This window comes from Bradyrhizobium sp. Leo114, from assembly GCF_055229415.2.
Genome location: NZ_JBUYEN020000002.1, coordinates 228,696 through 285,187, shown reverse-complemented (window position 1 = coordinate 285,187; position 56,492 = coordinate 228,696). Strand labels below are relative to the sequence as shown.

Genomic DNA, 56,492 nt, shown 5'->3' with positions numbered 1-56,492 from the left:
GGATTTCGGTGATCGCCCCGCCGATCGAGACGATTCGCGAGGGGTTGTCGATGATGACGTCGCGGTCGCGCGCATCATGCACGGTGGTGTTTGCGGCCGGTGCCGCCTCAACGGGCAAGAGGCTGGCGATCAGCAGGATTGCGAGCGTGCGACAAATTGCCATTGAGGGATCACTTGGTCAGGATCAGCTTGTTCTGCGACGTCAGACGCAACCGGTAAATCTCGTTGCCATGCGCGATCATGATCTCCCGTTCGGTCTGAAACAGCTCGCGGCTGTCGATCCGGTTGCCGGTCATCGAGAGGTTTCTCACGGCAGGTGAGGCATTTGCTGCGCGCCCCCCGGCGCCTTCGGTATTGTCTCCGGAAGTTGCCGCCATATCCTCTTTGCTGCGCCCCGAACGTTCTCTGGATGGCTGTTTGTACAGGTCGCCCGCACCGCAATCCAATCGCTGCAGTTTACAATCGATATAAACTGCGCCGTGCCGTTGTTGACCACTTTGTTACCGCGACGTAACGAATGTGAACGTAGCGCGGGCGTGTGACCCGCACTGTGTATTTTGGTAGCCAGCAAGCCGCCCGCATCATTTCGCGAGCGCACGCCAGCCAGACCCAAAAAGCAGATCTTTGGATTGGGGCAATATGGCTGACGGGGCTAGGATTTCGCGCGCCCTCATTTTGGGCGCATCAGTGGTTACAATCGGATTGCTGCTTCTCGAGTCCGGGTTCGCCCAGGCCGCGGACGCGCACCCGACTGGTCGCGCGACGGAGCGCGCCAAGCCGGCAAAGCGCAAGCCGGCAAAGCCGAAAGTCGAGCAGCAGGCGGCCGCGCCCGTAATGAATGCGCGCGCGCAGATCGGTGCCGTGACGGTGCAATCGCTCGACACCATCACCGTTGCCGCATCGAAGATCGAGGAGCGCGCAATCGACGCGCTAGCGCCCGTCAGCGTCGTTACGCTCGAGCAGATCCAGGGCCGCCAGCCCAGCACGATCGGCGATCTCCTCTATAATCTGCCCGGCGTCTGGGTGCAGGATCGCGGCGACGAGCCGTCGACGTCGATCAACATCCGCGGCCTGCAGGACTTTGGTCGCGTTGCGGTGGTGGTCGATGGCGCCCGGCAGAACTACCAGCGCACCGGCCACTTCGCGAACGGCTCCTTCTTCCTCAATCCGGAATTGATCAGCAGCATCGACATCGTGCGCGGTCCGACGGCGAACATCTACGGCTCCGGCGCGATCGGCGGCGTGGCCTCGTTCCGCACCAAGGACATCGAGGATGTGGTGCGCCCCGGCGAGCGCTGGGGCGTCGACTACAAGAATGTGTTCGGCAGCAATGAGGGGCGCTGGCTCACCTCGGTTTTCGGCGGCGTTCGTGTCAATCCCAATGTCGACGTGTTCGCCGGCGGCACCTACAGCACGCAGGAGAACTACAAGGACGGCACCGGGTTCGAAGTCGCCAATACCGGCAACCGGCTCTCCAGCGGCATTGCCAAGCTGACGGTGCGCCCGGCCGACGGACACGAAGTCAAGCTCGGCACCATCTTCCAGGAAGACATCTACAGCGTCGGGCAGCCGGCGCGGCGCGCGGGCGATCCCAACTCGACCAATGCGAACGGCACCAACAATCTCTCCGGCACGTCGATCTACGCCAGCAACGTGAAGAACTACACGACGACGCTCGGCTGGACCTATTCGCAGCCTGACGACCGGTTGTTTGACTGGGATGCGAAGGTTTACTGGAATCGCACCGAGAACGACCAGATCAAGACCGGGCACACCAGCACTACACCGTCGGCCTTCTGCGGCGGCGTGCCCGGCAACGCGGTCTCCGGCTGTATCGGCAGCAATCGCGGCTACCTCCTGGATACGTACGGCGTCGACATCCACAACACCTCACGTTTCGATTTGTTGGACTGGCACAATGCCATCACCTACGGTCTCGACGCATTCCAGGACGAGGTGAGCACGAACGACAGGAGCGGCACGTCCGAGGTGACGACGCCAGGTGGCCGGCGCACGGTGTCGGGCGGCTTCGTGCAGTGGAAGGCCAATTACCAGAACCTGGTCGAAACCATCTCGGCGCTGCGTTACGACAATTACCAGTTGGAATCGGGGACGACGTCCACCAGCGGCGACCGCCTGTCGCCGAAGATCACGGTCGGACTGATGCCTGCCGCGATGCTGACGCCCTATGTCAGCTATGCCGAAGGCTACCGCGCGCCGTCGATCACCGAGACGCTCGTCAACGGCCCGCATTCCGGCGCCACCATCAACGACTCGTTCTTCCGCTGTCCGTCGGGCACGCCGGGACCCGGCGCCGACTCGACATTCTGCTTCGTCCCCAACCCGAACCTGAAGCCCGAGATCGGCAAGAACAAGGAAATCGGCTTCAACCTGAAGAAGAACGACCTGTTCGTGCCCGGCGACAGCATCCGCGGCAAGTTCAACTTCTTCCGCAACGACATCGAGAACTACATCGATCTGGTGTCGTACGGACCTCCGCTCGTGGTTCCGACCGGTCCGCCGCCCGCACCGCGCATCACCGTATTGCCCTTCGTGCAGTACCAGAACATCGCCGAGGCCCGAATCGAGGGTTTCGAAGCCGAGACGATGTATGATGCCAGAACCTGGTTCGTCGGCATTGCCGGGAGCTACATGCAGGGCAAGAACCTCCAGACCGGCCTCGGGCTCTACAGCATTCCGCCGCAGAAGATCACGACGACGGCCGGCGTGCGCCTGCTCGACAACACGCTGGTGATCTCCGCGATGTGGACGTCGGCGCTGGCCAACAACAATATCCCGCCGACCTTCACGCCGGCGACGTCCTACGATCTCGTGAACCTCTACGTGGCCTATACGCCGACGCGCGATCTGGTGCTCAACTTCTCGGTCGAGAACCTCCTGGATCAATACTACCGTCCCTACGCCATTCCGGTCGGCTCCACCGGCGACACCCAGAACGACGTCAAATGGGCCAGCGCGGGGCCGGGGATCGTCTTCAAGGGCGGCCTCAGATATCACTTTGGAGGGACCTGATCGAGGAACCGGGAGCACTTTCATCCGTGCCGCGGCCGCGCTGACGCTCCAGCGCGGCCCGGCGCGTTCTTGTTTTCAACCAACTTAACCGGCAGGCTGGGCAAGCGGCGCAGCGCCGAAAACCCGACAAGCGGCCAACGCCGCGAACGTAGGAAGGAGAATTCGACAATGTTTATCGCCATGAACCGGTTTCAGGTGAAGAAGGGTTCGGAGCAGGCGTTCGAGACCGTTTGGGCCACCCGGGAGTCCTATCTCGGCAACCTGCCGGGCTTCGTCGAATTCCATCTGCTCAAGGGGCCGGAGGCCGAGGACCACACGCTCTATTCGTCACACACCACCTGGGTCGACAAGGCGGCGTTCGAGGCCTGGACGCGCTCGGAAGAATTCCGCCGCGCGCATGCCCGTGCCGATAACAAGACCGGCGAGAGCCTTTATCTCGGTCATCCCAAGTTCGAAGGCTTTGAGGTGATCCAGAGCGAACGCAAGGCGAGCGCCGCGGCGTAAGGAGACCGTTATGTCGAGTACGGAGCTCGCCGATCTCAGGGCCTACATGGCCGACAATCCCGGCGCCGTGATCGAGGACGTCGCGCGCGAGCGAAAGATTTCGCCGCGCGCGGTGATCGAGGCGTTGCCGGGCGAGATGGCGCGGATTGGTGCGGGCGGCGAATTCGCCGCCGCCATGCAGGACATCGCCGGTTGGGGCGAGGTGACGCTGATCGTCCACACCGACGATGCGATTTTCGAGTTCACCGGCGCGATACCAGCGGGCGAGATCGGCCGCGGCTATTTCAACCTGATGCAGCCGAAGGGCCTGCACGGCCATCTCCGCTACGAGCGTTGCGCGGCGATCGCCTTTGTCGAGCGCCCCTTCATGGGCAAGTCGTCAGCCTTCATCGCCTTCATCAATGTCGACGGCGGCATCATGTTCAAGGTGTTCGTCGGTCGCGACGAGACCCGCGCGCTGCGCGGCGACCAGCTCCAGCGCTTCCGTGCACTCGCGGACCGGATCGCGCCCAGCGCGTTTTCGAGCGAAGTGGACACCGGTTCGCGTGAAGAAAACGCGTCAAAACAAGAATCTAGAGCTTCGGTTCTGATTCAATCAGAACCGAAGCTCTAGGAGCGCGGCCTGAGGAAGCAAGGTCGGGAGGCGATCATGCAAGCATGGTTCGATGGATTTTGCCGGCGCCTGATCGTCATGGCGCTGATCGCTTCCAACGCAATGCTGTGGCCGGCCGCCGGCTTCGCCGCCGACGACAATGCGCTATTGCCGCGCAACCTCTCGCCCTGGGGCATGTTCCAGAGCGCCGACATCGTGGTGAAGGCGGTCATGATCGGGCTCGCTTTCGCCTCGCTGGCGACGTGGACGATCTGGCTGGCAAAGACCATCGAGATCCGGCGCAAGACGGCGCTGGCGAAACAGCGGCTGCGGCTGCTCGAGAAGGATACGGTGCTGGCCGAGGCGGAGCAGGCGAGCCGCGGCGACGACGACGCGGTGGCGCAGATCATCCAGTCCGCGGCGCGCGAGGCGAGCCTCTCCGGCGGCGTGTTCGATGACGGCTTCAAGGAGCGCACCGCGCTCAGGTTGGAGCGAGTCGAGGCCGCGATGGCGCGGCAGATCGCGCGCGGCACCGGTGTGCTCGCGACCATCGGCGCCACTGCGCCCTTTGTCGGCCTGTTCGGCACGGTGTGGGGCATCATGAATTCCTTCATCGGCATCTCCGAGGCGCATACGACCAACCTCGCCGTAGTCGCGCCCGGCATTGCCGAAGCGTTGCTTGCGACCGCGCTGGGGCTGGTCGCGGCGATCCCTGCGGTTGTGATCTACAATCACCTGACACGGTCGATCGCGGCACATCGCGCGCTGCTTGGAGACGCCTGCGCGATGGTGCTGCTCCTGGTCAGCCGCGAGGGCGATCGCGGCCTGTTTCGCCTCGCCCGCGCCGCGGAGTGAATGATGGGCGTCAGGCTCGGGGCGGGCAGTGCAGGGGGCGGACGGTTTCGCGCCGAGGATGATCTCGTCGAGGCGCATGAGATCAACGTCACTCCCTTCATCGATGTCATGCTGGTGCTGCTCATCATCTTCATGGTTGCGGCACCGCTCGCCACGGTCGATCTCGGCGTCGATCTGCCCGCGAGCACCGCCGAGCCGCAGCCGCGTCCCGACAAGCCGGTGTTTGTCACGGTGAAGCCCGACCTCTCGGTCGCTGTCGGCGAGGACATCGTCGCGCGTGACGCGCTTGCCACGACGCTGGACGGCGCCACCAAGGGCCGCAAGGACGAGCGCATCTTCGTGCGCGCCGACAAGGCGGTGAGCTATGGCGAATTGATGGAGGTGATGAACCTGCTGCGCAACGCGGGCTATCTCAAGATCGCGCTGGTCGGCCTCGACGGCCGAAGCTGATCGCCATGAACGCGTTTGCGCTGCATGACGTTACCGATCAGGCCGCGTTGCGGCGCTGGGGCATCTCGGCGCTCGTGATCCTCGCCACGCATGCAGCGCTAATCGCGGCCGGTATGAAATGGTATCGCGAGCAGCCGCTGCCCGGTGTCTCCCTGCCTGCGATCATGGTCGACATGGCGCCGGCGACCTCAGCGCCGCAATCGACGCCGCTGGATCTCGCGCCGGGCCCCGAGATGCAGGCCGCTGACGCTTCGCCGCCCGAGCCGGTGCCGCAGCAGGCGGTGGAAGAGCTGATCCCGCCGACCCCGCCGCAGGAGAAGCCCAAGGTCGTGGCGCCACCGGAGCAAAAGCTGCAGCCGGCACCACCGGCGCCCGAACCGGCAAAGCCCGTTCCCGACCGCAAGCCCACGCCGGCCAAGCCGAAAGTGGTTCGCCCCGACGCCAAGAAGCCGACGGAGGCACGGCCGGCGCCGCGCACCACCGCGTCACCACGCGTCGAGCGCCAGGGACCGACCATGTCCGCCGTCAGCAGCGGTGCATCTGCTGCCGCGGTTGCCTCCTACAATCAGATCGTCCGCGCCCATCTCTTGCGCTTCAAGCAATATCCGCCGGGCGCCAAGTCCGCCGGACAGCAGGGCATCGCCAGCGTGGTTTTCACGCTCAGTCGCGGCGGACAGGTGACGTCGAGCCGGCTCGGCCGTTCCTCGGGCAATCCCGCGCTGGATGCGGAGGTGGTGGCCATGGTTCGCCGCGCCCAGCCATTTCCGCCGTTTCCATCAGACATGAAGCACCCCGCCATGGGCTTCAACGTCCCGATCTCGTTCTCGCTGCGATAACCGCTACTCCTTCACCGCGCCGGTGAGCGAGGACACGTAGTAGTCCACGAACAGCGAGTAGAAGATCGCAACCGGCAACGAGCCGAGCAGCGAGCCTGCCATTAGCGCGCCCCATTGATAGACGTCGCCGGAGACGAGCTCGGTCAGGATCGCGACCGGCACAGTCTTGTTGGCGCTGCTCTGGATGAAGGCGAGCGCGTAGATGAACTCATTCCATGACAGCGTGAAGGAGAAGATGCCGGCCGAGATCAGGCCGGGCACGGCGAGCGGCAGCGTGATCCGCCGCAGGATCTGCAACCTTGTCGCGCCGTCGACCAGCGCGCATTCCTCGAGCTCATAGGGGATCGACTTGAAATAGCCGATCAGGAGCCAGGTGCAGAATGGCACCAGGAAGGTCGGATAGACCAGGATCAGCGCCAAGGGGCTGTCGAACAGGCCGAACTGCACCACGACAGTTGCGAGCGGAATGAACAGGATCGACGGCGGCACCAGATAGGCGAGATAGATGCCGAGGCCCACATAAGGACTGCCGCGGAAGCGCAGCCGCTCGATCGCGTAAGCTGCAAGCGTGCTCGCGAGCAGCGACAGGAAGGTGGAGCCGATCGCCACCAGCATCGTCGTCTTCAGCCAGCGCGGATAGGCGGTGTTGAACAGGAGGTGCTGGATATGCGCCAGCGTCGGCGAGGAGATCCAGAACGGGTTGTGCTCCTTGTAGTTCAACAGCTCCGCGTTCGGTTTGAACGCGGTCACCGCCATCCAGTAGAACGGGAACAGCAGGATGATGACGAAGCAGGCCAGCGGCAGATAGATCATCACCATCCGCCGCGCGCGGGAGTCCCACGCCATGGTATCGGGAGCGGCGCTGGCGACGTTGGTTGGTTGCGCGACCGCGTCAGTCATCGCTCTCTCCCTGCTGCCATTTGCGTCGGGCGAGGCCGAAATAGCTGAACAGCGTCGCGAACACCAGGAACGGTACCATCGATACCGCGATCGCCGCGCCCTCGCCAAGCTCGCCGCCGGCAATGCCGCGCTGGAACGCCAGCGTCGCGAGCAGGTGCGTGGAATTCACCGGCCCGCCGCGGGTAATGGCGTAGACGAGCTGGAAATCGGTGAAGGTGAAGATGATCGAGAACGTCATCACGATGGCGAGGATCGGCATCATCATCGGGAAGGTGATGTAGCGGAAGCGCTGCCAGGATGAGGCGCCGTCCAGCATCGCCGCTTCGTACAGTGACGGCGAGATGGTCTGCAGGCCCGCCAGCAGCGAGATCGCCACGAACGGGATGCCGCGCCAGATATTGGCCGCGATCAGCGAGAATCGCGCCGGCCAGGCCGAGCCGAGGAAGTCGATATTGGTGGAGCGCCAGTGCAGCACGTCGACCAGCAGATAGGAGATGATCGAGAACTGCGGATCGTAGATCCACCAGAACGCCAGCGCCGACAGCACGGTCGGCACGATCCATGGCAGCAGCACGATGGCGCGCAGGATGCTCTTGAACGGGAAATGGTTGTTGAGCAGCAGCGCCAGCCAGAAGCCAAGCGCGAATTTCCCGAAGGTCGCGACCGCCGTGTAGAACACGCTGTAGAACACCGCGCCCCACCACAGGGGATCGCTGAGGAGGTACTGGAAGTTCTCCAATCCGACATAGATGCCGCGTCGCCCGATCGTGGTGTCGGTGAAGGCGAGCCAGACGCCGAGCCCAAGCGGATAGGTGAGGAACACGGCAAGCAGCCCGATCGCCGGCGCAAGGCAGACGACGATCAGGAACGGCTTGTAGTCGAGCAGGCGCGCGAACCAGTTCGGCTGGCGGAGCGCCAGGCCTCGGGGAGAGAGTGTGGTCACGGACATGAATGCGTGTCCTGTGCTGATCAAAGCCCTACGCCGTCATTGTGAGCGGAGCGAAGCAATCCATCTTACCGCTTGTGGAGGCATGGATTGCTTCGTCGCGTTGCTCCTCGCAATGACGGTGTTTGTCGATTTAGCGCCGGAAATAGCGCTTGCAGCGCCGCTCGGCTTCGGCGGCTGCAGCCTCCGGCGTTGCGGCATCGGTCGCGACAGACGCACACATCTGCACCAGCACGTAGTCGGCATTGACGGCGCCGGTCGCGGTCGAGATCGGGCCCTTGTAGCCGGCGTAGTATTGGCTTTTCATGGTGTCCTTGAAGATCTTGACCTTGGGATCGCCGGACCACACGGCAGCATCCGCGTACGCCGCGAGCGGCTGCGACCAGTACCCGCTGTTGGCGTTGAGCCACGGCTCGTACTGCTCCTTCTCCAGCATGAACTGCAGGAAGGCTTTCGCCGCATTCGGATAGGGGCTGTGCTTGAACACCATCGCGTTCAGCGTCAGCCCCGACATCGGCGTGGAGCTCGCCAGGCCCTTCGGCAGGAACTGATGCTCGGTGTCCTCGGCGATCGCAGCGGTCGCCGGATCGTTCTTCAGCGCGAAATAGAGCGAGACGCCGTTGGCCGTCAGCGCGATTTCCTGCGAGGAGTAGGCGCGATTGTTGGAGACGTCGTTCCAGGACGGGGTGCCGGCGATGAAGGTCGGATACAGCTCCTTCAGATATTTCAGCGCGGCCACCGTCTCCTTGCTGTTGATGGTGACCTTGCCCTCTTCATCGAGCAGGGATGCATTGTGCGACCACAGGATCCAGTTGGCAAAGCCGTTGCCGTCGCCGACGGCGTTGCCGAGCGCGTAGCCTGCGGGCTTGCCGGCCTTCTGCAGCTTCCGGCAGACGTCCAGCACGCCCGCATGATCCTCCGGTATCTTGTCGTAGCCGATCGATTGCAGCACCGACTTGCGGTACACCAGCGGCCCGCCGCTGGCGCCGAACGGCAATCCGATCCAGGCGTTGCCCTTGGCGCGCTTGCCGTATTTCTGGGCCAGCGTCTGCCAGCCGCCATAGCGCTTGCCGAGGTATTCGGCGACATCGGTGAGTTCGATCAGCTTGTCGGCGTAGATATGCGGCGCGTCCGAGAAGCCGATGATGATGTCGGGACCAGCGCCAGAGTTCGAGGTCACCGCGGTCTGCTGGTTGATGTCCTCCCAGCCGACGAAATCGACCTTGACCTCGACGCCCATCTTCTCGGTGAATTTGGCCGCGTTGGCGCGGAACACGTCCTCGTCAGCCTTGACGAAGCGGACCGGGCGCAGCATCCGCAGGCTTGCGCCCTTCTCGATCGGTAGCGACGGTGCCGCCACGTCGGCCGCCTTGACCAGCGATTCCGTTGATTGTGCCGAAGCGCCGGTTGCCGCCAGCGCCGCGGCCGAGAGGCCAAGCGCCAACGCGTCACGACGGGTGAGGTCGTTCCCCATAGTCTCCTCCCTGTTTTATCGTTCCCGGCGTTACTCGCCGGTGAACGTGAGCTTCAGCCCTCATGGGGCCGAAGCGATCGCCTAATATTGTTTGAGCATGATCTTTTCGAAAAACCGCTTCACACTTTTCCGGATCATGCTCTAGAGACTTTTGCCCCGCACAATTTCCGTTTCGCGGGAAACGTGCGTTCCCCGCCGGCTAGCTGTTCGGGCCGCGATCCATGCTGACAGGCTGCCAGCGCCGGAGCGAGGTGTTCTGCAGCACCGACGGATTGACGCAGCTTACCGGCCACAGCCCGGAAAGCACCAGTGACAATTCGTAGCCCACGCGCCGCTTGCGCGCTTCATCGAAACGTGCAGATGCGGAGGCGACATGGGCGGTCAGCGTGACGTTGTCCATGCGGAGCAGGGGATTGTTGTGCGACGGCGGCTCCTTCTCCAGCACGTCGAGCGCAGCATGCGCGATCCAGCCTTCCTGCAGCGCCTTGATCAGGCCGTCCTCGTCGACCGTGGCGCCGCGTCCGGTGTTGATGAAGATCGCGCTCTTCTTCATCTGCCGGAAATGCTTCTCGGTGAGCATGTGATGCACCTCGGGCCGCGCCGGCGCGTGCATCGAGACGAAGTCGGATTGCGACAGCACCTCCGACAGCGTCGCCGGCAGCACGTTGTGTTCCGACATCAGGGTCTCCTGGATGAACGGATCGTAGGCGATCATCCGCAGGCCGAAAGGCGCGGCGCGCTTCGCCACCGCGCGTGCCACGCGTCCGAACGAGATGAAGCCGAGCGTCTGTCCCATCAGGCGCGGAATTTTCAGGAGCGCCGGGCGTCCTTCGGTCCAGCGTCCTTCGCGCACCATCTTGTCCTGCTCGACCAGGCGGCGGAAGCCGGCAAGCAAGAGCATCATGGCGTGATCGGCGACTTCCTCGATGAAGGTGTCGGGAATGTTGGTGACGGGGATGCCGCGGGCCGTTGCCGCCTTGACGTCGACGCTGTCGACGCCGACGCTGCCGAGCGTGATCACCTTGCAGTTCTCGAGCGCATCGATGACCGCCTTGGTGATCGGCATGCCCTTGGCGTAGATCGCGTCGGCGGTCTTGGCGGCTGCGATGAATTCCGCCTCGTTGGCGGGAGCCTCGATGATCTCGGCGCCGATCGGATCGAGCGCTTCCTTCTCATAGTCGTAGCCGCCGCCGGCCACCGTGAAGCTTGCGCCCTTCGGCGTCACCACCCTGAACTTCGACATCTCCTGCTCCCGATTTTCTTCTTTGGTTGTTGGTCGTTCTGCCGTCATCCGGCCGCGACAAGTCGTCGCTGCCGCGCCTTCGCGGGGCGAAGCGCCCCGCCCCGTTCCAGGTTGCCTTGAGCGCGGCGTTCCCGGGCTTTTACGGAGAGGTTTCGTAACCGGACGCTAAAGGCTCTCACATTAGGGTAGGCCGAATCAATCCGCCAAACATGCAAGCGCGCCATTCCCGGAGACGCCCTGTGAAGCTGACCAACCTCAAGATCACGCCCAAACTCGGCATTTTAGTGGGGGTGACCATCCTTGGCCTCTGCGCCGCCGGCGTCCTTGCGGGCCATCTGATGCAGCGCGAAATGATGAAGGCGCGCATCGATCAGACCAAGGCGATGGTCGAGATGGCCGTGAACATGGCGGCCGGCCTCAAGAAAGAGGTCGATGCCGGGCGGATGACCAAGGAGGCGGCGCTCGCCGAGCTCGGCAAGCGCGGCAATTCCATGACCTATGACAACGGCTCCGGCTATTTGTTCGGCACCTCCTATGACGGCATCACCGTCCTTGCGCCCGATCCCAAGCAGATCGGCACCAACCGGATGGACGTGGTCACCAACGGCCGCAGGCTGTCCCGCGAATTGATGGATGGCGTGAAGGCGAAGGGCGAAATCCTCCTCACCTATGAATATGTGCGGCCCGGCGAGCAGAAGCCGATCCGCAAGATCGGCTATGCCGTCGCCGTTCCCGGCTTCGACATGTATCTCGGCACCGGAGCCTATATCGACGATATCGATGCCAAGCTGGCGCCGATCGCCTGGCTGCTCGGCCTCTCGATCCTCGGCATCGCCATCATCTCCGGCTCGATCGCCTGGCTGATCGGCCGCAGCATCACCAGGCCGCTCGGCCAGCTCGGCACAAGGATGCGGGAACTCGCCGACGGCAAGCTCGATGGCGATATTCCCGGCGTCGGCCGGGGCGACGAGGTCGGCGCCATGGCGGCGACCGTGCAGATATTCAAGGACAATGCGGTTCGCATCCGCGGCCTCGAGCAGGCGGAGGCGGAGACGCAGGCCCGCGCTACGGCCGAACGCCGTGCCGCGATGGAGAATATCGCCAACGATTTCGAACGCAGCATCACCGGCGTGGTCCGTTCGGTCGCGACCGCCGCGGCCGGCATGCAGACCACGGCGCAATCGATGACGGCGACCGCGAGCGACGCCAGCGCGCGGGCTGCGACCGTCAGCGCGGCGTCCGAAAGCGCCTCGAACAATGTCGGCACCGTGGCTGCCGCGGCCGAGGAACTGTCGAGCTCGGTGACCGAGATCTCGCGCCAGGTCGCGCGGTCCAGCGAGATCGCGAGCAAGGCGGTGGGCGATGCCGAGCGCACCAACGCCACCGTGCAGGCGCTTTCCACCGGCGCGGAAAAGATCGGCGAGGTGGTGAAGCTGATCCACTCGATCGCCGCGCAGACCAACCTGCTCGCGCTCAACGCCACCATCGAAGCCGCGCGCGCCGGCGAATCCGGCCGCGGCTTTGCGGTGGTCGCCTCCGAAGTGAAGGCGCTCGCCAACCAGACCGCGAAAGCGACCGAGGAGATCTCCGCCCAGGTCGCCGCAATGCAGGCCTCGACCACGGAGGCGGTCGCCTCGATCGGCGGCATCAGCGAGACGATCGCCCAGATGAGCGAGATCACCGCCAGCATTTCGACCTCGGTCGACCAGCAGGGCGATGCGACGCGTGAGATCGCGCGCAATATCCAGCAGGTCGCGGCAGGCTCCAGCGAGATCTCCACCCATATCGGCGGCGTCACCACGGCCGCCGCCGCCACCGGCACCGCGGCTTCCGACGTGCTGTCGAACGCCCGCGAGCTCGACACCCAGTCCGGAATGCTCCGCAACGCCGTCGATCAGTTCCTGGCCAAGGTGCGGGCGGCGTAGCGCACTCACCGTCATGCCCGGGCTTGTCCCGGGCATCCACGTCTTTGACTGCCTCCGCAAGTACGTGGATGGCCGGGACAAGCCCGGCCATGACGCAGAACATCAGGAGCGCGGCTTAAAGCTCACTGCTTCTCGATCCCGGCGTCTGTGATCAGCCGCTCCCAGAGCACGAGCTGTTCTTTCAGGAATGCGTCGAATTCCTCCGGCGTGCCCGAAAATGCTTCCATGCCGCGTTCGGCGAGCTGGCTCTTGATGTCCGGACGCTCGACGACCTTGCGGATCTCGGCGTTCAGCTTGACCACGATGTCCTTGGGCATGTTGGCCGGGCCGAGATAGCCCTGCCATGAGGTGATGTCGAAGCCCTTCACCGTGTCATCCATGGTCGGCAGCTCCGGCAACAGCGCCGAGCGCCGCTTGGTGGTGACGGCCAGCGCCTTCAGCGCCTTGGCGTTGACATGCGGCAGCCCGGTCGGGACGTCGACGAACATCATGGAGACGCGGCCGGCGATGACGTCGGTGAGCGCGGGCGGCGAGCTCTTGTAGGGGACGTGCAAGAGATCGATGCCGGCGAGGCGGGCAAAGGTCGCGCCCGACACGATCGCTGACGAACTGCCGCTGGCGTAGGAGTATTTGCCGGGCTCCTTCTTGGCGAGCGCGATCAATTCGGCCACCGAATTTGCCGGGATGTCCGGATTGATCACCAGCATGAATGGCAAGTCGCCGGTGCGCGCGATCGGCGTGAAGTCCTTGACCGGGTCGTAGCTCATGGTCTTGAGCAGGAAAGGATTGGCCGAATGCGTCGTGTTGGTCGTCACGAACAGGGTGTAGCCGTCAGGCGCGGAGCGGGCGACGTAGCTTGCCGCGATCGAGCCGTTGGCGCCCGCCTTGTTGTCGACCACCATGGTGACGCCGAGCGCAGTGCCGACCTCCTTCGAGATCAGGCGCGTCGTGGTGTCGGTGCCGCTACCGGCCGCAAACGGTAGCACCAGCGTGATGTTGCGGTTCGGGTAGCCCGGCGCCTGCGCCGTCGCCGCGCCGGATAGCAGCGCGAGCCCCACGGATGCTGCTGCCGCGATGCGCCAATGGTGTTTCAGTCCCGAGATCATATCGTGCTTTCCTCCGCTGGGTTTATGGCAGTTGGTTGCCGGGGAAACTACTCGGTCGCGGCTGAAAGCGGAAGGCGTTGCCGCGCCGCATTCACCGTTTGGCCGAGCCTCGTCGTGAGGCGATCACGACGCCGGCCAGCACCAGCGCGTAGCCGATCAGGTGAAACGGCTGCAGCGCCTCGCCGAGCAGGAAGATCGCCATCGCCGAGCCGAATACCGGCACCAAATGGAAGAACGGCGCGGCCCGGTTCGGTCCGATCAGCGCGATGCCGCGGTTGAAGAACAGATAGGCCATTGCCGACGGGAAGATCAGGACATAGGCCAGCGTTCCCAGCGTCAGCGCGTCGAACTTGAGCGTGGCGCCGGTCAGATATTCCCAGATCGAGCCGGGCACCAGCATCAAGGCGCCGCAGCCGGTGGTGAACGTGATCAGCGAGAGCTGATGCGTCACCGGGCGCCGCATCATCAGCGCGGAGTAAAGTCCGAACGACAATAGCGCGGAGGCGAGCATCACATCGCCGCGATTGAAGCTGATGGAGGCGAGCGCGCCGAGATCGCCGCGCAGAATGATGGTGAGCACACCGGCCAGCGAGAGGGTGATGCCGGCGAGCTGCGCGCCGGTCAGCCGCACGCCGAACAGCACCAGCGCCCACAGCGCAACGAACAGCGGCCCCGCCGACTGGATCAACAGCGCGTTGAGGGCCTCGGTGTATTGCAGCCCCCAATAGGAGATCGCATTGTTGAAGGCGAAGCCGGTCAATGAGAGCAGCAGCAATAGCGGCAGGCTGGCACGCAGCGCCGGCCAGTCACGCCGCAGATGCGGCCAGGCAAAGGGCAGCAGGATCAGGCTGGTGCCGAGCCAGCGCAGGCAGGACAGCGTCAGCGGCGGCACGTGATTGCCGACATAGCGCGCGATCACGATATTGCCGGCCCAGAACAGCGAGGTCAGGCTGAGCAGCAGATAGGGCTGGTTGTTGAGCCAGGCGATCGCGGAGCGGCGTACGGGAGCGGGAGCGGACGGCAAGGCGCGGAGATCGGTCATGCTGCGGGACCTTTTTGCCGGATTCTCCGCGTGCGACAAGACGCTCCGGAAGAGAGCAGCCATGCGCGCTGCCGCTGGCGCGTCATGGAGGCGACATATGCGATGCTGAACTGCACAAGGAATCATCGGAGAGACGGATGGGCGTGGACCTCTTGAACGTCGAAGGCCTCAAGGCGATGCAGCCGCAGGAGCCGGTCGTGATGATGAACCTGATGCGCTTCCGCGAGCGCTCGCTCGATGGCGACGGCTCGGGCTGGGACGCCTATCTGCGCTACAGCGCGCTCACGGTGCCGATGATCAAGGCGCGCGGCGGCACGCTGCTCTGGACCGGCAACGCCAAGGCGGTCGCGCTCGGCCGGCCAGACGGCAACCGGTGGGACTATCTGGCGCTGGTCTATTACCCCGCCGTCGCGGCCTTCATCGACATGATGACGTCGGCCGAGTACGAAACCCTCTGCGACCCTCACCGCCGCAACGCCTGCGCCGAGCACGTGATCGTCGCGACCAGCGAGGCCTACAGCAAGTTCAGGATGGGGTAGGGCCGAGCGGCGAGCTCGGATTGCCTCGCCCCGCGTACGGGGAGAGGCCGGAATTCAAGCGCAGCTTGAATTCCGGGTGAGGGGGAGCCTCCGCGAGTTCGTCTATTTCCGTGCTTGCGGAGAGAGCCCCTCACCCCAACCCTCTCCCCGTAAGAACGGGGAGAGGGAGAAGCGATCTCAAAACTTCCGCACCAGGTCCGGCGTGATCTCACTGAGACTGCGGATGCCGAGCAGCGCGAGATCGCGGTCGATTTCGTCGCGTAACAATGTGATGGCGCGTGTCACGCCCGCTTCGCCGGCGGCGACCGCGGCATACAGGAACGGTCGTCCGACCCACACGAAGTCGGCGCCCAGCGCCAGGGCCTTGATGATGTCGGTGCCGCGGCGGATGCCGCCGTCGACCATCACGGTCATGCCGTTTGCCTTCGCGGCGATCTCCGGCAGCGTGCGCAGTGCGGAGACCGTGTAGTCGAGTTGGCGGCCGCCGTGGTTGGACAGCATCACTCCGTCGACGCCGCTTACGCGCGCGATCCGCGCATCCTCCGGCGACACTAGGCCCTTGACCACCAGCTTGCCATTCCAGCGCTTGCGGATCAGCTCGACATGCTTCCAGGCGAGCTGGTCGCGCGCGCCGATATTGCGGATCAGGTTCTTTGAGAGCACCGGCGGGCCGCGCTGCGCGTCCATGTTCTCGAAATGCGGCATGCCGTGATTGAGAACCGTGCGCGCCCAGGTGTTGAGCAGCCAATCCGGATGCGTGATCGTGTCCCAGAACACCCGCGGCGTGATCGCAAGCGGCACCTGGAAGCCGTTGCGGATGTTGTTCTCGCGGTTGGGCGCCACCGGCACGTCGGCGGTGACGACGAAGGTGTCGTAGCCGGCCGCAGCCACGCGGTCGACCAGAGGCTCGATGCGTGCATCGACGCCGGCGAGATAGGCCTGGTACCACGCGGCCTCGTTCTCGCGGCGGACGTCCTCCAGCGTGATCAGCGAGGAGGCGGACAGGATCATCGGCACGTTCGTCGCGGCAGCCGCCCGCGCCAGCACGATGTCGCCGCGATAGGCGCAGAGCGCGGACGAACCCATCGGCGGAATTCCGAACGGCGCGGCGTAGGTCTTGCCGAACAAGGTCGTGGTCTGGTCGCGGCCGGAGACATCCTTGAGCACGCGCGGCACGAAGCCGTATTCCTCGAAAGCCCTGCGGTTGTCGCGCTTGGCCGCATCGGTCTCGGCGCCGCCGTCGATATAGCCGAACAGGAATTTCGGCAGCAGCCGGCGTGCGGCCGGCTCGAAATCGTCAAGCGTGAGATAGCGCCGCAGATGCCGCGGCACGGCGCTCTGGGCGCGGGTTACCGTGGGCGGCGGCGCGGGCGGGCTGATCGTCTTGTCGTGCACAGCGGGCGTTTCCGTATTTGTTATGGTCGCGCTACGTTAGCGCCCGCCGCCGGTTCCGCCAAATTTCCGGTTCGCCTGGTTCACGGACTGGCTGATATCGCCGAGCATCTTCCTCGTGTCGGCCATCAGCGCGCCGGACTTCTTGTCGAAGCTCTCGATCAGTTCGCGCAGCGAGATCACGGTCGGCAGCAATTCGCCGCCATATTTGTCGCTGCCGAGGCTCTTCAGGAATGCTTCGGTGCGGCTCATGCCGTCGTCGACGGCACTGACGCCCGCCTCGGCGGTGCTGATGACGCTGCTGATCTTCTCGCCATTGCTCGACAGCGAGGCGGTGAAGGTCTCGAACCGCCGCAGCGTGTCCTTGATCGCATCCTCATTGTCGTCGATGACCGTGTCGACATTGCGCAATACGGCACGGATCTTTTCCTGGATGCCCATCGTCCCCAGGGGATCGGCGGTCAATTCCGGAATGCCGTCGGCGCCGGTCGGCGGAAGCGGCGCCTCGTCGGTGCCGCCGGTGAAGGAGATCGCGGCAATGCCGGTCAGGCCCTGGAATTCGAGGCCGACCTGGGTGTCCTTCTTGATCGGCGCCGTTTTGTCGATCCGTGTCATCGCGATCACGCGGTGACGGTCGAGCCTGATCCACTCCACCTCGCCGATGCGCACGCCGGCGAAATTCACGCTGCCGCCGCGGCGCAGACCCGAGGCCGAACCCTCGAAGATCACCCGGAGCGGCACCTGCCGCTGGATTCCGGCATATTTGCGGTAACCGAGCCAGCCGCTCAGCGCGCCGGCGATCAACGCCAGCGCCAACGTCCCGATCATTACATTGCTGGCGCGCACCATGTTTCGACCTTCGAAATGGGCTGCAAAAATAGCGGATTTGCGGCGGCCAGTCACCGCGGCGAGCGAACAATTCGGCAAGATCGTCGTGATGTTCCGTAACCACTTTGTACCGAGAGGCAAGAAAAGCGTAAAAAGATTGGTGCAAGGAAGCGAGCTGTACAAGCCGACGGGCAGCAGGCGGGGGAGACCAATGTCCAGCATGATCTCAGGAGATCGCGGCGGCGGCGTCACGAGCCGGCAACTCAATCGCCGCGACGCCCTGGCGGCAACGGTCGGCGGCGGCCTCGCGCTGTCGAGCCTGGCTCGTTCTGCAGGCGCCGGGGCAGGGCCCGCATCCGGCGTCCGCGTATTGCATTCGCCTGAGCAGCTCGCTTCGTCCTACGACCACATCATTGTCGGTGCAGGCTCGTCCGGTTGCGCCATGGCGCATCGACTCGCTGTCGCTGGACGACGGGTGCTCCTCGTCGAGGCCGGCGGAGAAACGAAGCTGGCAGCGGTCAGGGATCCGCAGGAATGGCCCAAGCTGCAGGGCAGCGAGCTTGACTGGCGTTATTTGACGACCCCACAACCGGGGTTGGGAGGCCGCATCATCCGCTGTCCACGCGGCAGGGTCGTGGGCGGCTCCAGTACGATCAATGCTCTGGCCTATCAGCGCGGCCACCCGGCTGCCTATGACCGCTGGCCCGCCGGGTGGCGCGCGGCGGACCTTTTGCCATACTTCAAGCGCGCCGAGACTTTTTCCGGCGGTGCCAGTGCATGGCGGGGAGGCAGTGGTCCTCTCCACGTCCTGTCGCTCGCTGATGTCGGGGATCGCAATCCGGTGGCATCCGCCTTCGTCACGGCGTCACAAGACCTCGGATACCCGATGTCATCGGATATCGGAGGGGAGGTCACGACCGGCGTCGGCTGGAATCAACTCAGTATCAAGGACGGCGCTCGCCACGATGCGGCGACGGCGTATCTCGGAAGTCTCGAAGACGTGAGCGTCGATCTGCTGGTCGACACGGACGTGCTGGGCCTCGCGATCGAAGGTGGACGGTGCATCGGTGTGCGGCTCGCCGAACGCATCTTGCGGGCCGCGAGCGAGGTGCTGCGTTGTGCCGGTGCGATCGATTCGCCACGCCTTTTGATGCTGTCGGGAATCGGCCCGGCCGACCAGCTCCGATCGTTCGGCATTCCCGTTGTCGTGGACCTGCCGGATGTCGGCCGCCATCTCGAGGACCATCCATTGGTCGCGGGCGTGGCGTACGCCGCACGGCGCGAGGTGCCGCGCTCGCACTACAACCATGCCGACGCTGTCCTCTACGTGCCGGGCACCGACCCAGATGACAGCCCGGAGCACCTTGTGATGTGCCTGTCCTTGCCGTTCGTCCTGCCGAGCGTGGGCCCGCTGCCTCCACCGGCTTACGTGCTCGTTTCCTGCCTGATGCGGCCCCGCAGCCGCGGCAGCGTGAAACTCGCCTCCGGCAATCCACGGGCTCCTGCTCTGATTGATCCGAACTATCTCTCCGAGCCCGCCGACATGGACCTTCTTGTCGAGGGCGTTTCTCTCGCCCGCGAGATCGGTGCCGGTGCTGCCTTTGCCGACTGGCGCGCCCGCGAAGTCTATCCGGGGACCGAGGCAAAGACCGCCGGCGAGATACGCAAGTTCATTCTTCACGCGACAGATTCATTCCATCACCCGGTCGGCACGTGCCGCATCGGCGCCGTCGTCGACGAGGCTTTGCGCGTGAAAGGCGTGGCGGGCCTGCGCGTCATCGATGCTTCGGTGTTCCCCGGGATCCCGCAGGCGATGACCAATGCCGCCGCAATCGCAGTCGCCGAGAAGGCGAGCGATCTGGTGCTCGCGGGGTAGAGCAATCCCGGATGAACACTTTGTGCCCGGATCAGGCGGTCATCGCCTCGCGGCACTACGATCGTAACGCGCTTCTTCCGCGCTGAAATCACGCTGTAACCCGTTCGTCTCCTCATGATGCGACACCGCTGCGCGAATGAGGAGAGACTGCGATGGTAGGCAGAGCGATCGGTAAACAGGCCGTAGTGATCGGTGCGAGCATGGCTGGTTTGGCCGCAGCGCGTGCGCTGGCCGACAACTTCGAACGGGTGATCGTGCTTGAGCGCGACCGCCTGCCTGAACAGGCAGTGCCGCGAGCGGGCACGCCGCAATCCCGGCATCTGCACGTTTTGCTGCCAGGCGGCCAGCGGGCGCTGACCGATCTGTTTCCGCATTTCGAGCGGGATCTGGCAAATGCGGGCGCGGTGCCGCTTCGAATGTCACGCGACGTGCGTATGGAGATCCCGCGTCTCGGTCCACTCCCGTCGCGTGATTTCGGCTGGTTCCTCTATTGCGCATCCCGTCCGCTGATAGAGCTGATCACGCGCCGACAGGCCGAGAGGCTGACTAATCTGACGATCCGGCCGAGATGCCGGGTGCTCGAGATCGCCGCTACATCAGATGGCACCATGGTCACAGGCGTCATATGTGAAGATGCTGATGGGCGGCAGGAAACCCTCGCAGCCGATCTCGTTGTCGACGCTTCCGGACGCGCTGCGCCAACCTTGGCGCTGCTCCGTTCGACCAGGCAGCCGGTGCCTGATGAAATCGTCATTGGTGTCGATCTCCATTATACGACGACCACCTTCGCCATTCCCCAGGATGCATCCACCGATTGGGGAGGCGTCGCCACTCATCCCCACGCGCCGGAACGCAGCCGCGGCGGCTATCTGATGCCGATCGAAGGCAACCGCTGGGTCGTGACGCTCTCGGGACAGCTCGGCGAACAGCCGCCGGCTGAGCCGGACGGCTTCATGGATTATGCCAGGCGACTAGAGACGCAGACGGTCTACAACGCCATTGCGCACGCCGAGCGGCAGGGCGGATTCGAGCGCTATGCCTTCCCAGCCAGCGTATGGCGTCGTTTCGACCGGCTGAGCGCATTCCCGCGCGGCCTGCTGCCGATCGGTGATTCGATCTGCCGCTTCAATCCCGTCTATGGCCAGGGCATGAGCGCGGCAGCGCAGGAAGCTCGGCTTCTGAAGCAGCTTCTGCAGGGGCGCGCGACCAAGGCCGATCCGCTTGCCGGCCTGGCGCTGGCGTTCTTTTCCGAAAGCCTGCCGTTGGTCGAGGGTCCCTGGAACATGTCGGCGATCCCGGATCTGGTTTATCCCGAGACACGCGGCGAACGCCCGGCGGATTTCGAGAGCCGGCTCCAATATAACGGAGCCCTGCTTCGGGCCGCGATGCGCGATCCTGCCGTTCACCGGCTGCTCGCAGAGGTTCAGCAATTGCTGAAGCCGCCAAGCGCTCTCCAGGAGCCGACCGTCGAGCGGCTCGTTCAGCTTGAACTGTCCCAAATGGCTGCCGAATAGCTCAGCCCTCCGCGAGGTTGAAAAGGGCGAAGCTTCGTTGCGGCAGGGCTCTCAATGAAGGCTGTCAATGAAGCTCGCCAAGCAAGGCTCTGGCGTTGCGCAAGTCGCGTGTGTCAAAACCTTCGGTGAACCAATCGTAGACCGGGGCGAGAAGGTCGTGGGCCGTTTCTCTCTTGCCCTGCTCAGCCAAAAGCCGTGCCAGGCTCATGGCTGCGCGCAATTCCCACGACTTGGCCTGCTGTGCGCGCGCAAGAGTGAGGGATCGCTCGAAATATGCTTTCGCTTTCGCCACGTCACGCTGCGGCGATTTGAGCGCGATTTCGCCGGCAACGCGATGCGCCTCAGCCTCGCACCACTTTTCCTTGGTGGCTTGCATCGCCGCCATTGCCTTGTCGATGCAGCGCCAGGCATCGTCGAATTGGCCCGAATCCGCATGCGCGATTGCCAGCATGAACTGGTGCTCCGGCGTGAATATGGTCGATCCGGCCGATCGCCACAAATCGATGCCTAACGTGACCGTCTCGACTGCCTCCGTGGCTCGTCCCATGAGGGTAAGGACATAGCCTCGCCGCAATACCCCTTCTGCCTTTCGGAATGGCGCGCGCTTCTCCTCCGCCAGGATGGCAAGTTCCTTGAGATACTCGTTTGCCGCGTCATAATTTCCGCAATAGGTGTTCACAAGAATCGGGAAGTTCAGCGTGAACATCAAAGTGGCGGCATGTTCAATCTGGCGCGCTTCCATCAGCGCGCAGTCTGCATCCCTGAGCGCAGCATCGGGATAGCCGAGCTGCCACAACGCCATTGAACGAAAGCCCAGGCACGTCATCCGGAGGTCCTGGCCGAAGCGCGTCATCAATCGCCGGTGCTCGGCCGGACGGTAAAGCGCCAGCGCCTCGTTGTAGTGCGCCAGAGCCTTGACCTGGTCCCCCATGAACGCGAGCGTACTCCCCATGGTGCGGTGTCCGACCATGAGCGGTACCGTCGTCCCGTCCTTCTCACCGAGAGCAAGAAACCGCGCGGCGAGCTCCCGCGCAGCCTCGCCGTCAAAGCTGATGAAATTGACGAGCCATTGCCCGAACAGCGCCGAAAGCAGCAATGAGGCGTCGTCGGGAGATTCTCCGAGCTGTTCCGCCTGCTCGATCAGCGCTCTCACCTGAGCCACGGCAGCCTTGGTTTCGGACGCGCTATATCCCTTGACGTGCATGAGCGTGTTCACGAGCGCGGTTTGCCAAATGATCTGCTCGCGCCGCAGATCGGGCGTGCTGGGCAAGGTCGCGATCTGCGCCAGGGCGTGGGTAAGTTGTTCTGCGGCTTCGGCCAGTGCCGAGCGCTCCTGTGAGCGTTGTCCCGCCTTGCCCCACAGGAACGCGGACTTTTCGATCAGGTCGGCATTCATGTAATGACGCGCCAGCAACTCGGGCTGGCTTTCGGCGATTTCGGGAAACTCTCTCTCGAGCACTTCGGCGATGCGCGCATGCAGCACGCGCCGTGGCTCGCGCAATAGCGTGCTGTAGGCTGCGTCCTGCACCAGCGCATGCTTGAACAGATAGCTCGCATGCGGCGGGATGCCCTGCCGAAACAGCAAACCCGCGCCTACCAGCCGGTCGAGCGCGCCGGCCAATTCCGCCGGCGGCTTTCGCACCACCGCGGCCAGCAACATGTGGGGGAATTCCCGGCCGATTGCCGCGCCAACCTGCGCTATATCTTTCGCCGAGCCGAGCCGGTCGAGCCGCGACATCAACGAGGCCTGCAGGCTGGCCGGGACCGGCACCACCGACTTTGGCTTTGCTGCGGCGGTCCGCTGCGCTTCGTTCTCGCCCTCCGCATCCAGCACCGCCTTGGTCATTTCCTCCGCGAACAGCGGAACGCCGTCGCTGCGCTCGATGATGTCCTGGCGGATGCCTGTCGGCAGCGACCAGATGCCGACGACTTCCTTGATGAGGGAATCGATGTCGCGCCGCGTCAGCCGATTGAGCGTAAGCGCAGCCACATGCGACCGTCCGATCCAGGGCGGGCTGAATTCCGGCCTGAAAGTGACGAGCATCAAGAGCCGGTGTCCGGCGACCAGATCCACCACCCGGGCAAACAATTCGAGGCTGGTTGGATCGGTCCAATGCGCATCTTCGACAATCATCAGCACCGGACTGATCCGCGCCAGCGCCTCGAGCTGCGAACAGAGAGCTGCCAGCGTTTTCTCACGACGGAGCTGCGGCTCGACTTCGACCGGAGGGTAGCGCCCATCGTTGGGCAGCGACAGCAATTCGGCGATCAGGGATGCATCCTCAGGCGGCGTCGAGCTCTGCGCCAGCAGCGCGTCGAGCTTGTCCAGTTTCGATTGCGGGCCGTCATCGTCTTCCAATGCGGCGACGCGCATCAACTGGCTGATGATCGGATGAAGCGCGCTGTCGGTGTGTTGCGGCGAACAGACGTAACGCAGGCGTATGTGCGGCTCGAGCGCAAGTTGCTGCAACAGTCCGAAGGTGAGCCGTGATTTGCCGATCCCCGCTTCGCCGGAAATCAGCACCACCTGACCTTCGCCGGCCTTCGCTCTTGACCAGCGCCGAAGCAGCAACTCGAGTTCTTCTTCCCGCCCCACCAGCGGCGTCAGGGCACCCGCGTGCAGTGCCTCAAAGCGGCTCGCCACCGAGCTGGATCGCAGTGCCGCCCAAACGCGCACATCGCCCTGGATACCCTTGAGGTCTCTTGTCCCGAGATCCTGCAGCTCGAACAGATTTCCGAGCAGCCTCCGGGTGCCGTCAGCAATGACCACCATGTTGGGTGACGCAGCCTGTTGCAGCCGCGCGGCCAGGTTTGGAGTTTCACCGACAATGCCGCGCTCCTGAGCGTTGCCCGACCCGCTGAGATCTCCCACGATCACCACCCCGGTCGCAATCCCGATGCGGATTTGCAGAACGACCGGAGCCTTGAGGGCGGAAATCGCCGAGATCAGCTCCAGCCCGGCCCGGACCGCACGCTCCGGATCATCCTCGTGCGCCTCCGGATAGCCGAAATAGATGAGAGCGCCGTCGCCCATATATTTCGCCACGAAGCCGTCGAAGCGTCGCACGGTCTTCGTGACACATTTCTGGTAGGTTGAAATGATGTCTCGCAAATCCTCCGGATCCATGCGCGTCGAAAGTTCCGTCGAGCCCACGAGGTCGACGAACATCACGGTGACCTGACGGCGCTCCGCCGTGTCGGGCGCCTTCGGTTCCACCGAGGCTACGGCGCGCTCGGGTGCAGCCTGCGTGGAGGCTGGCGGCTCGCTGATGGCTGCAAGGATTTTCCGCCGGTGCCCGAGCGGAATTGCGATGTCCTTCAGGTCGTCGTCCGTCAGGTGGGGCAGAACGGACACGTCAATCGCATGGTCGGCAAAACGCTGCGCGTATTGCCCGAGACCAAGTCGATCAAGCCACTGGGCAATCTCCTGCACGTCGCCTCCAGGCTAAGCTGCTGTCAATCATGGCCTTGCCGGCCGACCTGTGTTCCCGCGCGGCAACGGGACAAAAGGTGTGCGCTCGCCATGCCACTATCGATCGGAACGCCGCACTTGCGAGGCAGCCGGCCCATTCGCCGCGCCTCCGAAAGGAAAATGAACTTTGTATCCGGGCTCGTCAGGGCCCCAGGTTGGATTACCGCAGATTACATCGATTGAGAGTGAAATGCCGCACAGATCAGACGGCCAACGTCATTGCGCCGATTGTTCCGCTGGCGGTCAAAAAGCGGCGTCTTGAGCAGTGGCCGGTCGCTTCCGCCTATCCCGGATCACCGTTTCCCGAGAGGATCTGGGCCGCGCCGCCGATGCCGCGGCGGAAGGCTTCATCAAATGTGACGCCGCGAAGCTGCCATCGGTGCGTCCGGCCATTCCAGTCCATCCGCCACTCCGTCGCCCATCCGAGCTCCGACTCGTCCCACTTTAGCCGTCCGACTAGAACGACTTCGCCACCCCGTTCGGCTACCACAGATGCCAATGTCGAGGATGCCGTCGTCAAGAGCTCAGCGGCATTGATATTGGCTTTCGCCAATGCCGCGACATCGGGCAGCACGATCATCATGCCCCGCTTCAGGGCGGCGGCGAGAAGCGAGTCACGTTGCAGGTCGGACTGCCTTGCATCCGATGTGGCGATATCTTGTTTTGAGCCCTGCTCCATCTCGACAAAAACGCCAAGGATCGGGCGGCGCGAAAGCCAGGGCCTGACGCCGAGCGAGTTGAGAACATCGTTGATCTTGTTGTCGTCGAAATCGACGATCAAATCGTACGGCCGGTCGCGGGTGCCCTGTTCGTCGCGCTTCGGCTTGCCGGACATCTGGTCGTGGTAGCTATAGGCGCCGACGAAATCAGCCGCGCGCGATTTGTACGCATCTAGCCGAGGATCGCTCTCGAGTTTGAGGGCTCCGGAAACCTTGACGAGAACGTCCTCGAGACAAGCGGCAAAGCCGATGATGCGATTGGCTTCGCCCTGTCCGGTGACGATTGTCTGTGCGCGATAGAGATTCTCCGCCGCGAATGCAGATGTGCCGGGCCAGTTCGCCAAGACAGCCATCAGCGATATCTTGACGATGAGGGCGACCACACCTGGACATCGCACGATCATCTCTTAACAGCGCCAAGAGTAAGAGAAGGAGGGTTGACGATGCCGAGCCACTTGGTGGCCATACGGCGGCAATACCCCAGCCAGCACTACATTGTAGTGCTGATCGATCCGCAGGGCTTGAAGGTCTGGATCGAGCGCCCGTGCAAGCACCCTTCGTGTTTCTGGGCGAAGGCAAGCAAGCCCATGATAATCAAAGCCACCAAGACACATCCGGCCACGAGGTTCTGCATCATGGCTGTCACTCCACGGGGTTGGCAGACTACGCATTAGGTGACCGCTGCCAAGGATGATGAACACGCCGGGCGCGGCCGTCAATACGCCACACGACCGATCGAGCCTGGTCGACCGGAGGCTGGAAGGCGGGACATGACCCAAAATTCCCGGCGCTCCGAGCGGCCACTTCCGAGGGGCTCACTCACATCGGCTCGATCTCTCCGGGACGCCAACTCTTGTCGAGCCAAGGTTCGACCGGCCCGTAAAGGCGCAGCTGCGTGCTGCAGCCCTTCATGCGAGCCTCAGCGTCCAGCGACGGCAAAGGTCGTTCTGATGCGTGCGTTGGGTGAACTCAAAACCGGTGCCGGGCAGCAACGTTGATCAAGATCAACACAGGTCCGCTGCGGGGCAAGGCGGCGCTCGAGGCGTTTCGCAAGCGACCCCAGCGGCGATCAAATCCATCACAAACTCTTGTTGGACTAAGGCTGCGACGAAATCGATCTGGAAAGATGAGCGAGCCTGTTGGGGTCCGCTCACTCGTTCCTGGTAAACCTCTGCACGGAGAATCGCAATGATGGCCGACAAATCACGACGTGCCGTTCTCGCTTACGCAATGTTGGCCGTGAGGACCATCGCGCTCGGCACTCCCACTGCGCTTGCAGCTAACGCAGTGGATGTCCCTACCAAATATTTGGTTCGTTCGAGCGCGCCCGTGCGCCACGTGGATTGCACCTCTGCCCCGCGAGCCGCTCAACCTGCCAAGAATGCCCATGATCCATTCGCATCCATGTTGTTGGGATGACAAGCCCGTCGAGCTTGGTCGTCACAACATGCTCAACAATTTACCGAGCAGGCTGATTCACACGCTCGGTAACGTTTTCCCATTCTGATGAACGGCGCTTCTGTCTGAGCCTCGATAGCTGATTGAGAGCGAGCCATGTCAAGAAACATTCTCCTTGGGGTCGCATTGGCTGTAGCGTCGTTAGCGCTGGCAAACACCGGATCTGCAGAGGACGCCCCGTCCGTTCACAAGGAGCCATGGCCGATTCGCAATGGTCGCAATTACCAGCCAACCGAGCGTGAGCTGAGAGCCTTGCATCAGGAGGATGTCACGCCCAACCAGGCGCGCGAGATCGACCGATTGTATGATCAACTCCTGGCGAGTAGTGAAAAAATTCGCAAGCGGCATCCCGCAGGGAAAGAATGATCGCGCTGTTGCCGAAACCGCGCGAGAGCGGCGTGTAGCGCCGCGGTGCCGCCGAAAAGTTTGAGTGTCGACAGGCGTAGACTCCCTACGCAGTCGGGCTGGCGAGGTCTGCCAGCCCGACTCATTGTCGTTATTGGAACGTGCCAGTAGCGGTATTGGGCATGCAGGGGGGTACAATATAGGGATCCGAGGCAAATGCGCCGACGTCTGCAGCCCGCACACAGTCCATAACGCCCCTATGGGCCTTGGTCGTGGCGTGCCGCGCCGCGACATCGTTGCGTGCAGCCATGGCCTGCGTTGTGAATACGGCGGCTGCGATGAGCGTGGCCGACACGAAGGTCATTTTTGTCATTGGTTTCTCCATATGATGACAGAAGCCAAGGAAGCGCTCGGCTCCTTAAGAGCGGCCGGCCTTCGGAAATATTTCATCACGCGCCCTCAACGAAGCGTGACCTTCTGCGCACGCTGCGCGGCGCGCCGAGCACACTTGACGCTGCCGCATCGAGGCTGAGCATCGGCGCTGGCAAACTGCGATCGCATCACTGCTATCCGTCGCCGTCTCGCCGTTACGGAAGTGGCCCAGCCTTGCTGTGAACCCATGCGGTGTCTGCCTCATTGAGGCAGATGGCAAACCGCCAAACGTTTGCGTGATCGGGAAATATCGAGGCTCCGATCTCGGTCTCCCTTTCAGAAACGCACATGCTTCCGTTCAAGATAGCTCGCGATCCAGACCGCACGTTCACCTCGCGAAGCGGGATCAATTCGTCTCGTCCCTCGCCGGACTACAATCGATCCATGCAGGAGAAACGAAAATGATTTCATTCAAAGCTCTTGCAGCGGCCGCGCTGCTGTCCGCCACCGCAGCGACGTCGGCATTCGCGCAAGCTCCCGCGCAGGGCGCTGCGAGCAGCAGCGCCCTGTATATGAAAAATCGGCGCGACTCCGGGTATAATCCGAGGAACGACTTCAATCCGGACGGGACCATGAGGGCAGCCATCCAGGAGCCGGGATCATTCTCGTTCTATTATCCCGACCTGGACGTTCTGAATGGAGGGGCGCCAACTCCTGCCGCCAGGATGTCTCCCGGTTGGCCCGCGTTGAAGGGCGCGTGTGCGTCGGCTGGCGGCGGCATCTCTTATTGCGGCCGCCGCTAGAGCATGATCCGGAAAAGTAGAGGCCGGTTTTCCCTCGCGACAAACGCGAAGCGTTTGCGCGGAGATCATGCTCAAACAAAGAGCTAGAGCGGGATGACGATTCGAAGAAAAGTCATCGCGCTCTAGGGTTCTCGTGATTTTGCGCCCGACGCATTCCCGCGTTGTCATGCTCGCCGCCATCACCGGCCGTTGACTCGATCGTGCGGCACGGCGGATGTTTTCCAGGGAGCCCCGGGCGCCGCCGCGAGGGCGTTTCTTCGGTTGCCAGTAACAGCTCACTCGTGGTGATATCGGTTCATGAGTCCATCTGTACGATCGTCCGCCACGAACGGCCTGCGCATCCGGACGATGCGGCCGGACGAAATCTCCATCGCCGTGGACTGGGCGGCGGCCGAAGGCTGGAATCCGGGCCTTGCCGACGCTACCTGCTTCGCCGCAGTCGATCCCGAAGGCTTCTTCATCGGCGAGCTCGACGGCGCGCCGATCGCGACGATCTCCTGCGTCAATTACGACGAGAGTTTTGCCTTTCTCGGCTTCTATATCGTGCGGAAGGATCTCCGCGGCCGTGGCTATGGTCTGCGCATATGGAACGCGGCCATCGCGCACGCTGGCCGACGTGTGATCGGGCTCGACGGCGTGGTGGCGCAGCAGGAGAACTACAGGAAGTCCGGGTTCGAATTCGCGTACGCCAACGTCCGTTACGGCGGCACCGTTGCGGCTCCGGATGTGCAGCAGGCTAATATCGTCCCGCTCGCCGACGTCCCATTGGCGAGTGTGGAGGCGTATGACGCGACGGTGTTTCCGGCTCGGCGCACCGCATTCCTGCGCGCCTGGATCGGCTCGCCCGACCATGTCGGCTGCGCGCTTGTCCGCGACGGCGGGCTCGCCGGCTGGGGCGTGATCCGTCCGTGCCGGAGGGGCTGCAAGATCGGCCCGCTGGTGGCCGACGACCGTGCCAGTGCCGAGGCGGTTCTGTCGGCTTTGCTGGCCCGCGTGGGCGGCGGCGAGATCTTCCTCGACGTTCCCAGCATCAACCGCGACGCGGTCGCGTTGGCGCAAGATCTGGGTCTTGCGCCGGTGTTCGAGACCGCGCGCATGTATACCGGCGCAGTGCCGCCGTTGCGATTGGAGCGCGTATTCGGCGTCACCACCTTTGAGCTGGGATAGCGCAAACCCCGCTGCCTCACATAGGCGCGATGGCCAAGGCTCAAGGCTTTGGGCGGGGTCAGTCGTAGGCTGCTCTGGCATCGGCCGGGCGTTTGCGATAGGTCCTTATGTCGTCGGGCCGGACGCGGAAGCGGTGCCCAATCGAATTGCAATCCGAAGGAGTGATGACATCATGAAACGCCGTACGTTTCTCAAAGGCGGCGCCGTGACCGGCGCGGCGACGCTGGTTGCGGCACCGGCGATCGCGCAGTCGATGCCCGAGATCAAGTGGCGTTTGACGTCGAGCTTTCCGAAGTCGCTCGATACCATCTACGGCACGGCGCAGACCTTTGCGAAATATGTCGCGGAGGCCACCGACAACAAGTTTCAGATCCAGACGTTTGCGGCGGGCGAGATCGTGCCCGGCCTGCAGGCGCTTGATGCCGTGAGCGTCGCGTCCGTCGAGATCGCGCAGACGCCGCTCTATTTCTACATCGGCAAGGAGCCGGCGCTTGCTTACGCGACGGGCGCGCCTTTTGGCATGAACCATCGCCATCAACATTCCTGGTGGACGTTCGGCGGCGGTGCCGAACTCTGCGACGAAGCGCTGAGGCCTTTCAAGGTGCATGCCATTCTGTGCGGCAACTCCGGCACGCAAATGGGCGGCTGGTTTCGCAAGGAGATTAAGACGGTCGATGATCTCAACGGCCTCAAGTTCCGGATCGCGGGCATGGGCGGTCATGTGCTCGCAAGGCTCGGCGTCGTGCCGCAGCAACTGGCGGGGGGCGATGTGTATTCAGCGCTCGAAAAGGGATCGATCGACGCCGCGGAGTTCGTCGGACCCTATGATGATGAGAAGCTCGGCTTCTACAAGGTGGCGAAGTACTATTACTTCCCCGGCTGGTGGGAAGGCGGAGCCATGCTGCACATGATCGTCAACGACGAGAAGTGGAATGCGCTTCCCAAGCAATACCAGTCGATCCTCACCCAGGCCGGCTCGGCGGCAGGCGCCTGGATGCTCGAGAAATACGACAGCGTGAACCCTGCGGCCCTGAAGCGGCTTGTCGCTGGTGGGGCGGAGCTGCGCGCGTTCCCGCAGCCGGTCATGGAGGCGAGCTACAAAGCCACCCAGGATCATCTGAACGAGCTTGCCGAGAAGAGCCCGCTCTTCAAGAAAACAAAAGAGAGCCACGACGCGTATATGAAGGACGTGCTCTTCTACACGCAGATCGCGGAAAACTACTACGACAACTATCTGCTGAGCAAAATGCGCAAGGGCTGATTTCGCCCGATCGCGCCAAGAACAGCTTCGGTTCTGATTCAGTCAGAACCGAAGCTCTAGGCCGGCTTCGGCTTGCGCGAGGCGACGAACACGCCTGACAGCACCAGCGCAAAGCCGATGAAGTGGAACAGTTGCGGATGCTCGCCAAGGAAGATGATCGAGAGCACAGTGCCGAACACCGGCACCACATGGAAGAACGGCGCCGTGCGGTTGGCGCCGATCAACTGGACGCCGCGGTTGAAGCAGAGATAGGCCAGCGTCGAGGGAAACACCGCGACATAGATCAGTGAGAGCACATTGCCGACGTTAAGCTGCATCACCGGTCGCGCCAGCAATTCCCAGATCAGGAGCGGTATCAGGCATGCCGCGCCGCAGCCGAAGGTGAAGGCGACGAATGACAGGCCATGGATCTCCGGCCGCTTCAGCGACAGCACCGAATAGATCCCGAACATCGTGAGACCGGCGAGGAAGATCAGGTCGCCCTTGTTGAACTCGACCTTCGACAGCGCGGTGAGGTCGCCGTGCAGGATGATCACCAGCACGCCCGCAAGGGACAGCAGGACGCCGAAGGCCTGTGCCACCGTCAGCCGCACGCCGAGCAGGACCAGCGACCACACCGCGATGATCAGCGGCGCCGCCGATTGCAACAGCAGCGTGTTCAGCGCCTGGGTATATTCGAGCGCCCAGTACTGCATGGTGTTGAAGACGCCGATTCCCGTCAGCGAGAGCAACACCATCAGGCCGAGACGGCCGCGGATCGCGGGCCAGTCCCGCTTCAGGTGCGGCCAGGCCCAAGGGAGGATCAACAGGAACGCCAGCGACCAGCGCAGGAAGGAGAGCGTCACCGGCGCAATATGGCCGGCGGCGAGCCGGCCGACGATGGCGTTGCCGGCCCAGAACAGCGCCGTGAGGCTGAGCAGCACGTAGGGTTGGTTGGCCAGCCAGTTGCCGGAGCCGGCAGGGGAGGTGGTCTCGGAAGCAGACATGCGTCGGGCCCGGTTCATGACGCCGCGGCCCGCCCGGCGGGTTCACGCGCCGGGCCGGAATGTGAGAGGACCCGGCCGAGGCCACAGACACGGATTTTGCGGCGGCGGCAATGGCGCTGGCTGCATCGCGACCATGCGCGGGCTCTATCCCCGGCAAGCCTGCCGGCCAATCTCGGCGACTGCTTGGCGGGGCGCCGGCGCGCCGAGGGATAGCGTCAGCCGGCCTCGCCGGGAGGACCGGCCTGGCGCTTGACGATCTGTGCGGTGAGGTCGATCAGGATCCGTTTCGTATCGGCGTCGTGCAATTCGCGAAACAACCGGAGCAGGCGCAACTCGAGCAGCGACTGCAACGATGCCGAGCCCGGCGCAGGCAACCGCCGTGCCCGGGCGGCGGCGCTGGTGGCGCGGCCGTTGAAGAGATCGACGGAGACGCCGAGCGCACTCGCCACCTGGCGCAGGCGCTCGATATCAACCGCATCCCGGCCGTTTGTGCGCTCCGACCGTTGTGGGGGCGGGGGCGTTGCTCCCAGCACTTCCGCAAGGTCGGACAGCGACAGTCCGATCTCGCGCCACTTGGCCTGCACCAATTGATCGATGTACCCGTCGGTCGATTTGCTCATTGGGTTGCTCAGCCGATCTTGGAGCGTGTTTCGTTCACGAAGCCTGCGAACAGATTTACCAGTGGCTCCCCCTTGTAGGTTTTCTGCAGATCGTTGGGATGCACGAACTCGTCGCGAAACCACGGATACTTCCGGCCGTCGAAGGCCTGGATGGTCCAGTCGATCAACTGCTTGACGCGCGGAATCCGCTTGGCGTCGGGATGATAGGCAAGCCAGATGTCGAGCGAGAAGTTGATGCCGATGTCGAGCGGGATCAAAGGCCCCGCCACCGCCGGCACATAGGTCGGCAGCCAGCCGATGCCGGCGCCTTTGGCGACCGCCCAGACATGGGCGCTGCTGACATTGTTGCGCATGGCGACGAAGCCGACCTGCTCGCGGCCGGCATATTGCTCGTACATCTGCTGCGCGCGGGTCTGGTCGGCGTCTTGCAGCACGATGCGGTGGTTCTGCCTTATGTCGTCCTGGTCCTTCGGCATGCCGTAGATCTCGACATAGGACGGGCTGACGAACGGCATGACGTGAAGACGGCCGATCTTGACGCGCTTCAGATCGGGCTTGTCCGGCTCTTCGAGCTGCACCGCGACGTCGGCCTCGAGGCGGAGCACGTCGGCGGAGCGCATCTCGCATTTGAGATCGACGAGCAGCCCCGGATAGACGCGCTGGAATTCGATCAGCCGCGGCGCGACCCAGAAAGTGCCGAGACCTTCGGTGATGGCAAAGCGCACCTCGCCCGAGAGTGCCGGCGTGGTCTGGCTCAGCGCGCGGTCGAGGGCGAAAGCGGCTTCCTCCATCCGCCGCGCCGCCTCTAGCACCTTCTCGCCTTCGGGCGTCAGCCGCACACCGTCGACATGGCGGGTGATCAATGTCGTTTTATAGGCACTCTCTAGTTGCAGGATCTGCTTCCGCAGGAAGTTGGCCGAAGCGTTCAGCTCGAGGGCTGCAGCGCGGAAGCTGCCGATCCGTGCCACCTCAAGGAAGATCCGCACCGAATCCCACTGGGCGATGCGGCCCGGGGGGTGTGCACGGTGGTGAACACCCCTGCGCTCAGGTGAGTGCATACAAATCGCCTCGTTTGTCGCCTTTTAGCTTAACGGGAACAACCCTCTATTCTTGGCAGAAACGCGGCAAATTCACAACCGCGAGAGATGATCGATGACTGCTCTGGACCTCGATTTTATTCGCAAAGCCGCCACCAGGCGCCAGGGGGCGGGTCCCGCCCGTTCGCTCGACAAGATGACCATGCTGCAATTGGCGAAACGTACGGTGATTTTCACCGTCGATGCCGCCGGGATTGCGGCGCTGATGGATGCGGCGAGGGAAGATATCCCGGGACTGACCACCAACCGCATCGTTCAGACCGTCGCCAACCATAATCCGGATGCGTTCTGGGCGATCGCGCGGCGTGATCAGTTCGACATTGCCGCGCCGAAGGGCGAAGGTTTCCTCGCGGTGCTTCCATTGACGCATGAAGGCACGCGCCGCCTGATCGACGGACGGCTCGATACCAAGAATCCGGATCTCGCCTTCGTCACGCGGCAGTCGGAGCGCCCGGCGGGCATCTATGTCTGGTGCATCCACGCCAAGGGGCCGACGGTCGCCGCGATCCCGCTGGTGCTGCAGAAATTCTCGAGCCCGCTCTACCAGGGCGTCAACATCTATTCGCGCCCGATCACCAAGGAAGGGCTGCGCGTGCTCGAGCCGCTCGGGTTCACCCCGGGCGCCCGCTATGATGGATTGTTCGCGCCGCATCTGCAGATGCTCGATCGCTCGCACGAGATGCCGCCGCCGAAGCCGGTGCCGCCGGATCCGATCTCGGTGCGCGTGGTGCGCTCGATGGACGAGATGGCACGCGTGATGGCGATCCGCAGCGCCGTCTACATGGGCGAGCAGCATTGTCCGTTCGAGGAGGAATTCGACGGCAATGATTTCTCCGCGACGCATCTGATCTGCCATCAGGGCCGCGAGCCGGTCGGCTGCCTGCGGATCCGCTACTTCGCCGATTTCGCCAAGCTGGAGCGGCTGGCCGTGCGCAGCGAAAGCCGCAGCGGCGGCATTGCGGGGCGCATCGTCGATGCCGCGATCGAGCTCTGCCGCAAGAAGGGTTACAACGTCCTCTATGCGCATGCGCAGAAGCGATTGCTCGGCTTCTGGGAGCAGCGCGGCTTCGAGCGCATGTCTGGCTCGCGCGAATTCGTGTTCTCCGATTTCGATTATGTCGAGGTCAAGCTTCAGGCCGAGCGGCATCCGCAGCGCATCACCCTTGGCGAGGATCCTTACGTCCTGATCCGTCCCGAGGGACAGTGGGACGTTCCCGGCATCCTGGAAATGTCCGCCGGCCGCGGCGCGGCCGCGCAGCCGGCCACGATGTGACCGCCATGGCCCCGGTGATCGACCTCAAACCCTATGTTGGCGCTTCCAGCAGCCGTCTGTTGGTCATGGTCGACCTGCAGGAGGAGGCTTATTTCCGCGGGGCGGCGGGTTGCGCTGATGATATCGAGCGTTCGCTGGAAAGCTGCAGGGCCGCGATCCAGCACGCCCGCAATGCCGGGATGCCGATCGCCTTCACGCGGCGGGCTGAAGGCTTGGATCTCGTCGACAGGAAGGCGCAGTCGCCCTGGATCATGGGCTTGGAGCCGAAGCGCGCGGACATGGTGTTCGAGCGCAGGCAGCCTTCCTGCTACGCCAATCCGCTGTTCGAGGACGTCGTCTCGCGGATCGGCAGCTTTGCGATCGGCGGTCTGGCCGCAGAAGAGGTCTGCCTTGCCACCGCCATCGACGCATCACATCGCGGCCATCGCGTCACCTTCCTGACCGATGCAGCCGCGAGCCGGCAGCGGCGCGATGCCGATCCTGGTTCAGTGCATCTTGTCGCGACGAAGGCGATCGAATTGTTCGCCGACGTCGCCACCACCGCCCACTGGCTGGTCGCGACCGCGCAGCGGCCTCTGAGAGGGCATCGCTATGGATGAATTGAGGGCCCGTCGCTTGCGTAACGTGATTCCGGTACTGACCGAACAGCGTAACATTCTGGTTTCCGGCGGGCTGTCCTTTGCGGGCCACCTTGTCGATCTCGCGATCATGCAGCTCCAGCTCTCGCTGCATGAGATTTCCGAAGACGAACTGTCCGAATTCTCAGACGCGGTCAGCCTCAATCTCGCCAGCGGCGACTTCCAGGATTGATCGGGAGGCAGGGATGCCCCGCAGATGGATCGTGCTTGCCGTGCTGTTCGCGGCGCGCGCGGCGACCGGGTTTCAATTCCAGTCGGTCGGATCCACGACCAACGTCCTGATGCACGATCTGGCGCTCAGCTACGTCCAGCTCGGCATGCTGCTCGGCGCTTATCTGTTGCCCGGTATAGTCGTCGCCTTTCCGGCCGGCTTGATCGGCCAGCGGGTGCGCGAGACGACGCTCGGGCTCGGCGGGCTGGCGCTGATGGTGGTGTCGGGCGTTGCTCTGTCCTATTGCGACAGCTTTGCCGCCGCGCTGGTCGCGCGCGTGATCGGTGGCGTCGGCGCCACCATCGTAATCCTGGTCGCCACCAAGATGACGACCGACTGGTTCGCTGGCCGCGAGATCGTGCTGGCGATGTCGCTGTTGCAGATGAGCTGGCCGTTCGGCGCGATGGTCGCGCTGCCGGCCCAGACTTATCTGGCACAATCGCTGGGGTGGCCGGCGGTGATGGCGTCGAGCGCGATGTTGGCCCTGATCGTGCTCGGCGCCTTCGCATTGCTGCCACGGAGTCCCGTTCAGGCCGAGACTGCGGCGGCCGCGCGCACCGGCCTGCCGGTCAAGATCCTGGTCCCGGTCCTGGTCGCGGGCGTCATCTGGGGCGCGATGAATCTCGCCTGCGTGCTGTTCTTCAGCTATGCGCCGCCATTGATGGTGGCGCAGGGATCAAGCCCGACGGGCGCGGCCTCGCTGGTCAGCCTCGCGATCTGGTTCACCATCGTGGCCATTCCCGTCGGCGGCTATCTGGTGGAGCGGTCGGGGCGGCCGGTCGCAGCGATCATTGCTTGCGGGCTTGTGGCGGCCCTGGCGCTGGCGCTGTTCGTCGCAAACATCCATCCAGCGATCGCCTGCCTCGTCTTCGGCGTCGCCGTCGGTCCATTGTCCGGCGCGATCCTGTCACTGCCGACGCGCGTGCTCGAGCCGCGCGACCGCTCGCTTGGCTTCGGCCTGTTCTTCACCTGTTTCTATCTCCTGATGGCGATCGGGCCCTCCGCCGCCGGCCGGCTGCAGGATGCCTGGGGCAACCCAGCGGCCGCGCTGATCGCGGGCGCCGCGCTGCTGGCCGCGATGGCGCCGCTGTCGCTGCTGTTCTCGCTGCTCTCGAAGCGCGGTGAGGTGCTGACGCTCAAGCCCGCGACGGCCTGAGCCTCACCTTAAGCCGTCAGTGGCCGCACGATCGCGCCGACAGCCTTCACGGCATCACCGGGCGCCAGCTCGATCTGCAAACCACGCTGGCCGCCGTTGACGAACACGCTTTCCTCGGTGAGCGCCGCCTGCTCGATCGCGATCGGCACGCGCTTCTTCTGCCCGAACGGGCTGATACCGCCGACATGGTAACCGGTCAGCCGCTCGGCATCGGCCGGCCGCATCATCTTCGCGGTCTTGCCGCCGAAGGCGCTCGCGAGCTTCTTCATGCTGACCTCGCAGTCCGACGGCACCACGGCGCAGACCGGCTTGCCGTCGACCTCCGCCATCAGCGTCTTCAGCATCCGTTTGGGCGCCACCTCCAGCGCCTCGGCGGCCTGCAGGCCGATGCTGTCGGCGTTAGGATCATAGTCATAAGCGTGCACGGTGAATGTCACGCCGAGCTTTGCCAGTGTCTCGGTGGCGCGGGTACTCTTGGACATCTGGCTGGCTGTTCCCTTAAACCTTGTCCATGATCGAGGCCTGCCTTGCGGCGGCCACAAATTTTCGGGGGATATCAAAGGCTTGGAGATTGTCCAATTGGCGCAAAAACTACCCTTCTTGCTTGCTTAAGCGTAGCGCTTCCTTTATCGGGGTTAGCGTCCCGCGTGCGAACGGCTAACGCCGTGATTTCGGCTGGGCAGCTTAAACCATGATCCGGAAAGTTCGGCACCGCTTTTCCGCGTCGATCATGATCGAACCTTGAAGTGTTGCAGGGAACGCTTGCGAAATGGCCAATGTTGTCGTGGTCGGCGCCCAATGGGGCGACGAAGGGAAGGGCAAGATCGTCGACTGGTTGTCGGAGCAGGCCGACATCGTCGTGCGCTTCCAGGGCGGCCACAATGCCGGTCATACCCTTGTCATCAATGGCGAGACCTACAAGCTCGCGCTGCTGCCGTCGGGCGTGCTGCGGCCGTCGAAGCTGGCCGTGATCGGCAATGGCGTCGTGTTCGATCCGCAGGCCTTCCTCGACGAGGTCGAGCGGCTGAAGGCGCAGGGCGTCGCGGTCAGCCCGGACAATCTGCGCATCGCCGAGAACGTCACGCTGATCCTGCCGCTGCACCGCGATCTCGATGCGCTGCGCGAATCATCCAATGCGGTGACCGCGATCGGCACCACTCGCCGCGGCATCGGCCCGGCCTATGAGGACAAGGTCGGCCGCCGCGCCATCCGACTGATGGACCTCGCCGATCTCGACACCTTGCCGCACAAGATCGACCGCCTGCTAGCGCACCACAATGCGCTGCGCCGCGGCCTCAATCTCGAGGAGGTCGATGGCAAGGGCATCCTGCGCGAGCTGACGGCGCTTGCGCCGAAAATCCTGCCCTACGCCGAAACGGTCTGGCGGCTGCTCGACATCAAGCGCCGCGAGGGCAAGCGCATCCTGTTCGAGGGCGCGCAAGGCGCGCTGCTGGACGTCGACCACGGCACCTATCCCTACGTCACCTCCTCCAACACGGTGGCCGCGCAGGCCGCAACCGGCGCCGGCCTCGGCCCCGGCGCAGTCGGTTATGTCCTGGGGATCTGCAAGGCCTACACCACCCGTGTCGGCCAGGGTCCGTTCCCGACCGAGCTGACGAACGAGATCGGCGAGGAAATCGGCCGCCGCGGCAAGGAATTCGGCGTCAACACCGGCCGCAAGCGCCGCACCGGCTGGTTCGATGCGGTGCTGGTGCGGCAGACGGTGCGCACCTGCGGCATCACGGGGCTGGCGCTGACAAAGCTCGATATTCTTGATGGATTCGATACCATACAGGTCTGCACCGGCTATAAGCTCGACGGCAAGGAAATCGACCATCTGCCGGCGGGCGAGGGTGCACAGGCCCGCGTGGTGCCGATCTATGAGACCATCGAGGGTTGGAAGCAGCCGACGGCGAACGCCCGGTCCTGGGCCGACCTGCCGGCACAGGCCATCAAATATGTCCGCCGGGTGGAAGAATTGGTCGGCTGCCCGATCGCGCTTCTTTCCACCAGCCCGGAACGCGAGGATACTATTCTGGTACAAAATCCGTTCGAGGCTTAACGGGATATTACCTATATGCCACCAATTTGACTGGAAATGGCTGATTACTACCCGCTGATTGCCCGCGCCATCGCCGGATTGGACCCCAATGCTCCCGGTGAGAGCCGCCGCGCGCTTTATGAGCGTGCGCGGGCTGCGCTGATCCAGCAGCTCCGCAGCGTGCAGCCGCCGCTTTCCGAGTCCGAGATCACCCGCGAGCGCCTGTCGCTCGAAGAGGCCGTGCGCAAGGTCGAATCGGAGGCCGCCCAGCGCGCCCGCGAGACCACCCGTCCTGCCACCGGTTCCCGCAGCGGCGATGCCTTCCGCCGCGCCACTGCCACCGCCGCCACCACCCGCCCGCCGGAAGGCGCTCCGGCCGCAGCAACCACCCCGCCGCGCCCGCGCACTCCAGCGCCGCCGCGTCCGCCCGGTGGCGAGGATCGTCCGCCGCGCAATCTCCGTGGCGAGGCGCCGCCGGTCACCCCGCGCCCGCCCGCGCCACCAACGCCCGATCCGCAGCAGCGGCCCCCCGGTGCGCGGCGCGGGCCGGATAACAACGGTGCCGCGAACAATGGCGCGCCGCCGGCGCCGCAGCCGCCGGCTCTGCGTGGCTTCCGCGATCTCGCCGCCGACGCCGACGATCTCGGCCGCGCCGCCGCGCAGGCGAACCGCAATGCGCGCAAGACCTACGCCAATGTGCCGTCGCCCTCGCCGGAGTTCGACCGGCTCGAGCCGAACATGGAGAATCGCGGCGCCGATCCGGACGCGCCCTATTCCTATGACGAGTCGAGCGAGGAGGCCGAGCGCTACGGGCCGCAGGGATCGCAGCCGCGGTCGCGGATCGGCAATGGCGGTGATCGCGACGCCAAGAAGGGCGCGCGGCTCGGCTCGGCATTCCCGTTCAAGAGCGCGATTGCGGTCGGCATCATTCTGATTCTGGTCGGCGCCGGCATCCTCTGGGGCAAGCAGGCGGTCACGGTGGTGAGCGGCCTGCTCAAGTCGTCCCCCTCGGTGGAGGCGCCGAAGGATGTCGCGACGCCCGCGACCAAGCCGAAGATCCCGGACCGCGTCGGCCAGCCGTCGTCCAGCGAGCCGGTTGCACCGGTGGCGCAGCGTGTCGTGCTCTATGACGAGGACCCCAGCGATCCCAAGGGCAAGCAATATGTGGGCTCGGTGATCTGGCGCACCGAACCGATCAAGGCTTCGGGCAACGCGGCACCCGACATCGCCGTGCGCGCCGACATCGAGATCCCCGACCGCAAGTTCAAGATGACGATGTCGTTCCGCCGCAACACCGACTCGTCCTTGCCCGCGAGCCACACCGCCGAGCTCACTTTCATCCTGCCGCAGGATTTCCCGAACGGCGGCGTCGGCAATGTGCCGGGCATCCTGATGAAGTCCAACGAGCAGGCCCGCGGCACCCCGCTGGCAGGCCTGGCGGTGAAGGTCACCGACGGCTTCTTCCTGGTCGGCCTCTCCAACGTCGATGCCGACCGCTCGCGCAACCTGCAGCTCCTCAAAGAGCGCTCCTGGTTCGACGTGCCGCTCGTCTACTCCAACCAGCGCCGCGCCATCATCGCGATCGAGAAGGGCGCGCCGGGCGAGCGCGCGTTCAACGACGCGTTTGCGGCGTGGGGGGAGTGAGGGGAGTTCTCTTCGCGTCGGATAATGTCGCCGGTCGTCCAGGTCTCGTCGATGAACACCAGACGAGACCGGAGCGATCCGCTCCCGATATTTGATCCATTGCGGCCGCCGACGTGCAACATCTGGACAGTCCTGCTCGGCGGCACTCAGCGTCTTTTTTTATAACTGAGCTTCTCGGCGTGGACGAAGTCCCACACCGTCCGGTAGTCGACCTTCAGACCTCCGCCGCCTTCAGAGTATCGATGAACGCCCGTAGCGCGGAAGGAACGTGGCGATTGCGGGGGTAATAGAGGGCGAGACCCGGAATCGGAGGGCACCAATCCTCCAGAACGGCGACAAGGTGCCCCGAATCCAGAAGCGTTCGGGCGAAGCTTTCCGGCACATAGGCAATGCCGAGCCCATCCGCTGCTGCTTCGACGATCAGGTCATTGTCGTCCAGGGTCAGAACGCCCGGAACGTCGACCACCACCTCCGCGCCGTGTCTTGAGAATTCCCAGCGATAGCGCTTTCCGCTTGGCAGGCGCTGGCGGATGCACCGGTGGGCGTGCAAATCGTCCGGCGTGATCGGGGGATCTCGACCCTCCAGATAGGCTGGCGAGGCGACTGCAATGAAGCGGGCATCGCCGCCGAACCGGACCGCAACCATGTCCTGCGGCACTGCTTCGGCAAGGCGGACACCGGCATCGAAACCCTGCTCGACGATGTCGACGAGCCGCCCCTCGGAGACAAGATCGATCTCGACCTCCGGATGCTGAGCGAGGAAGTGCGGAATGACATCACGCAGCAAGATTGCAGCTCCGCTCTTGTTGGCGTTGATCCGCAAAGTTCCGCTAGGCGTTCCGCGCACTTCGGCGAGCGAGTCGAGAGCCGTATCGAGGTCTTGTAGCACCGGACCCAGGTGCGCGAGCAGCCGGGCGCCAGCCTCGGTGAGCGAAACACTTCGAGTGGTTCGATTGAGCAGGCGGATGCCGAGATTCCTCTCGAGCGCAATCATTGCGTGGCTCAGGGCCGAACGCGAGACGCCTATCGTCTCGGCAGCTCTACGGAAGCTGCGAAGGTTGGCGACGGAGGCGAAAGCCGCCAGATCGTTCAGGCTTGGGCGCGGCACTGGTGAATTTATTTCACTTACTCATCCAATAATGGACGTCTTATAGCACCAATTGGTCCCCTCTACATCATCGGAGTAATTTCAGAGGGAATATCTCATGAGCAAAACCTGGTTCATCACCGGCGCGTCGTCAGGCCTCGGCCGCGAAATGGCGCAACGCCTTCTTGCCCGTGGCGACCGCGTCGTCGGGACGGTGCGACGGGAAAGCGGCCTGGCCGATCTTCAGCAAGCACACGGCGAGAACCTCAGTACGACGATACTTGATGTGACGGATACCGCCGGGCTCCGGGCGGCCATAGACGACGCATTCGAGCGTATGGGGCGGATCGATGTCGTCGTCAGCAATGCCGGCTACGGGCTGTTTGGAGCGGCCGAGGAACTTACCGACCCGCAGATAAACCATCAGATCGCTACCAATTTGACCGGCTCGATCCAGCTCATCCGCGCGGCAGTGCCGCATCTGCGTCGTCAGGGAGGTGGGCGCATCATCCAGGTTTCGTCGGAAGGCGGGCAGATCGCGTATCCGAATTTCAGCCTCTATCACGCGACCAAGTGGGGCATCGAGGGATTCGTCGAGGCCGTGGCGCAGGAGGTCGCGCCCTTCGGAATTGACTTTATCATCGCCGAACCCGGCCCGACGGCCACGAATTTCGGAGCCGGTCTGGTGCGTCCCGCGCCGATGGACGTCTACGAGGACACTCCCGCCGGCGCCGTGCGCCGGGCGATCGACAGCGGGAGCTTCGCGCTGAAGGGTGATGCGGGACGGACTGCGGCAGCGATGATCGCCGCCGCCGACAGCACTAATCCTCCACTGCGTCTTGCGCTGGGCAGCACCGCTTACGATTCGATTTCGAAGGCTTTGACGCAGCGACTCGTCAGGATCGAAGCGCAGCGCGAGGTCGCGTTCTCGGCCGATCGCGAAGACGTTTGACATCTGATGCGGCGGTTGCCCTCACACCCGCGACGTGAGTGCAAGGTTGGCCGCTAGTTACTTATGACGCAGGCAGGTACAAACATAGGCAGGAAAAATGCCAATTCGTTCAATGTTCTTGGCCATCATACTTGGAGCCTCTGTTGTCGGTTCTCATGCCCAAGCAGCTTCAGCAAACCAGGTGGTGGGTACTTGGCGTATGGTATCGGCGCAGATTGATCCAGAAGGAAGAAACCTTCCTGCTTACGGTCAGCGGCCAAACGGCATGCTGGTCTTCACGCCAGATATGCATTTTATCGAAGTTTTGACGGATGCAGATACGCCACGTTTTGCGTCGAATGTGCGTGGTGGGGGCACGGATGCCGAAAATCGAACCGCGATGTCTCGAAGCATCGGTTTTTTCGGGACTTACACTGTGGATGAGACAGGTGAGTTCAGCGGCAACCGCGTCGAAGGGGCCACTTTTCCAAACTGGGTTGGGGATACCCGCACTCGGAGGGAGCTGACCCTGAAGGTTTCTGGCGATCAGATGACAGAGCATTTCCAACGCCCGGACGGAACGAGGATCGTCATCGAATGGCAGCGGGTAAGGTAAGTAGCTTCTGGCTTGCCCCTCCTTCCCCCACACTTCGCACCATTGCCTCTCGACCTTTGCGCGTCAAACGCGCATTCTTGTGGCTGTTCATCCGGTCTCTCTCTGGAACACTGAAGCTTCGCAACCTCGGCTTCCTCGGTTCGGACCAGATGGACAACCTCCTGAAAGACCACAGCTAGAGCATGATCCGGCAAAGTGGAAACCGGTTTTCCCTCGCGACAAACGCGAAGCGTTTGCGTAGGAAGGTCCTAATCGGATCATGATCTAGTGCAGTGAGTGGGACGCAATGAAACGCTACCTGATCTTCGCCGCTATCGGCCCGTTCATCGGCGGTCTCATTCTGCTGTTCGCGACCTCCTACCAGTCCGGCTATTGGACCGAGACAGGCGCGCACGAGGTCGGAAAGTTCTTCCTGGCGTTCGTCAAGACGCTGCAATACGCGTATCTGTTCGGCATCGTGCCGTCGCTGATGCTGGCGGCGATCGACGACATTCTTATGCATGTGCGGAAGATCAATCCGTTCGCGCGCATGCTGATCGTTGGCGTAATCGGATTCATCGCGGCCGAATTGCTCTACGGCTCGCGCGGCCCGGACTCCGGCGCGGTGCAGTTCATTCTCTACGGGCTCGTCGGCCTGGTGCCGGCAACGCTGTCGTCCTGGCTGGCGCACAAATACGCGGAAGAGCCGCAGCCGGTGACGACTTAACCGCTTTCGCCGTCATTGCGAGCGAAGCGAAGCAATCCATGTTTCCACAAGCGGCGCTATGGATTGCTTCGCTCCGCTCGCAATGACGATGTGGTTGGTTTGGGTGCGACAAACAACCCGACGGGCAAACCCGGCTTTCCCTTTTCGCAGCGACGATAACGGTGCGAGGTTCAACCGAATCGTAGGATGGGTAGAGCGGAAGCGAAACCCATCATGGGTGCCGCTTGCTCATCGCGATGGGTTTCGCTTCGCTCTACCCATCCTACGGGAAGGCTGCGATGCTTTATTGCAGGCCGTACTTATGCAACGCGACGAGCAAGAGGCGAATGATGCAGTCCGAGATCGTTTCGCCTCGCAGGCGCAGTTGCTGCAGCCCCGCCAACGTCGCCTCGTTGACCGGTATGAGCCAATTGCCGTTTGGCAGGCGCCGTCCGGTCGGGGCCCCAGCCGCACTCTCTATCAAGGCGCGGCACTCCTCAGTGATCTCAATATTCGGCATCGCTTTGATCGGAGTCCTCGCGGGATTAAAGCCGCCGGTGTTGGCCTGAGCCAACATCATAGCTCGCGCTGCGCGCGCCCCGGCTACTGCACATCAGAGAATCCATTTCACCGCATGCTCTACTGTTGGATGGGTTCCGGGCTCGTCCTTCGGACGCCCCCGTCTCGGGGACGATGGTGGCGATCCCGGCGCGGTTCATGTTCAGAACGCTAAGCGGAACCGGGCGGACAGCCCGTTTTCCTCGGTGTGAGCGCCGAGCCGACCCGTATAGGAAAAACCCAGCGTGGCGTCCTTGCTGAGGGGGATATCGAGCCCGGTCTGGATGAGCGCGGCATCGCGGGCGATCGGCACGCCTGTCACCGTAAAGGCATCGGAGCTGGTCAAGGCGTGGGTGGTCCACGGCGTGACATCGCCGAACGCATGCTGCCAGCCCAGCGTGCCGTAGAGATTGCCGCTGACCGATCCCAGACTGACGGGGAATGCGCCACGCAGGCCGATCGTGGAGTAGGTGACGTTTTGGGTCTCATCGCCGCCGTGCAGGCCGGCGATGCCGTTCTCGTCATAGCCGTTCGTGTGCAGATTGACCCAGGCAAAGCCGGCAAACGGTTCAAGGGCGGCCCCGCCGGCATGGAAGGTGTAGCCGGCATCGCCAAAGATCTGCGTGGTGCGGGCATTGTAGGAGATCCTGTCGATTTCGGCGAAACCGGGGAAGGCGACGTTGCGGCTGGTATCGATCGCATGCCAGGTGTTGGCCACGCCGAGATGCAAGCCGAGATCGTTGATCCGGGCGCCGGCATACGCGCCGATCGTGGACTGGTCGACGTCGGCCGACGAGGTGCGGCCATCGACGCTGTAGAATGAGCGGCCATAGCCGCCCATCACGCCGATCCGCCAGATGTCGTCGATGAGCTTGTCGGCGCCGACGAAGAAACCGCCCGCGGTGCGGTCGAGGCTTGCGGCGTTATGGCCTCCGCCGCCGAGCCGGGCCCAGCTGCCATAGCCGGAACCCCAGACGGCGAGGCCGTCGCTGAGCTTTCGGACATTGTCGGCGGATGATCCGCCCGGCTCGCCGAAGGCGGCGAGCAGCCGGCCGGTGACGGCGTAGCGGGCAAAGTGGCTGTCCTCGATCAGTCCGCTCTTCAGACTGGCGTGGATCTCGCCATCGAGAACGTTGTAGGCGCCGCGGGCTTCGCCGGCGTCAAGCAACAGCAGCTTGTTGTAGAGTGCAAGCGACGAGCCGGATTGCGCCAGCGTGTCGAGTGCAACCGCGGTGCGGTACTGATTCGCGGTGTGGGCAACCGTCTCGAAAATGGCCGGGTTGCCCGAGCCATCTGCGTTGGAGGGGATCGGGGCAACGGTGAGATAGGCGTTGTCGGCATCGTAGCTGAGGCTGGTCGCAAGGAAGGCGGAGGAGATGGTGGAGTCGGCGAAGGTGCCGCTCACGCCAGTGCCGGCCCTCAGGATCGTGGCGGTCTGGCCTTTTTGGTAGCTGACCAAGGGATCACGTGTGGAGACCACCACGGTGCCGCCTTTAAGGGTGGCTCTGCCCGACACCGTGGTCAGGTCGCTGCCGGACCCGGCGATATCCACCGCATAGATCGCGCCGTTCTCGAAGGTGAGGTTGCCGTTGACAGCCAAGCTGCCGGTCGTGCCGGCCCTGCCGGGGGCGAGAATGCCACCGCTGTTGATCGTCGTGGTGCCCACGGTGCCGGTGCCGGCGAGGGTGGCGCCGGCATTGACGATGGTCAGCGCACTCGAGGCGATGGAGCCATCCACGGCCAGGGTGCCGGCTGCAACCGTCGTGGTCCCCGTGTAGCTGTTGTCGCCGGTCAGGACCACTGTGCCCGCCCCAAGCTTGGTCAGGCTGCCGGTCGACCCCGAAGCGTCGGTGAGCTCGGCGTTCAGGGAGAAGGTATCGGCTGTGGCGACCGCTTCTACGTTGAGGTTGCCCCGCAGGGTGACACCGCCGGTGGCGGCGAGGGTCAGCGAGGTGTTGCCGCCGGTGGCAGCCAGGGCTCCGCCGCCGTCGAGATCAGCATTATCCGCTGCGGTTCCGCCGCGGAACGTGGCGCCGCTTTGCAGCACGATGCTGCCTTCGGTGGTGATGCTGTTGCTGCCGGCGGCGACCAGGGTGGCGGTGCCGCCCAGGATGAAGCTGGAAGAAGAGCCATCCAGCCGGATCGCGCCGGCGGCCACTGTGGCGCTGCTGTTGGTCGCGGTGGCGTTGCTCACCTCGCCGGCGGCATAGAGATAGAGCGTGCCGGCCGCCACGTTGAAGGTGGTCTGGCTGCCCTCGTCGGTAAAGACATTGCTACCGCCAAGCTTCCAGGTGCCGGCGCCGGTCTGGGTGATAGCGAGGGGACCGTTGGTCCTGCCGCCCATGGGATCGCGCATGTCCAGCACGCCTCCGGGCGCCACGCTCACATCGAGCGTGGCGGGCCCATTCAAGTAGATGGACGAGGCTTGTCCGCTGGCCGTATTGCCGGAGAAAATGGAGGTCTGGCCTCCGCTGACCGTCAGATTGATCGTGCCGTAATCGGTGTAGACCGCACCGCCCAGCGTGTCGGTCGTGTTGCCGAAGAAGCTGCTGTCGGCGATTGTCACCGTGCCGCTTGAGTCGAAAATGGCGCCGCCACCATGGGCGGCGAAATTGTTGGAGAAGCTGCTGCCGGTGATCGTCGCGGTGCCGTTGATGAACATGGCGCCGCCATAGGTGGCCGAGTTGCCGGAGAAACTGCTGTCGGTGATCGATACCGTGCGGTTCGCTTCATTGAAGATCGCGCCACCGGCGCCGGCGGAATTATCCGAGAAGCGGCTGTCGACGATGGTTGCCGTGCCGAAGTTGAAGATCGCGCCGCCACCATAGGTCGTGGAGGAGTTGTCGGCGAAGCTGCTGCCGCTGATCGACGCCGTGCCAGTGTTGTAGATCGCTCCGTTCGCGTTGCTGGCGAAGGCGCTGTCGGCGATCGTTGCCGTGCCGGTGTTGTAGATCGCGCCGCCGGCACTGCTGGCGGAATTGTTGAAGAAGCTGCTGCCGCTGATCGACACCGTGCCGGCGTTGAAGATCGCGCCGCCCTGACTGCCGGCGGTATTGCTGGCGAAGCTGCCGGCGACGATCGTCGTCGTGCTGCCTGCCTCGCTGTAGATCGCGCCGCCATAGGAGGTGGCGGAATTGTCGGAGAAGCTGCTGCCAGCGATCGTCGCCGTGCCGTCATTGTAGATCGCGCCGCCGTCGGTGGTAGTGGCCGTGTTGCCAGAGAAACCGCTGCCGGCGATCGTCACCGTGCCGTGATAGTTGTGGACTGCACCGCCGCCATACGTGGCCGAATTGTTGGAGAAGTTGCTGTCGGCGATCGTCGCCGTGCCGGTATTGTAGATCGCGCCGCCCTCATAGGTGGCCGAATTGCCGGAGAAGCTGCTGCCAGCGATCGTCGCCATGCCGTCATTGGCGATCGCGCCGCCCTGAGTGGCGGTATTACTGGAGAAGCTGCTGTCTACGATCGTCGCCGTGCCGGAAAAATTGTAGATCGCGCCGGCGAAGCTGGCGGAGTTATTGGAGAAGCTGCTGTCAGCGATCGTCACCGTATTGGTGTTGAAGATCGCGCCGCCGAAGCTGGACGAATTGCCGGAGAAGGTCACGGACGAGTGGGCTCCGGCATCGCTCAGATTGGCGCTGGCGCTGCCGATAGCGAGAGCGGCACCAGGATCCACATTGATCGCGCCGCCAACCGGTCCGGAGCCGCTCACCGCGTATGACAGCGCGCCCCCGGCGCCTACATAGATCGCTGTCGCGCCAAATACAGTCTGCCAGGCCGAGACCGACGTGGCCGTGCTGACGGTGGTGGTGGCGTTACTGGCGACGGCCTGGTTGTAGGCCGTCAGCGCGGCCTGCATCGCAGCGCCGTTGGCCGTGCTGGGATCGGCAGCGTAGGCCACGATGGCCGCTTGCAGGGCGCTGGACGCGTCGCCGACCGCATCCGCCCACGCCAGCGACGGCGCAATGCTCAGCAGCAGGGCGGCGACCGAAACGCTCCACTTCCACTCAGAGCCGACCCGGTGGCGGTGTCGGAGACGATCTTCCTTGTTGAGGAGACTGACCTGTTCGGAGACCCGGACCATGCCAAGGATCCGATTGAGGGCAGGACGAAAGGCGCGATTCATGTATGCAGCGATTTACCGGTCAGGTGGAATTGTCCAGCAAACACACCGGCAACGTGACGGCTACCCCGTGGTACGGAAAACATGAAGTTTTGGACGGAATGCAAAATTTTCGATAGCAACGGGTGCTATCCGAGCGCACGCATCGGGAGCGATGGGATTCACTACGCGGCTGGATGGTCTATGGTTAATCATTCCGACGATCGCCCGGACCCGCGCGACTCCACTCGGATCTCTCCCGAAACGTCGTCCCCAAAACGCCCCGCGCGCTTCCTCTACGGGGAACGAAGCAGCCTCGATCCCCGTGCGAACAGCGCGGACTATCTCGCGGACGCCAACCTGTTTCGTCGCAGCTATGTCCGAACCATCGGCGAATCGGAGGGGATGCCGCTCGACAGCACCGTGGCATGGTTCGTTGGGAACAACGTCGCTTTCTACAAGCTGACGTCCAATTCCTGCGTGGAGGCAAAGCGAACCGAAGCGGATGCGGCAGCCGACAAGATCGACGGCGTGGTATTCGACTACGTCCTGTCCGGAGAATACAGCGAGGAGACCGCAACCGGTTTCGTCAGCCTAAGAGCCGGAGACCTTGGGATGGTGCAAAGCACGGTCGAGGTGACGGCGCGGTCGCGCCTGGCTCGCATAGCGACAATTTTCCTGCCGCGAACACGCCTCGCTGCTGCACTCGAGACTGATCTCTCCGGCGAGCCCTTCATCCTTCGCTCCCTCAGTTCAGCTCCGCTGGCGCCCTTTGTCGGCGCCCAGATGCGGTTGCTGTTCGAGTCCTACGGGAGGATGGACGCGCAGGACTTCGAGATCGTGCTCGAGGCGACAGCCGAACTCCTCATTCATCTGCTGCGGGGCGAATTGTCGCGGGGCGAGCAGTTTCAGGCACGGCCAAGCAAGGAATTCATGCGGGCGATTGCCTACATCGAGGAGAACTATCATCGCCCCGAGCTAACGCCGGACGATATCTGGCGGGGCATCAACGTATCGCGGACCCAGCTCTACAAGCTGTTCTCGGAGAATAGCCTGACCGTGGCAGGATATCTGCGCGACGTTCGGCTGCGCCGTTTCGTCGATGCCTTGAGGACGACGGACGCGTCCGGAATCGGCCGCCTTGCCTGGACCTGCGGATTGGATATGCAGGCCGCCGACTTCACCCGTTTATTCAAGCGTGTCTATGGAATGACGCCTCGCCAGGCGCGAGCGGCTCTACAAGCTGGGCAGCCGGTTGTAACCAAGGTTTTTCCTGCGCCCTCTGATATCGAAGAGGGCGGAAAGTAACGCAAAGCTCGGACGCAAAGCGCCGCGAGAATGCGGACTCGCATCCCTCACGCTGTTTGACATTTGAATCAGCACTCGCGGCCATGCTGTAGGGTGGGCAAAGCGAAGCGTGCCCACCATCACGAGCACAGCGCTGGATGGTGGGCACGGCGCAAGTGCGCCTTTGCCCACCCTACAACTCTACAACCGGTTGCTCGCGCCACAAACGCTTCCCCGTGGTTATGGGTCTGCTTTCGCGGGGGCGGTAGGATGGGTAGAGCGAAGCGAAACCCATCATTGGTGCCGCTTGCTCCATCGCGATGGGTTTCGCTGCGCTCTACCCATCCTACGGGACGGCTGCGATGCTTTATTGCAAGCCGTACTTATGCAGGGTGACGATCATGAGGCGAATGATGCAGTCCGAGATCGTTTCGCCTTGCCGCCGCGCTTGCTGCAGCCGCTCCCATGTTGCCTCGTTGACCGGTATGACCCAATTGCCGTTTGGCAAGCGCCGTCCCGTCGGGGGCTCAACCGCGCTCTCAATCAGGGCGCGGCACTCCTCAGTGATCTCGATATGCGGCATCGCTGTGATGGAAATCCTCGCGGGATTAAAGCGGCCGGTGTTGGCCTGAGCCGACAAGATCCACCAGTTAAATCGCGGCAATGCTTTTAGCTGGCATCGCGAATGAGACGCTGCTAGCGACGCAATAACGGCGAGTGTGCGGCCCTGCCGCAAGCTGACAGAGCGGTAATGTGACGCAACTTGTGCCGCGCCCTTGCGTTACCATCTGAATGGCCATGCCCGACGACATCTTCACGCCCAACCGCGCCCGCTCGCGAGGCCCGTTCCGCGACACGCGGCCGCGGGGGAAAGTCATCGACCAGGACGGACGCGAGATTCCGGAGGCCGCGCTGCATCCGCAGTTCGAGGCGTTCCGGCTCGACTTCGAGACCGCCAATCCGTTCGGCAATCTCACCCGCGAGCAGCGGCTGGCGCGGCTCGAGGCGATCGCAAAACTGCTCGACGTTGCCTTCATCGTGCCCGGCACCAAGATCCGCTACGGCATCGACGGCCTGATCGGCCTGATTCCGGTGGTCGGCGACATCATCACGACTGCGATCTCGCTGTGGCTGGTGCGCGAAGCGCGTGCGCTGGGCGCGCCCTGGCATATCACCGCGCGGATGCTCGCCAATGTCGCGCTCGACGGCGCGGTCGGCTTGGTGCCGCTCGCGGGCGACGCATTCGACGTCATGTTCCGCGCCAATGTCCGGAACGTGCGCATGCTCAAGCGCTGGCTGGACAAGCAGCCACGGTTATAGGTCCGAAAAAAGAGAAAGCCCCCGGAGCATCCCGAGGGCTTTTCGCTTGGGTAGGGACGGATCGGTTTAAGCGGCGTCGGCGTCGGTATTGGCCTGCACCGGGCGCGGACGACGCGGCAGCGGGAACGCCTCGCTCTCGTAGAGCGAACGGATGCCGTTCTGGTCGAAACGGGCTTCCTCGACCTGCAGGTAGGCGCCGTTCAGCGAATCCGCCGGCAGCTCTTCCATGGCATACTGCACGGCTTCCGCCGCGGTGCCAAAGCGCCGATAGGCGAATCCGGCCCGCTTCTTCTTGCGAATGGCGGCAGGAAACAGCTCGGCGGAGGTGTTAAAGTTGAACGGACGCATAGGACGCATGGTCGACGACCTCTTACTCTTCTTAGCGATAGCGCGATTGGGGGCTGAGGACGGCGGGCCACAACCGGCGGCGCGCCGCACATGTCATTTCGTCCCCTAATATAGGCTTATTTGACAAAATTGCGACCCCTGAACGGTGCCGACAGACCTCATGATGAATCCGCGCATGACAGTACGGAAATCAGGATAAGCTAAATTAAATCAATTAGTTGCGTGAGTTCCGGGCCGCCTGCGTCTACCGGAAGGGGGAGAATCCGAGGTGATCGGCTGGTATCCCGTCCGCGCATTATTCCGCGGCGCGGCGAAGTCGGCGACGGAATGACGACCCGGAAGCATTGCACGCATCGCGACGCGTTGACGCGGCTTGCGCCGCCTCGCTTCCCGCTCGGGTCGATCAGCAACGCTCTCAGCGGCAGCGCATAAGGCGCGACGTGCAGGGCACCAAGACTTGTGCGGGGCGCGCGGCGCTTTAAAACTGACGACAACAATAGAGCGACCGGTCATCGCGACGCCGGTCCGCGAGGAAACGCTGGGAACGCCGAGGATCATGCTCAAGGAAGCCGCAACCTACGACGAGCTCTGCCGCAACTTCCGCTGGGACGTGCCGGCGCGCTTCAACATGGCGACCGCCTGCTGCGACCGCCATGCCGATGGCTCCGGACGGCTCGCGCTTGTCTATGTCGACGAGGACGGCGCCCAGACGCGCACCACCTTCGACGAGGTCGCGGAGATGTCGCGCCGCTTCGCCAATGTGCTGAAGGCCGACGGTCTTGAGCGCGGCGACCGCGTCGCGGTGTTCCTGTCGCAATCGCTGGAATTGCCGATCGCGCATTTTGCCGCCTTCCGCTCCGCGATGATCTCGATCCCGCTGTTCGCGCTGTTTGGCGAGGATGCGCTGGAATTCAGGCTGTCGAATTCGCAGGCGAAGGCGATCGTGACCGACGCGGCCGGCTGGGAGAAGCTCGCCAAGATCCGCGACCGCCTGCCTGAGTTGAAGAACATCTATGTGGTCGGTGACGAAGCGCCCGCAGGCACCAGGCCGTTCTGGCCCTCACTGCGTGCGGCCTCGGCGGAGTTTACCAGCGTCGACACCTCGGCCGATGATCCCGCGCTCATCATCTATACGTCGGGCACCACAGGAAATCCAAAGGGCGCGCTGCACGCGCATCGCGTCGTGCTCGGCCATCTGCCGAATGTCGAGATGTGCCACAACTTCCTGCCGCGGCTCGGCGACCTGATGTGGACGCCGGCGGATTGGGCCTGGATCGGTGGCCTGATCAACGGTCTGTTCGCGTTCTGGTATCACGGCATTCCCATCGTCGGCCATCGCGCGCGCAAGTTCGAGCCGCAGGCGGCGATGCAGATGATGGCTGAATTCGGCATCCGCAACGTGTTCCTGCCGCCGACCGCGCTGAAGCTGATGCGGCAGGCGGGCGTGACAAATTCGGGCGTGAAGCTGCGCAGCATCTTCACCGGCGGAGAGTCGCTCGGCGGCGAATTACTGGGCTGGGTGCGCGACACCTTCGGCATCGACGCCCATGAGGTGTTCGGCCAGACCGAGTGCAACCTCGTGATCGGCAGCAATTCGAATCTGTTTCCGATCCGACCGGGCTCGATGGGCAAAGCGACACCCGGCTTCGACGTGCGTATCGTCAACGACAGAGGCGAGGAGCTGCCGCGGGGGACGCGCGGCATCATCGGCGTGCGGCAGCCGTGTCCTTGCACCATGATCGAATATTGGCGCAACCCGGAAGCGACCGCGAAGAAATATGCCGGCGAGTTCTTACTTACCGGCGATCTAGGCGTGCAGGATGAGGATGGCTATTTCTGGTACGTCAGCCGCGAGGATGACGTCATCACCACCGCCGGCTATCGCGTCGGCCCGTCGGAGATCGAGCATACGCTGATGAAGCATCCGGCGGTGGCGATGTCGGCCGTGGTCGGCATTCCCGATCCGATCAGGACCGAATCCATCAAGGCCTGGATCGTGCTCCGCCCCGGCTATGCCCCGAGCGACACGCTCGCCCGCGAGATCCAGGACTTTGTCAAAGTACAACTCGCCGCCCACGAATATCCGCGCTTCGTCGAGTTCGCGGAGTCGTTGCCGATGACCGCGACCGGCAAGGTGCTGCGCCGCGAGTTGCGCGCGAGGGGGTGACGTCGTAGCCTTACGGCGTCGCAATCCCCAGCTCCTTCAGCGCCGCCAGCATCCGTTCGGGCGGCTGCATCTGGATGACCATGGCTTCACCGGTCTCCAGCAGGCTCTTGAGGCTGGAGAGGATCGCGGGCCAGCCGGCGCGGCCACCAGAAAGGATATCGTCGCTGATCGGCCGGTCGTGCGATTGCAGCAGCGTGAGCTTGACCGCATCGCCGGCTTGCTCGATCTCATAGGTCACGAGCGTCGGTCCGAGCTTTTCCACCAGCGCCGGCCAGTTGACGTTGAAGGTCACTGTCAGCTTCCGCGCCGGCTCGCATTCGATCACCTCGCCGGTGATGTGCGGCGCGCCATCGGGCGTGCGCACCATGAATGCGCCGCCGACGCGGAGATCGACCTCGACCGCGTGGCCGGAAAAATACTTCCGGCTGAACTCGGCATTGGTCAGCGCCTCCCAGACCTTCTCCGGTGTGGACGCGATATAGATCGTGTAGACGATCGCCGGCTTGAATTTCTCGATATTCATGTCCTCTGGATTCCTCCGATATATCTTCATTTCTATTCGAACCCTTCGATCTCAAGCGCACGAGGCGGGATCGCGATCACTGTCCCGGTCTCGAGCAGGGTCTTGAGTCCCGACAGGATCGCCGGCCATCCCTTGGAAATGCCGTCGAGAAGTTTGCTGCCTTTGGCGAATCCTTCATGCGTCACGGTCAGCTTCACGAGGTCGCCGTGGGGCTCAATGGTGAAGGTGACCTTGGTCGGCGGTTCCTTGCGCATCTCCTCATCGAGCTGATGCTTGAAGGTGTAGGCGAGACGCCGCGGCCGCTCGGCTTGGAGGATCTCGCCCACATCCGTCGTGGTGCCGTTCATGACCAGTGCGAACGGGGAACCCGCCTTCCAGTCGGATTTCACTTCCGTGTTGAACCAGTAACGCCTGGTGAACTCGCTATTGGTCAGCGCCTCCCACAATTTCTCGGGCGTGGTCGAGATATAGGTGACGTACACGAATTCCGGCTTACTCATCACGCTTCTCCAATTGCCGCTTCAATTCGCTGAGCGCGACCAGCTTGGCGCGCTCGAATTTTTTGATCCACCGTTCGCCGATCTGATGGATCGGCACCGGGTTGAGATAGTGCAGCTTCTCGCGGCCATGCTTGAACGCGGTGACGAGATTGGCCTGTTCGAGAATCGCAAGGTGCTTGGTGACCGCCTGCCGCGTCATGGCGAGGCCTTCGCACAGTTCGTTTAATGTCTGCCCGTTTCTGGCGTGAAGCCTGTCCAGGAGCGACCGCCGCGATGCGTCCGCCAACGCTTTGAAGACTTCGTCCATGCCATCGACAATAGGCAACTAAATGGTTGCATGTCAAGGGTGTGTTTTGGCGCGGAATTCAGCCGTGTTATCGTAGCGTCAGCCAACGAAGATTGGCTTTGCAACAATGGGAGTGACGCATGAAGGGTGGCGGCAAACTTGCGCTGTGTGTGGCAATTGCTTTTCTCGGGAGCGCGGGCGCTTATGCGGAGCAGCAGAAGGTCGGAGCACCTCCCGAAGCCTCCAACATGAGATTGGTGGGAACCAACGACCTGCAGGCGCGCAGCGCCTATCAGCCCACCATCCATCATCAGGGCGACCGCTGGATCGCCTATATCGGCCATCACGGCGGCACTGATGAGATCCCCGATCCCGTCAATCCGATGAGCGGCAAGCCGGAACCCAACGGCACGTCGATCGTCGATGTCACCGATCCCGCGCATCCGCAATATCTGCGGCACATTCCGGGGCAGGAGGGCAAATATGAATCCGGTGGCGCGCAGATGGTGCGTGTCTGCGACGGCAAGGATCTGCCGAAGGGGGATCGGAGCGCGGTCTATATGCTACGCACCTTCGGCAGCGAGGCGCATGAGATCTGGAATGTCGCCGATCCCGCCAATCCCGCGCTGATCGCGCGGATCGGGGGACTGAAGGATACGCATAAGAGCTGGTGGGAGTGCGACACCGGCATCGCCTTCCTGGTATCGGGCGCGCCGGACTGGCGCACCCGTCGCATGACGCAGGTCTACGATCTCAGCGATCCCGCGCATCCCGTGAAGATCAGGGATTTCGGCCTGCCGGGCCAGGAGCCTGGTTCGACCGGCGCGGTGCCGACCGAACTGCACGGGCCAATCTCAACAGATTCATCCGGCAACCGCGTCTATTTCGGCTATGGCACCAACAAGGGCGGTTTCCTGCAGATCGTCGACCGCGAGAAATTGCTCAACGGACCGAAGCAGCCGATCGCCGAGAATCTCCGCGATCCCGAAATATCGCGCATGCCGCTCTCGGCACTCAACGGTGCGCACACGGCATTCCCGATGCCGGGCATGCCGATCGCGGAATTTTCGCATGACAAGGACGGCAAGACCCGCGACATCGTGATGATCGTCGACGAGGCGATCTTGAACGAATGCGGCGAGGCGCGGCAGATGGTGTGGTTCGCTGACGTCACCACCGAGACCCGGCCAATGATGATCTCGAGTTACACCGTGCCGGAGGCGAGCGGCTCGTTCTGCGAACGCGGCGGGCGGTTCGGTTCGCATTCCTCGAGCGAGAGCATGGCGCCGGTCTACTACAAGAAAATCGCCTTCATCGCGTTCTTCAATGCCGGCGTGCGTGCCCTCGACATCCGCGATCCCTATCACCCCAGGGAAGTCGGCTACTTCATCCCGTCGATCACACCGGCAACCGACAAGCGCTGCGTCACCATCGAGGGCAAGGATCGCTGCAAGGTCGCGATCCAGACCAACAATGTCGAGACCGACGAGCGCGGCTATATCTATGCCGTCGACCGCGCCAATACAGGACTGCATATACTCGAATTGACCGGCGAGGCGCGCGCTGTCGCCGGCCTGCCCTGAACGGGACGAATGCGCACCTGGCTGGTCATCGCGATTGCAGCACTTGTGCTCGGCGTCCTCTCGGGCGTCCCAGCCTACGAGACTTCGACGCCGCGCGAGACATGGCAAGAGATCGCCTGGCCGTTTCCGCGCGACGGCTGGCCCGCCGGTCGCGCATTCCGCTGCAATGCCGTGGCCTGCGGCG

At 63.6% G+C, this 56,492-nt stretch carries 51 protein-coding genes and 2 pseudogenes (2 of these 53 cut by a window edge); 27 read left to right on the top strand and 26 right to left on the bottom strand.

All coding sequences use genetic code 11. From position 1 onward, the window contains the following. Both ACZIRK_RS03610 and ACZIRK_RS03605 read right to left on the bottom strand, forming a co-directional pair. Positions 1-163 carry the 5' end (the start) of a heme/hemin ABC transporter substrate-binding protein gene (locus ACZIRK_RS03610; protein WP_130227410.1) on the bottom strand. The gene continues 788 nt to the left of window position 1, outside the view, so 163 of the gene's 951 nt are visible here — the first part of the coding sequence; it begins with the start codon at positions 161-163; its stop codon lies beyond the left edge, outside the window. A gap of 7 nt (positions 164-170) precedes the next feature. Continuing rightward, entirely contained in the window at positions 171-377 is a 207-nt protein-coding gene (locus tag ACZIRK_RS03605; RefSeq protein WP_028163842.1) for a hemin uptake protein HemP, read from the bottom strand. A gap of 262 nt (positions 378-639) precedes the next feature. Between ACZIRK_RS03605 and ACZIRK_RS03600 the strand changes: the two genes are divergently transcribed. The 6 genes and pseudogenes from ACZIRK_RS03600 (at position 640) to ACZIRK_RS03575 (ending at position 6,270) form a co-directional block, all read left to right on the top strand. Then, positions 640-3,033 (top strand): TonB-dependent hemoglobin/transferrin/lactoferrin family receptor, encoded by a 2,394-nt coding sequence (locus ACZIRK_RS03600; protein WP_130227409.1) that lies wholly within the window; start codon positions 640-642, stop codon positions 3,031-3,033. A 168-nt stretch (positions 3,034-3,201) separates the two neighbouring features. Further along, positions 3,202-3,537: a heme-degrading protein HmuQ gene (gene hmuQ / locus ACZIRK_RS03595; RefSeq protein ID WP_130227408.1), complete on the top strand. Its 336-nt coding sequence runs from the start codon at positions 3,202-3,204 to the stop codon at positions 3,535-3,537. A 10-nt stretch (positions 3,538-3,547) separates the two neighbouring features. Continuing rightward, positions 3,548-4,045, top strand: a pseudogene (hutX, locus tag ACZIRK_RS03590) (heme utilization cystosolic carrier protein HutX); the annotation flags it as partial. A 183-nt stretch (positions 4,046-4,228) separates the two neighbouring features. Further along, the gene (gene exbB, locus ACZIRK_RS03585) at positions 4,229-4,984 is read left to right on the top strand and encodes a tonB-system energizer ExbB (protein WP_130227414.1); all 756 of its coding nucleotides are present in this window, start codon (positions 4,229-4,231) and stop codon (positions 4,982-4,984) included. 3 nt (positions 4,985-4,987) lie between these two features. After that, positions 4,988-5,434, top strand: a complete 447-nt coding sequence (gene exbD, locus ACZIRK_RS03580; protein ID WP_028163837.1) for a TonB system transport protein ExbD — start codon at positions 4,988-4,990, stop codon at positions 5,432-5,434. After that, positions 5,434-6,270: an energy transducer TonB gene (locus tag ACZIRK_RS03575; protein WP_130227406.1), complete on the top strand. Its 837-nt coding sequence runs from the start codon at positions 5,434-5,436 to the stop codon at positions 6,268-6,270. The genes exbD and ACZIRK_RS03575 overlap by 1 nt, the downstream gene beginning before the upstream one ends. 3 nt (positions 6,271-6,273) lie before the next feature. Here the strand turns inward: ACZIRK_RS03575 and ACZIRK_RS03570 are convergent, their stop codons facing one another. The 4 genes from ACZIRK_RS03570 to ACZIRK_RS03555 all read right to left on the bottom strand — a co-directional run bounded on the left by ACZIRK_RS03570 (position 6,274) and on the right by ACZIRK_RS03555 (position 10,833). Next, positions 6,274-7,170, bottom strand: a complete 897-nt coding sequence (locus ACZIRK_RS03570; RefSeq protein ID WP_130227405.1) for a carbohydrate ABC transporter permease — start codon at positions 7,168-7,170, stop codon at positions 6,274-6,276. Next, positions 7,163-8,119: a carbohydrate ABC transporter permease gene (locus tag ACZIRK_RS03565; protein ID WP_130227404.1), complete on the bottom strand. Its 957-nt coding sequence runs from the start codon at positions 8,117-8,119 to the stop codon at positions 7,163-7,165. The genes ACZIRK_RS03570 and ACZIRK_RS03565 overlap by 8 nt, the downstream gene beginning before the upstream one ends. 130 nt (positions 8,120-8,249) lie before the next feature. Beyond that, the gene (locus tag ACZIRK_RS03560; protein WP_130227403.1) at positions 8,250-9,590 is read right to left on the bottom strand and encodes an ABC transporter substrate-binding protein; all 1,341 of its coding nucleotides are present in this window, start codon (positions 9,588-9,590) and stop codon (positions 8,250-8,252) included. Between the two features lie 199 nt (positions 9,591-9,789). After that, complete coding sequence (locus tag ACZIRK_RS03555; RefSeq protein WP_130227402.1) at positions 9,790-10,833, bottom strand: C-terminal binding protein; 1,044 nt, start codon at positions 10,831-10,833, stop codon at positions 9,790-9,792. Positions 10,834-11,072: 239 nt separating this feature from the next. Between ACZIRK_RS03555 and ACZIRK_RS03550 the strand changes: the two genes are divergently transcribed. Then, entirely contained in the window at positions 11,073-12,758 is a 1,686-nt protein-coding gene (locus ACZIRK_RS03550; protein WP_130227401.1) for a methyl-accepting chemotaxis protein, read from the top strand. Positions 12,759-12,880: 122 nt separating this feature from the next. Here ACZIRK_RS03550 and ACZIRK_RS03545 read toward each other — a convergent pair whose 3' ends face one another. Beyond that, entirely contained in the window at positions 12,881-13,864 is a 984-nt protein-coding gene (locus ACZIRK_RS03545; RefSeq protein ID WP_130227400.1) for a Bug family tripartite tricarboxylate transporter substrate binding protein, read from the bottom strand. A gap of 91 nt (positions 13,865-13,955) precedes the next feature. After that, a complete protein-coding gene (locus ACZIRK_RS03540; RefSeq protein ID WP_130227399.1) occupies positions 13,956-14,906 on the bottom strand; it encodes a DMT family transporter in 951 nt (316 codons plus the stop codon). Positions 14,907-15,043: 137 nt separating this feature from the next. Between ACZIRK_RS03540 and ACZIRK_RS03535 the strand changes: the two genes are divergently transcribed. Continuing rightward, the gene (locus ACZIRK_RS03535; protein ID WP_130227398.1) at positions 15,044-15,445 is read left to right on the top strand and encodes a DUF1330 domain-containing protein; all 402 of its coding nucleotides are present in this window, start codon (positions 15,044-15,046) and stop codon (positions 15,443-15,445) included. Positions 15,446-15,622: 177 nt separating this feature from the next. Here the strand turns inward: ACZIRK_RS03535 and ACZIRK_RS03530 are convergent, their stop codons facing one another. Then, positions 15,623-16,777, bottom strand: a complete 1,155-nt coding sequence (locus tag ACZIRK_RS03530) for an alpha-hydroxy acid oxidase (protein ID WP_463326988.1) — start codon at positions 16,775-16,777, stop codon at positions 15,623-15,625. Positions 16,778-16,876: 99 nt separating this feature from the next. After that, on the bottom strand, positions 16,877-17,686 hold the full coding sequence (locus ACZIRK_RS03525) for an MlaD family protein (protein ID WP_130227397.1): 810 nt from the start codon (positions 17,684-17,686) through the stop codon (positions 16,877-16,879). Between the two features lie 190 nt (positions 17,687-17,876). Here ACZIRK_RS03525 and ACZIRK_RS03520 point away from each other — a divergent pair, with 190 nt between their 5' ends. Continuing rightward, positions 17,877-19,541 carry a GMC family oxidoreductase gene (locus tag ACZIRK_RS03520; protein WP_165435325.1) on the top strand — a complete coding sequence of 555 codons (1,665 nt, stop codon included), beginning with the start codon at positions 17,877-17,879 and terminating at the stop codon, positions 19,539-19,541. 152 nt (positions 19,542-19,693) lie between these two features. Further along, positions 19,694-21,055, top strand: coding sequence for an FAD-dependent monooxygenase (locus tag ACZIRK_RS03515; protein ID WP_130227395.1), 1,362 nt, complete (start codon positions 19,694-19,696; stop codon positions 21,053-21,055). Positions 21,056-21,119: 64 nt separating this feature from the next. Here the strand turns inward: ACZIRK_RS03515 and ACZIRK_RS03510 are convergent, their stop codons facing one another. Together ACZIRK_RS03510 and ACZIRK_RS03505 are read right to left on the bottom strand one after the other, a co-directional pair. Continuing rightward, on the bottom strand, positions 21,120-24,488 hold the full coding sequence (locus tag ACZIRK_RS03510; RefSeq protein WP_130227394.1) for an adenylate/guanylate cyclase domain-containing protein: 3,369 nt from the start codon (positions 24,486-24,488) through the stop codon (positions 21,120-21,122). Between the two features lie 322 nt (positions 24,489-24,810). Beyond that, positions 24,811-25,599, bottom strand: coding sequence for a DUF2066 domain-containing protein (locus ACZIRK_RS03505; RefSeq protein WP_245474828.1), 789 nt, complete (start codon positions 25,597-25,599; stop codon positions 24,811-24,813). Positions 25,600-26,800: 1,201 nt separating this feature from the next. On the opposite strand from ACZIRK_RS03505, the gene ACZIRK_RS03500 reads away from it, so the two are divergent. After that, positions 26,801-27,070, top strand: coding sequence for a hypothetical protein (locus tag ACZIRK_RS03500; RefSeq protein ID WP_165435323.1), 270 nt, complete (start codon positions 26,801-26,803; stop codon positions 27,068-27,070). A 130-nt stretch (positions 27,071-27,200) separates the two neighbouring features. On the opposite strand, the gene ACZIRK_RS03495 is transcribed toward ACZIRK_RS03500, so the two are convergent. Further along, positions 27,201-27,422: a hypothetical protein gene (locus ACZIRK_RS03495; RefSeq protein WP_463326965.1), complete on the bottom strand. Its 222-nt coding sequence runs from the start codon at positions 27,420-27,422 to the stop codon at positions 27,201-27,203. A 1,099-nt stretch (positions 27,423-28,521) separates the two neighbouring features. Here ACZIRK_RS03495 and ACZIRK_RS03490 point away from each other — a divergent pair. Together ACZIRK_RS03490 and ACZIRK_RS03485 are read left to right on the top strand one after the other, a co-directional pair. After that, positions 28,522-29,391, top strand: a complete 870-nt coding sequence (locus tag ACZIRK_RS03490; RefSeq protein ID WP_165435322.1) for a GNAT family N-acetyltransferase — start codon at positions 28,522-28,524, stop codon at positions 29,389-29,391. Between the two features lie 172 nt (positions 29,392-29,563). Then, positions 29,564-30,652, top strand: coding sequence for a TRAP transporter substrate-binding protein (locus tag ACZIRK_RS03485; RefSeq protein WP_028163820.1), 1,089 nt, complete (start codon positions 29,564-29,566; stop codon positions 30,650-30,652). 56 nt (positions 30,653-30,708) lie between these two features. Here the strand turns inward: ACZIRK_RS03485 and ACZIRK_RS03480 are convergent, their stop codons facing one another. From ACZIRK_RS03480 to ACZIRK_RS03470, 3 genes are all read right to left on the bottom strand, one after another. Further along, a complete protein-coding gene (locus tag ACZIRK_RS03480; RefSeq protein WP_463326964.1) occupies positions 30,709-31,638 on the bottom strand; it encodes a DMT family transporter in 930 nt (309 codons plus the stop codon). 215 nt (positions 31,639-31,853) lie between these two features. Then, entirely contained in the window at positions 31,854-32,258 is a 405-nt protein-coding gene (locus ACZIRK_RS03475; RefSeq protein ID WP_130227391.1) for a helix-turn-helix domain-containing protein, read from the bottom strand. Between the two features lie 8 nt (positions 32,259-32,266). After that, complete coding sequence (locus ACZIRK_RS03470; RefSeq protein ID WP_130227390.1) at positions 32,267-33,316, bottom strand: LysR family transcriptional regulator; 1,050 nt, start codon at positions 33,314-33,316, stop codon at positions 32,267-32,269. Between the two features lie 94 nt (positions 33,317-33,410). Here ACZIRK_RS03470 and ACZIRK_RS03465 point away from each other — a divergent pair, with 94 nt between their 5' ends. From ACZIRK_RS03465 to ACZIRK_RS03450, 4 genes are read left to right on the top strand one after another with little or no spacing between them, the layout of a single operon-like run. After that, positions 33,411-34,628, top strand: coding sequence for a GNAT family N-acetyltransferase (locus tag ACZIRK_RS03465; RefSeq protein WP_245287274.1), 1,218 nt, complete (start codon positions 33,411-33,413; stop codon positions 34,626-34,628). 5 nt (positions 34,629-34,633) lie between these two features. Next, complete coding sequence (locus ACZIRK_RS03460) at positions 34,634-35,227, top strand: cysteine hydrolase family protein (protein WP_051396697.1); 594 nt, start codon at positions 34,634-34,636, stop codon at positions 35,225-35,227. Positions 35,228-35,243: 16 nt separating this feature from the next. Next, the gene (locus ACZIRK_RS03455) at positions 35,244-35,438 is read left to right on the top strand and encodes a hypothetical protein (protein ID WP_433994500.1); all 195 of its coding nucleotides are present in this window, start codon (positions 35,244-35,246) and stop codon (positions 35,436-35,438) included. Positions 35,439-35,451: 13 nt separating this feature from the next. Further along, positions 35,452-36,633, top strand: coding sequence for an MFS transporter (locus tag ACZIRK_RS03450; protein ID WP_463326963.1), 1,182 nt, complete (start codon positions 35,452-35,454; stop codon positions 36,631-36,633). An 8-nt stretch (positions 36,634-36,641) separates the two neighbouring features. Here ACZIRK_RS03450 and ybaK read toward each other — a convergent pair whose 3' ends face one another. Next, positions 36,642-37,115: a Cys-tRNA(Pro) deacylase gene (ybaK, locus tag ACZIRK_RS03445; RefSeq protein WP_130231800.1), complete on the bottom strand. Its 474-nt coding sequence runs from the start codon at positions 37,113-37,115 to the stop codon at positions 36,642-36,644. A gap of 287 nt (positions 37,116-37,402) precedes the next feature. Here ybaK and ACZIRK_RS03440 point away from each other — a divergent pair, with 287 nt between their 5' ends. After that, positions 37,403-38,695, top strand: a complete 1,293-nt coding sequence (locus tag ACZIRK_RS03440) for an adenylosuccinate synthase (protein ID WP_130231798.1) — start codon at positions 37,403-37,405, stop codon at positions 38,693-38,695. Between the two features lie 36 nt (positions 38,696-38,731). Beyond that, positions 38,732-40,318 (top strand): hypothetical protein, encoded by a 1,587-nt coding sequence (locus tag ACZIRK_RS03435; protein WP_463326962.1) that lies wholly within the window; start codon positions 38,732-38,734, stop codon positions 40,316-40,318. A 35-nt stretch (positions 40,319-40,353) separates the two neighbouring features. Here ACZIRK_RS03435 and ACZIRK_RS03430 read toward each other — a convergent pair. Next, positions 40,354-40,545: pseudogene (locus ACZIRK_RS03430) on the bottom strand (IS630 family transposase); the annotation flags it as partial. Further along, positions 40,533-41,426 carry a LysR family transcriptional regulator gene (locus tag ACZIRK_RS03425; RefSeq protein WP_130230898.1) on the bottom strand — a complete coding sequence of 298 codons (894 nt, stop codon included), beginning with the start codon at positions 41,424-41,426 and terminating at the stop codon, positions 40,533-40,535. The pseudogene ACZIRK_RS03430 and the gene ACZIRK_RS03425, both read right to left, overlap by 13 nt. Positions 41,427-41,523: 97 nt before the next feature. On the opposite strand from ACZIRK_RS03425, the gene ACZIRK_RS03420 reads away from it, so the two are divergent. The 3 genes from ACZIRK_RS03420 (at position 41,524) to ACZIRK_RS03410 (ending at position 43,658) form a co-directional block, all read left to right on the top strand. Continuing rightward, positions 41,524-42,357 (top strand): SDR family oxidoreductase, encoded by an 834-nt coding sequence (locus tag ACZIRK_RS03420; RefSeq protein ID WP_130230900.1) that lies wholly within the window; start codon positions 41,524-41,526, stop codon positions 42,355-42,357. Between the two features lie 97 nt (positions 42,358-42,454). Further along, on the top strand, positions 42,455-42,952 hold the full coding sequence (locus ACZIRK_RS03415) for a lipocalin-like domain-containing protein (protein WP_028163810.1): 498 nt from the start codon (positions 42,455-42,457) through the stop codon (positions 42,950-42,952). 286 nt (positions 42,953-43,238) lie between these two features. Then, positions 43,239-43,658: a DUF5413 family protein gene (locus tag ACZIRK_RS03410; RefSeq protein WP_130230904.1), complete on the top strand. Its 420-nt coding sequence runs from the start codon at positions 43,239-43,241 to the stop codon at positions 43,656-43,658. Between the two features lie 283 nt (positions 43,659-43,941). Here ACZIRK_RS03410 and ACZIRK_RS03405 read toward each other — a convergent pair whose 3' ends face one another. Then, entirely contained in the window at positions 43,942-44,214 is a 273-nt protein-coding gene (locus tag ACZIRK_RS03405; protein ID WP_456643864.1) for a hypothetical protein, read from the bottom strand. Between the two features lie 144 nt (positions 44,215-44,358). Beyond that, positions 44,359-48,276 (bottom strand): autotransporter outer membrane beta-barrel domain-containing protein, encoded by a 3,918-nt coding sequence (locus ACZIRK_RS03400; RefSeq protein WP_463326961.1) that lies wholly within the window; start codon positions 48,274-48,276, stop codon positions 44,359-44,361. Between the two features lie 123 nt (positions 48,277-48,399). Here ACZIRK_RS03400 and ACZIRK_RS03395 point away from each other — a divergent pair, with 123 nt between their 5' ends. Continuing rightward, positions 48,400-49,602: a helix-turn-helix domain-containing protein gene (locus ACZIRK_RS03395; RefSeq protein WP_130229925.1), complete on the top strand. Its 1,203-nt coding sequence runs from the start codon at positions 48,400-48,402 to the stop codon at positions 49,600-49,602. 346 nt (positions 49,603-49,948) lie between these two features. Here ACZIRK_RS03395 and ACZIRK_RS03390 read toward each other — a convergent pair whose 3' ends face one another. Further along, positions 49,949-50,221: a hypothetical protein gene (locus tag ACZIRK_RS03390; RefSeq protein WP_463326960.1), complete on the bottom strand. Its 273-nt coding sequence runs from the start codon at positions 50,219-50,221 to the stop codon at positions 49,949-49,951. Positions 50,222-50,373: 152 nt separating this feature from the next. On the opposite strand from ACZIRK_RS03390, the gene ACZIRK_RS03385 reads away from it, so the two are divergent. Next, positions 50,374-50,901: a DUF4112 domain-containing protein gene (locus ACZIRK_RS03385; RefSeq protein ID WP_130229927.1), complete on the top strand. Its 528-nt coding sequence runs from the start codon at positions 50,374-50,376 to the stop codon at positions 50,899-50,901. Positions 50,902-50,967: 66 nt separating this feature from the next. Here ACZIRK_RS03385 and ACZIRK_RS03380 read toward each other — a convergent pair whose 3' ends face one another. After that, complete coding sequence (locus ACZIRK_RS03380; protein WP_028163803.1) at positions 50,968-51,258, bottom strand: hypothetical protein; 291 nt, start codon at positions 51,256-51,258, stop codon at positions 50,968-50,970. Between the two features lie 547 nt (positions 51,259-51,805). Between ACZIRK_RS03380 and ACZIRK_RS03375 the strand changes: the two genes are divergently transcribed. Beyond that, positions 51,806-53,416 carry an acyl-CoA synthetase gene (locus ACZIRK_RS03375; protein WP_130229928.1) on the top strand — a complete coding sequence of 537 codons (1,611 nt, stop codon included), beginning with the start codon at positions 51,806-51,808 and terminating at the stop codon, positions 53,414-53,416. A gap of 10 nt (positions 53,417-53,426) precedes the next feature. Here the strand turns inward: ACZIRK_RS03375 and ACZIRK_RS03370 are convergent, their stop codons facing one another. Genes ACZIRK_RS03370 through ACZIRK_RS03360 form a run of 3 tightly spaced genes read right to left on the bottom strand, consistent with a single transcriptional unit; the run spans position 53,427 to position 54,746 of the window. After that, entirely contained in the window at positions 53,427-53,939 is a 513-nt protein-coding gene (locus tag ACZIRK_RS03370) for an SRPBCC family protein (protein ID WP_028163801.1), read from the bottom strand. Positions 53,940-53,971: 32 nt separating this feature from the next. Continuing rightward, positions 53,972-54,439 carry an SRPBCC family protein gene (locus ACZIRK_RS03365; RefSeq protein WP_130229929.1) on the bottom strand — a complete coding sequence of 156 codons (468 nt, stop codon included), beginning with the start codon at positions 54,437-54,439 and terminating at the stop codon, positions 53,972-53,974. Further along, a complete protein-coding gene (locus tag ACZIRK_RS03360; RefSeq protein WP_130229933.1) occupies positions 54,432-54,746 on the bottom strand; it encodes an ArsR/SmtB family transcription factor in 315 nt (104 codons plus the stop codon). Before ACZIRK_RS03360 ends, ACZIRK_RS03365 begins: the two co-directional genes overlap by 8 nt. A 119-nt stretch (positions 54,747-54,865) precedes the next feature. Here ACZIRK_RS03360 and ACZIRK_RS03355 point away from each other — a divergent pair, with 119 nt between their 5' ends. Both ACZIRK_RS03355 and ACZIRK_RS03350 read left to right on the top strand, forming a co-directional pair. After that, on the top strand, positions 54,866-56,308 hold the full coding sequence (locus ACZIRK_RS03355) for an LVIVD repeat-containing protein (protein ID WP_130229930.1): 1,443 nt from the start codon (positions 54,866-54,868) through the stop codon (positions 56,306-56,308). A gap of 9 nt (positions 56,309-56,317) precedes the next feature. Continuing rightward, positions 56,318-56,492, top strand: the beginning of a protein-coding gene (locus tag ACZIRK_RS03350; protein WP_463326959.1) for a hypothetical protein. Its footprint extends 365 nt past the window's final position; only the first 175 of its 540 coding nucleotides appear in the window; its start codon is at positions 56,318-56,320; the stop codon falls past the right edge of the window.

Bases quoted from the DNA above. Each gene is read 5' to 3' on its own strand.
- ACZIRK_RS03505 (WP_245474828.1), bottom strand. From the start codon at position 25,599: ATGGCTGTCTTGGCGAACTGGCCCGGCACATCTGCATTCGCGGCGGAG.
- ACZIRK_RS03405 (WP_456643864.1), bottom strand. From the start codon at position 44,214: ATGTTGGCTCAGGCCAACACCGGCGGCTTTAATCCCGCGAGGACTCCG.
- ACZIRK_RS03420 (WP_130230900.1), top strand. From the start codon at position 41,524: ATGAGCAAAACCTGGTTCATCACCGGCGCGTCGTCAGGCCTCGGCCGC.
- ACZIRK_RS03375 (WP_130229928.1), top strand. From the start codon at position 51,806: ATGCTCAAGGAAGCCGCAACCTACGACGAGCTCTGCCGCAACTTCCGC.
- ACZIRK_RS03605 (WP_028163842.1), bottom strand. From the start codon at position 377: ATGGCGGCAACTTCCGGAGACAATACCGAAGGCGCCGGGGGGCGCGCA.
- ACZIRK_RS03365 (WP_130229929.1), bottom strand. From the start codon at position 54,439: ATGAGTAAGCCGGAATTCGTGTACGTCACCTATATCTCGACCACGCCC.
- ACZIRK_RS03555 (WP_130227402.1), bottom strand. From the start codon at position 10,833: ATGTCGAAGTTCAGGGTGGTGACGCCGAAGGGCGCAAGCTTCACGGTG.
- ACZIRK_RS03520 (WP_165435325.1), top strand. From the start codon at position 17,877: ATGTCCAGCATGATCTCAGGAGATCGCGGCGGCGGCGTCACGAGCCGG.
- exbD (WP_028163837.1), top strand. From the start codon at position 4,988: ATGGGCGTCAGGCTCGGGGCGGGCAGTGCAGGGGGCGGACGGTTTCGC.
- ACZIRK_RS03440 (WP_130231798.1), top strand. From the start codon at position 37,403: ATGGCCAATGTTGTCGTGGTCGGCGCCCAATGGGGCGACGAAGGGAAG.
- ACZIRK_RS03500 (WP_165435323.1), top strand. From the start codon at position 26,801: ATGTCAAGAAACATTCTCCTTGGGGTCGCATTGGCTGTAGCGTCGTTA.
- ACZIRK_RS03560 (WP_130227403.1), bottom strand. From the start codon at position 9,590: ATGGGGAACGACCTCACCCGTCGTGACGCGTTGGCGCTTGGCCTCTCG.
- ACZIRK_RS03360 (WP_130229933.1), bottom strand. From the start codon at position 54,746: ATGGACGAAGTCTTCAAAGCGTTGGCGGACGCATCGCGGCGGTCGCTC.
- ACZIRK_RS03470 (WP_130227390.1), bottom strand. From the start codon at position 33,316: ATGCACTCACCTGAGCGCAGGGGTGTTCACCACCGTGCACACCCCCCG.
- ACZIRK_RS03515 (WP_130227395.1), top strand. From the start codon at position 19,694: ATGGTAGGCAGAGCGATCGGTAAACAGGCCGTAGTGATCGGTGCGAGC.
- ACZIRK_RS03495 (WP_463326965.1), bottom strand. From the start codon at position 27,422: ATGACAAAAATGACCTTCGTGTCGGCCACGCTCATCGCAGCCGCCGTA.
- ACZIRK_RS03565 (WP_130227404.1), bottom strand. From the start codon at position 8,119: ATGTCCGTGACCACACTCTCTCCCCGAGGCCTGGCGCTCCGCCAGCCG.
- ACZIRK_RS03475 (WP_130227391.1), bottom strand. From the start codon at position 32,258: ATGAGCAAATCGACCGACGGGTACATCGATCAATTGGTGCAGGCCAAG.
- ACZIRK_RS03525 (WP_130227397.1), bottom strand. From the start codon at position 17,686: ATGGTGCGCGCCAGCAATGTAATGATCGGGACGTTGGCGCTGGCGTTG.
- ACZIRK_RS03435 (WP_463326962.1), top strand. From the start codon at position 38,732: ATGGCTGATTACTACCCGCTGATTGCCCGCGCCATCGCCGGATTGGAC.
- ACZIRK_RS03490 (WP_165435322.1), top strand. From the start codon at position 28,522: ATGAGTCCATCTGTACGATCGTCCGCCACGAACGGCCTGCGCATCCGG.
- ACZIRK_RS03400 (WP_463326961.1), bottom strand. From the start codon at position 48,276: ATGGTCCGGGTCTCCGAACAGGTCAGTCTCCTCAACAAGGAAGATCGT.
- ACZIRK_RS03545 (WP_130227400.1), bottom strand. From the start codon at position 13,864: ATGATCTCGGGACTGAAACACCATTGGCGCATCGCGGCAGCAGCATCC.
- ACZIRK_RS03355 (WP_130229930.1), top strand. From the start codon at position 54,866: ATGAAGGGTGGCGGCAAACTTGCGCTGTGTGTGGCAATTGCTTTTCTC.
- ACZIRK_RS03540 (WP_130227399.1), bottom strand. From the start codon at position 14,906: ATGACCGATCTCCGCGCCTTGCCGTCCGCTCCCGCTCCCGTACGCCGC.
- ACZIRK_RS03465 (WP_245287274.1), top strand. From the start codon at position 33,411: ATGACTGCTCTGGACCTCGATTTTATTCGCAAAGCCGCCACCAGGCGC.
- ACZIRK_RS03480 (WP_463326964.1), bottom strand. From the start codon at position 31,638: ATGTCTGCTTCCGAGACCACCTCCCCTGCCGGCTCCGGCAACTGGCTG.
- ACZIRK_RS03535 (WP_130227398.1), top strand. From the start codon at position 15,044: ATGGGCGTGGACCTCTTGAACGTCGAAGGCCTCAAGGCGATGCAGCCG.
- ACZIRK_RS03410 (WP_130230904.1), top strand. From the start codon at position 43,239: ATGAAACGCTACCTGATCTTCGCCGCTATCGGCCCGTTCATCGGCGGT.
- ACZIRK_RS03385 (WP_130229927.1), top strand. From the start codon at position 50,374: ATGGCCATGCCCGACGACATCTTCACGCCCAACCGCGCCCGCTCGCGA.
- ybaK (WP_130231800.1), bottom strand. From the start codon at position 37,115: ATGTCCAAGAGTACCCGCGCCACCGAGACACTGGCAAAGCTCGGCGTG.
- hmuQ (WP_130227408.1), top strand. From the start codon at position 3,202: ATGTTTATCGCCATGAACCGGTTTCAGGTGAAGAAGGGTTCGGAGCAG.
- ACZIRK_RS03485 (WP_028163820.1), top strand. From the start codon at position 29,564: ATGAAACGCCGTACGTTTCTCAAAGGCGGCGCCGTGACCGGCGCGGCG.
- ACZIRK_RS03415 (WP_028163810.1), top strand. From the start codon at position 42,455: ATGCCAATTCGTTCAATGTTCTTGGCCATCATACTTGGAGCCTCTGTT.
- ACZIRK_RS03395 (WP_130229925.1), top strand. From the start codon at position 48,400: ATGAAGTTTTGGACGGAATGCAAAATTTTCGATAGCAACGGGTGCTAT.
- ACZIRK_RS03380 (WP_028163803.1), bottom strand. From the start codon at position 51,258: ATGCGTCCTATGCGTCCGTTCAACTTTAACACCTCCGCCGAGCTGTTT.
- ACZIRK_RS03460 (WP_051396697.1), top strand. From the start codon at position 34,634: ATGGCCCCGGTGATCGACCTCAAACCCTATGTTGGCGCTTCCAGCAGC.
- ACZIRK_RS03450 (WP_463326963.1), top strand. From the start codon at position 35,452: ATGCCCCGCAGATGGATCGTGCTTGCCGTGCTGTTCGCGGCGCGCGCG.
- ACZIRK_RS03370 (WP_028163801.1), bottom strand. From the start codon at position 53,939: ATGAATATCGAGAAATTCAAGCCGGCGATCGTCTACACGATCTATATC.
- ACZIRK_RS03600 (WP_130227409.1), top strand. From the start codon at position 640: ATGGCTGACGGGGCTAGGATTTCGCGCGCCCTCATTTTGGGCGCATCA.
- ACZIRK_RS03570 (WP_130227405.1), bottom strand. From the start codon at position 7,170: ATGACTGACGCGGTCGCGCAACCAACCAACGTCGCCAGCGCCGCTCCC.
- exbB (WP_130227414.1), top strand. From the start codon at position 4,229: ATGGCGCTGATCGCTTCCAACGCAATGCTGTGGCCGGCCGCCGGCTTC.